Consider the following 43,915-nt stretch of genomic DNA (forward strand, 5'->3'; position numbering starts at 1 on the left):
TATTTCCGGGGCCAGGTCGACCAGCCTGTCATCCAGGCTGAGTCTGCCCTCTTCCAGCAGTTTCACGACCGCCAGGCTGACAAACATCTTGGATATGGACCCTATACGGAAGCGGGTGTCCGCCGCGACCGGTCGCTTCTGCTCGACATCGGCCATACCGGTCGTGTGCAGCCAGGTTTCCCCGCCCGGCTGTATAAGCGCAACCGCGGCTCCCGGCGTGTGCGAGCGGCTCACAGCCCGATCGATTGCAACACCCAGCTGCTGCAGATTGTCGATATTCTTTTCTTGCGATGCCTGCCCCGCGACCAGCTGTGCAAAGGTCCAGGTCAGCACACCGATCAGTGTGGAGAAAAACCGCATATCAATCCCCCTTTGGATATGGATCAGTCGGTGACCGCCCCTGCCGGCTAGGAGCACAGTTGGCGGCCGTGTTTTAATGATCCGTAAATATCGATCCCGCCGGATGGCCGCAAAGGAAGCTTTGTGAATTCTTGTGAGGGGCCTCCCGGCAGGCTGTTCACAAGAGTTCATATGACGTAAGCAATTGATTTGAAAGATAAAAACAAAAACAGACAGGACGCCCGGGACAGTTTCCAGGTCGGCGGGTTTCTGTTCGAGAGCCAGTCGGGAAAGCTGGTCGATGGGGAGGTTCAGGTCCGGCTGGAGCCGCAGGTCTGCGAATTCCTGGCCCTGCTGGTCCGCCACGCCGGCCGGGTTGTCGACCGCGAAATGGTCAGCGATGCGATCTGGCCAAACCGCATCGTCAGCGACGATGCAATACGGGCGATGGTGAAAAAGCTGCGCGACGCTTTCGGCGATGATGCGCGCAATCCCCGCTATATCAAAACCCTGCCGCTGAAGGGCTACAGCCTGATTGCGCCCGTGACTCCAGTGAAAACCGCAGGGGCACCCGGGTCCCGCCGCGCCCTGTTCGCGACTTCGGCCGCACTACTGCTATCGATATTGCTCGGTTACGGCATATCTGTCGGGATGAACTTCAACAGCGTTGCGCCGCAGGCCGAGATCCGGTTACTCACCCGGATGTCCGGTTCCGAACTCAGTCCGGACTACCATCCGGCCACGAATCGGCTGGTCTTTTCGCACCGCGCCAACAAAGACGATTACCTGCAGCTCTACGTAAAAAATCTCACCACGCAGCGGGTGCAGCGCCTGACCTGGGACCGGGCCGACTACGCCAATGCGCACTGGTCTCCGGACGGCACCGAACTCGCTTACTCCCGCAGCACGGACAACGGGTTGCAACACTTTGTTGCGGGCTTTGACGCCGACCGGGGAATCTTCGACCCACAGCCACTGAAGAGGGAAGAGGTTCGCGGCAAGTATCTGCTGGGCTGGTCAAGGGGCGAACGCGCCGTCTACCTGAAGGATGCCCACCGGCCCCAATCCCCACAGGGTATCTGGCGCCTGAACCTGGACAGCCAGGTAATCGAACAGATCACCGCGCCCAGTGTCGAGGGCGCGGGGGACTTTTTTGCCAGCGAATCCGGCGATGGGAAGATGCTGGCCCTGCTGCGCGATGTGGAGCACAACAAACGCGAGCTTCTGGTACTGGATATTGATACCGGGACATTGCTGCACTCGCGGATTCTGCCGGTGCAACTGGACCGCCTCGCCTGGAGCAGGAGCAACGACGCTTTAACCCTGTCCAGCTTTGGCGGTGATCTGGTTGAATACAGCCTGAACGAAGACCGATTTATCGTCAGGAAAAGCACCAGCCCCTATACCAACGACGTGTTCTTCCAATGCGAAGACAACTGCCTATACATGCGGCAGCACAACGGCAATTTTCTCGACCTCGAGGAGCAACCCAATCCGTTCCACACCCGGGCCCTGATGCCCTCCGAGCATTTCGATCTGCCCGGCGCCGAGGACTTTCCACTCTATGGCCCGGGTGGCGACAGCCTGTATTTCGTCTCCCGCAATGACAAAAACCTGCTGCTGCAGGTGCAAAACAAGGACTCAGGCAGAGTTACCCTGCTGTCCCTGCCCAGAGACTCCCGGCTGTCGTCGCTGGCAATAAACTCAACCGCTTCTCACCTGGCCGGAATCCTGGGCAGACGGGTGTTCGCTTTCTCTTTGGCGGATCGGGAGCTGAGCTTCCTGACCAGCGACATGGAGCTGACCGGCCCGCCGACCTGGAGCCCCGATGGCTCGGCTCTCCTGTATTCCAAGAATGAAAAGGGCCAGCCGGTAATTTACAGCTCCAGCCTGGAATCCGGATTGGAGGAGCCCGTTTTGGATGACTACGTCGCCGTACGGCAACTGGACGACAGGCGGGTGCTGGCGGTGAATCAACTCCGGCAGGCCTGGTTACTCGAGGACATGAAGGCGTTGAGAATGGTCGCCACCCTGCCGTCCGGGATACCCAACCGGTGGCAGCTTCTCGGCGACTGGCTCTACTACACCGAACATTCCGGCAACAACGCCTATATCCATCGCGTCAGTCTTAAAAATGGCGAGAGAGAGCAACATGTGCTGGCGAGAAACCGCTTCCGGCTCAATTTTGATATTCACCCATCCTCAGAGCGAATAGTTGCGGTCAAGTCACTGCTGGCGGAAAGCAACCTGGTAAGACTTTCACTGGGCGACTGAAACTCGCCCCCTCTCCCACTGCTCCCTGCTGATCTGCCACTCCACCTGGTTTTCCATCACGTTTGGCTTCTTTCTCCCAGACTCCACTTTTTGGGCTGCGCGAGCACAGACGCTTGTTACAGCCCGAGCTTGGGCCAGATCTCATCGATCTTCTTTACTACTTCGTTGTCGCGCTCGATCGGCCTGCCCCACTCCCGGCTGGTCTCGCCCTGCCACTTGTTGGTGGCGTCGAAGCCGATTTTGGAGCCGAGGCCGGAAACCGGTGAGGCAAAATCGAGGTAGTCGATGGGAGTGTTTTCCACCATTACCGTGTCGCGGGCCGGGTCCATGCGGGTGGTCATGGCCCAGATGACATCCTTCCAGTCGCGGGCGTTGACGTCGTCGTCGGTGACTATGACGAACTTCGTGTACATAAACTGGCGCAGGAAGGACCATACCCCCATCATCACGCGCTTGGCGTGGCCGGCGTACTGCTTCTTCATGGTGACCACGGCGAGGCGGTAGGAACAGCCCTCCGGCGGCAGGTAGAAGTCGACGATTTCCGGGAACTGTTTCTGCAGTATCGGCACGAAGACCTCGTTCAGGGCTTCTCCCAGGACCGCCGGTTCATCCGGCGGGCGGCCGGTGTAGGTGCTGTGGTAAATGGGGTCCCTGCGGTGGGTGATCTTTTCCACGGTGAATACCGGGAAGTGGTCTACCTCGTTGTAGTAGCCGGTGTGGTCGCCGTAGGGGCCCTCGTCGGCCATATCGTCCGGGTGGATAAAGCCCTCCAGTACGTACTCTGCGCTGGCCGGCACCTGCAGGTCGCTGAGCGTCGCGTTTACTACCTCGGTCTTGTCGCCCCTGAGCAGGCCGGCGAAGGCGTATTCGGACAGGGTGTCCGGCACCGGCGTCACGGCGCCGAGTATCGTGGCGGGGTCGGCGCCGAGGGCGACGGCCACCGGGTAGGGCTGGCCGGGGTTGCGCCTGCACCAGTCGCGGAAGTCCAGGGCGCCGCCGCGGTGGGACAGCCAGCGCATGATCAGGCGGTTCCTGCCCAGCAGCTGCATGCGGTAGATGCCGAGGTTCTGGCGCTTCTTCTCCGGGCCGCGGGTGATCACCAGCGGCCAGGTGACCAGGGGCGCGGCGTCGCCGGGCCAACAGGTCTGGATCGGCAGCCTGGTGAGGTCCACGTCGCCGCCGGTCAGTTCCACCTGCTGGCAGGGGGCATTCTTCACCACCCTGGGCCCCATATTCAGCACCTGCCTGAAGACCGGCAGCTTCTCCCAGGCGTCGCGCAGATTCTCTGGCGGCTGCGGTTCCTTCAGGAAGGCGAGCAGTTCGCCCACCTCGCGCAGCTCACCGACGCTCTCGCGGCCCATGCCCAGGGCCACCCGCTCCGGGGTGCCGAACAGGTTGGCGAGCACCGGCGTGTCGAAACCCAGCGGGTTCTCGAACAGCAGTGCGGGGCCGCCGGCACGCAGCACGCGGTCGGCGATTTCCGTCATTTCCAGCTTGGGGTCTACGGGATGTTGGATGCGCTTGAGCAGGCCGCGCTTTTCCAGCAGCCTGATAAAGTCGCGCAGGTCTTTGTATTTCATGCAGTACCGGGTACAGGGAATGAACCAAGGTGCAGTGTAAAGCAGTAGGGACAAAATGGGGAATGGCACCCTTGAGGCAAGGGAGCGGAGGGGAGTCTAAAACGACCCGCAGCGGCTGCTGCGGGTCCTGGAATTTTTAAGCTGCCCTTTTAAAACTACAAAAGGGCCCAACCCTTAGGGGTCAGTGCTTAGAAGCGGGGACGACGCGGACGATCCTGACGATCTTCGCGCGGCTTGGCTTCGTTAACACGGATGTTACGGCCAGACAGCGGCTGATCGTTCATCTCTTCGATCGCTTTGCGCGCTTCGTCGTCGTTCGGCATTTCTACGAAACCGAAGCCCTTAGAACGGCCAGTCTCACGGTCGGTGATTACGGTAGCCCGAGAGATTTCTCCGAATGCACCAAAAGCTTCGTGCAGGTCATCAGAGGTAACGCCGTAGGCCAGATTTCCAATATAGATATTCACAAAAAGTTCTCACTAGATATGTGGGCTGTCGTGCAGTCACAAATGGATAACCAGCTCCACCAGATCATCCACCTGAGATTGACCCCTAAATGCGGTGATTCACATCACCCCCGGGCCAATTCGGTTGGGCGCCGTCAGTGTCTAGACAGCGCCACAATGTGGGCCTTTATATGCCTAACCGCTCGCCTTTTCAAGGCCAATTCGGCGCAAAAAAATGCCTTATTCGGAAACCTATACAAAACCGGTACCCTTATTCGGTACCGGTTATAAACAACGTTTACTTCCGCTTCATGGACAGGAAGAACTCGTCGTTGGTCTTGAAGTCCTTCAGCTTGTCGATCAGGAACTCGGTCGCCGCCAGGTCTTCCATATCGTGCAGCAGCTTGCGCAGTATCCACACCCGCTGCAGCTCGCCTTCCGGCATCAGCAGCTCCTCACGGCGGGTGCCGGAGCGGCGCACGTTGATGGCCGGGTAGACGCGTTTCTCGGCGATCTTGCGGTCGAGCTGTAGCTCCATATTGCCGGTGCCCTTGAACTCTTCGAAGATCACCTCGTCCATCTTGGAGCCGGTGTCGACCAGGGCGGTGGCGATGATGGACAGGCTGCCGCCCTCCTCGATGTTGCGCGCAGCGCCAAAGAAGCGCTTGGGGCGCTCCAGGGCGTGGGCATCGACACCGCCAGTCAGCACCTTGCCGGAAGACGGCACCGTGGTGTTGTAGGCGCGCGCCAGGCGGGTGATGGAGTCCAGCAGGATCACCACGTCTTTCTTGTGTTCCACCAGGCGCTTGGCCTTCTCGATCACCATCTCGGCCACCTGTACGTGGCGCGCCGGGGGCTCGTCGAAGGTGGAGGCGACCACTTCGCCGCGCACGGAGCGCTGCATCTCGGTCACCTCTTCCGGGCGCTCGTCGATCAGCAGCACGATCAGGTGACACTCCGGACTGTTGCGGGTAATGGCCTGGGCCATGTTCTGCAGCATGATGGTCTTGCCGGCCTTGGGCGGCGCGACGATCAGGCCGCGCTGGCCCTTGCCGATGGGCGCCACCAGGTCGATGATGCGGCCGATCAGGTCCTCGGAGGAGCCGTTGCCGCATTCGAGCGTCAGGCGATCGTTGGGGAAGAGCGGGGTGAGGTTTTCGAACAGGATCTTGTTGCGGGCGTTTTCCGGCTTATCGAAATTGATTTCGCTAACTTTCAGCAGTGCGAAATAGCGCTCGCCTTCTTTCGGCGGGCGAATCTTGCCGGAAATGGAGTCGCCGGTGCGCAGGTTGAAACGGCGAATCTGGCTGGGGGAAACATAGATATCATCCGGGCCCGCCAGGTAAGAGGAATCGGCGGAGCGCAAAAAACCAAAACCGTCCTGGAGGATTTCCAGTACGCCGTCGCCGTAAATATCTTCACCGCTTTTGGCGTGGCGCTTAAGGATATTGAAGATAATATCCTGTTTACGCGAGCGGGCCAGGTTTTCGAGGCCCATGCCCTTGGCTATTTCAATCAGTTCTTCAATGGGTTTGGTTTTTAATTCGGAGAGATTCATACCAATTGCTTTATTAAGGTTTCTGTTTGTCAATTGGCGCGGACGCGCCTGGAACTTTGGGGAGGGGTTTGGAATTTTGCTCGCTGTCGCCCCGAACACCACTGTGCCATTACCTGCCGCGCGAAAGCTCAGGGGAACTCATAATCTGCTCTGACGCGACAGCGTACCGAGTAGGTTCGTATCAGATAAGTTCAGCTCTAAGGAGTTTCGCGCCGGGGATGGTCACTGACCGTGCGGAGGGGCGTCTTTGTCAGCTCGTCGTCAGCTCTCTGGTTTACGACTCGTCTGAATAGTTACAGATTAACAGGCAGTATAACGGCAGTTTCCCATCCTGCAAAGGGTATTTGGCCCCTTTGCGGGATGGTTATCCGACCTTACAGCTGGCTGTCGATGAATTCGGTCAGTTGGGCCCGGGACAGGGCGCCCACCTTGGTGCCCTCCACATTGCCGCCCTTGAACAGCAGCAGGGTGGGGATGCCGCGCACATTGTATTTGGCCGGGGTCTCCTTGTTCGCGTCCACGTCGACCTTGACGATCTTCAGCTTGTCGCCATAGTGGCCCGCCAGGTCGTCCAGCACCGGAGCGATCATCTTGCAGGGGCCGCACCACTGCGCCCAGAAATCCACCAGTACCGGGCTCTCGGCCTTGAGGACTTCGGCTTCGAATTCGGCGTCAGTTACGTTGACGATCTCGCTCATATTGCTTTCCTGTTCTTTGGTCCGTTCATAGTTGGTCAGTGCGGGCCTTCCGGCCCCGGCGGGCGTTGCGCGACATGATAAGGACTGCCGGTCCCCACCCGCAAGGCGTTTTCCGCTAGATGGGGGCTGCGTCAGCGGCTTTCAAGGCCCGCTCACGGCTGCTCGAGAAAACGCTGCAGGATCTCATCAAGATAGTCGAAGCCGAAGGCGCTGGCAGCGATACGCCGCTCCAGCGGCTGCACCAGTTCCATCGCCTGCAGCGACGGCCACTGGCGCTGCAACGCTGCCAGCGGCAGGCCGGTGTAGCGACCGAAGGTGTCGATCGGCACTCCGTCCACCAGGCGCAGGGCATTCATCAGGAACTCCAGAGGCAGATCCTCCCGCTCGATTTCGTCGCAATGGGGGGGCGCCAGCTCACTGTGGATAACCTTGCCCGATCCCCCGGATAAAGCGCCCGGGCTGCCTGATAGATAGTGCCGCGGTGCGCGGGTGCGGCGGCTGCGCAGTATCCGCCCCTTTCCATGCGCTGAAGGCTCCTCCGGCAGGGTCACCTTGCCGTGGGCACCGGCACCTATGCCCAGATAGTCGCCGAAAGACCAGTAGTTCAGGTTGTGGCGCGACTCCAGCCCGGCACCGCCGTAGGCGGACACCTCGTAGCGGACGTAGCCCCGGGACGCCAGGTATTCGCGCCCGCTGCCCTGCATGCTGGCGATCAGCCTGGATCCCGGAGTGACCGGCGGCGCGCTGTAGAAGGCGGTATTGGGCTCTATCGTCAGCTGGTACCAGGAGATATGTTCCGGGCCCAGGGACACGGCGCGCTCCAGGTCCGCGAGCGCCTCTTCCTCGGTCTGCTCCGGCAGGCCATGCATCAGGTCCAAGTTGATGTTGTCGAAACCAGCCCGGCGCGCCATGCCCAGCGCGGTTTCGGCCTCCTCGCCGCTGTGGATACGGCCCAGATTCTCGAGCTGGCGCGGGTCGAAACTCTGCACGCCGATGGAAAGGCGATTGACCCCGGCGGCGCGGTAGCCGGAGAACTTCTCCTGCTCGAAGGTGCCGGGGTTGGCTTCCAGTGTGATCTCAATATCGCCGGCGAAACCGATCGCATTTTCCGCCGCCTGGAGGATTGCGCCGATGGCCGCCGGGGAAAAGAGGCTCGGGGTACCGCCGCCGAAAAAGATCGACTGCAGCCTGCGCCCCTGCACCCAGGGCAGTTGGCTCGCCAGGTCTCGCCGCAGCTGTGCCACGTACTCCACTTCCGGCAGGCCGTAGCCGGAGGAGTGGGGGCCGACCGCCTCATGGGAATCGGGACCGCTACCGTGAGAGGCGGCATGGGAATTAAAGTCGCAGTAGGGGCATTTGCGCACGCACCAGGGGATATGCACATAGAGGCTGAGCGGCGGCAGCTGCAGGGCGGATTCAGTCAAGCCCGGCCCCGTCCTGCATCTGCTCGCGCCACATGACCTCGAATTGCCGCACCGCCTGGGCGCGGTGGCTGAGCTGGTTTTTCACCTCCCGCGCCAGCTGCGCGGAGGTCATTCCCTGGGATTCGACATAAAAGAGGGGGTCATAGCCGAACCCCTGCTCGCCGCGGGGCTCATGCAGGATGCGCCCTCGCCAGCGGGCGCTGCACACCAGCGGCACAGGGTCGTCGCAACTGCGCACAAAGGCCAGGGCGCAGTGGAAAGCGGCGGTGCGCCGCTCGTCGGGCACATCCTCCAGCGCCTCGAGTAGCTTGCGGTTGTTCTCCGCATCGGTGGCACCGGGGCCGGCGTAGCGGGCGGAGTAGATGCCCGGCGCGCCGCCGAGGGCGTCCACGGCCAGGCCCGAGTCGTCCGCCAGTGACGGCAGGCCGCTGATGCGGCTGGCGTGGCGCGCCTTGATCAGGGCATTCTCGATAAAACTCAGCCCCGTTTCCTCGGCGTCATTGACACCAAACTCCGACTGGGGCACCACCTCGATATCCCAGTTGGCAAACAGCTGCGAAAACTCGCGGAGCTTGCCGGCGTTGCCGCTGGCCAGTACGATTTTCTTCACACCAAATCTCTGAATCACTATCGCTTATATAAAAAGCGAGCGCCGAGCGCCCGCCTTTGCCGCCATTTTCACTGCAGCTTTCTTCAGTCTTTTTCCAGTTTACGCCGGAAATTGATAGTCTCGCTCCTGCCGTCGGGCAGCTTCACATCGATATTGAAAGTGAGCGTCTCCTCGTCCTCGAAGCGTAGCGGCGCCAGGTAGTAGACGGCCTCGCCCTCGCGGATCTCGATAAATTTCAGCGGCCGCGACTGCTGGATCAGGTTGGTGGCGGTGCCGGACATCTCCGCGGCCAGGCCGTGCTTGCCGCCCGCCTTTTCCACCACCGACACGTTGACGAAGGCCCGGTCCTTGGCGCGCGCCAGCTGGTAGGCCTGTGCGATTTCCGGCTTGATGAATTCGCTGTTGAAGACCGTGTAGATCACCCGGTAGTCGCCGAAGTCCTCGTGGCTCTTGATGACCTTGGCCTCCTGCGCGGCGGCGCTGGCGGCCCACAGGAGCAGCGCCACTGCGGCGGCTGCGGCTAGGATGCGTTTCACGGTTCACCTCCTGTATTCGGCATTGACGCGGCTGGCGCCCGATTGCCTGTACTGTTTTTTTAGTTTAGCGAGTCAGGTGGTAGATCGCCGTCTCGCCGAACAGGTTGGGCAGAAAATCCTTGAGGGCCGCTCCCAACCCGGACTCGGATACTACCTGGCGGTGGACGATAGTCCAGTTGTTCTCGCGGCAGAGCACCTCGAAGTCGCGGAAAGTACAAAAGTGAATGTTGGGCGTGTCGTACCATTCGTAAGGTAATAAGTCCGACACCGGCATGCGCCCGGAAAACGCCAGGTGCCAGCGCGCCTTCCACTGGCCGAAGTTGGGGAAGGTGATGATGCACTCGCGCCCCACCCGCAGCATCTCCCGCACCACCAGGTGCGGCTGGCGCAGCGTCTGCAGCGCCTGGGTCATGACCACCGTGTCGAAGCTGTCGTCGGCAAAGTTGCCCAGACCCTTGTCCAGGTTCTGCTCCACCACGCTGACGCCGCGCTCCAGGCAGCGCTCTATCTGTTCGGGATCTATCTCCAGACCGTAGCCGCTGACCTGCCTGTTCCTGCCCAGCTGTTCCAGCAGTTCGCCGTCGCCGCAGCCCAGGTCGAGCACCCGGCTCCGCGGCGCTATCCATTCCTGGATCACATCCAAGTCGACACGCATTCAGCGGCCCTCCCCTTTTCGGCATTCGGCTGCCACGCCGTTCATATAGGCGCTGAACACCCGCTGGTAGCGTTCGTTGGGCAGCAGGAAGGCGTCGTGGCCCATGGCGGACTCTATCTCGGCATAGCTGACCGGCACATTGGCGTGCATCAGCGCATCGGCGATCTCCCGGGACCTCTCCGGGGCGAAGCGCCAGTCGGAGGTGAAGGAGAGCAGCAGGAACCTGCACCTGGCGTGGGAGAAGGCCGCCACCGGGTCGTCGCCGTATTCCCGCGCCAGGTCGAAATAGTCCAGCGCGCGGGTCATCAGGATATAGGTGTTGGGGTCGAAGCTGTTGGAGAAGGTGTCGCCCTGGTAGCGCAGGTAGCTCTGCACCTGGAATTCCACCTCTTCGTCCGTTCCCAGGCTGAAAGTACCCGAGCGCAGCTCGCGGCCGAATTTCCTGCCCAGGCCGTCGTCGGACAGATAGGTGATATGCCCGATCATGCGCGCCACCGCCAGGCCGCGGCGCGGCAGCTTGCCCTGCTCCAGGTAGCGGCCGCCGCAGAAGTCCGGATCCGAGGTGATCGCCTGGCGGGCCGTCTCGTTGAAGGCGATGTTCTGCGCGGACAGTTTCATCGCCGAGGCGATCACCACGCAGTGGCGCAGCCGCCCGGGGTACTCCAGCGACCAGCGCATCGCCTGCATGCCGCCGAGACTGCCGCCCACCACCGCGGCCCACTGCTCTATGCCGAGCAGGTCCGCCAGGCGCGCCTGGCTGTGCACCCAGTCCCGCACGCGCAGTGGCGGGAAATCCGGACCCCAGGGCCTGCCGGTCGACCGATTGATCGAGGCCGGGCCGGTGGAGCCGTGGCAGCCGCCCAGGTTGTTCAGCGAGACGACGAAGAACTTGTCGGTATCGATCGGCTTGCCGGGGCCTATGTAGTGGTCCCACCAGCCGGGGCGCTTGTCGTCGGGGCTGTGGCGGCCGGCGGCGTGGTGATGGCCGGACAGGGCGTGGCAGATCAGCACCGCGTTGCTCCTGGCCGTATTCAGTTCGCCGTAGGTCTCGTAGACCAGGGTGTAGTCTTTCAGGCTGCGCCCGCAGGCCAGCTCCAGCGGTTCGCTGAAGGTGTGGCTCTGCGGCACCACGATTCCGACGGAGCCTGGCTCGGCGACATCGCGGGCGGCGGGTGCTGGTGAAACTTTTTCCGTGGACAAGGCGGTTGTGGCTTCCGGATCAAACGGGTGTAAACGGATGGGAGACAGGGAAGTTTACGGGAGCGGGATGGCGGAATACAAATTTGGGCGCCGGCTGGCGGCACCCTGTAGGAGCGGCCGTTGGCCGCGATTGAAGTCCGGGTTCCCCCAAAGTCCGATCGCGGCCAACGGCCGCTCCTACGGCTCCGAGTCCCGATTCTACGCCGGGGCCTTTTTCAGCGGCGTGACATTGTCGGCCCGGGGCGCCGGCGCCAGTGGCTGGGGCGCGGAGCTGCTCTGGCGCAGCAGATCCTCCAGAGCCGCCAGGGCGCTGTCGTTGCGCAGTATCTCCTCCTCCAGCGCGCGCAGGTCGGTACGCTTGCTCTGGGTCTTCTGCTTCAGTTCGGTCAGCTTGATCAGGTGCCGGTTGAGCAGGTGCTTCTGGTACTGCACATGCTGCTTCAGCGGCTCCAGCGCCAGGTCCAGCCAGCCGTCGGTGGCGGAGATCAACTGGCTGTAAAGACGGCCCACCTCGCTGGCCAGTGTGGCCAGGAAGCGCTCGGTGAGGCGGTTGCGGCGCGCCAACAGCAGCTGCGGCGAGCGCCGCAGCTGTGCCGCCTGGCGGTGCAGGCCGCGCAGCGCGACACGAAAGCTGTGGATATTGAAATACTGCTCGTGGGCCTCCTTGTTGCCGAGGCTGGAGCGCTCAAAGATGGCGTCCACCAGGCGGTTGGCCTGCACCACCTCCCGCTCCAGGTTGGCCATCTGGTGATCCACCCCCTCCATAAAGCCGTCGATGGCCCTGGCCAGCCCCAGCGGTGTCCAGCGCTCGTGCAGGGCGCGGCTGGTCTCGTCGATCAGCTGCTGCAGCTGCTGGCTGGACACCGGCGCCATCAGCGAGGCACGCTGGCGGGACAGCATGCGCTGGCTGGACTTCAGGGTCAGCAGTTCCTGGTGGCAGAGCTTATGCTGCTCGCGCACCGTCTGCTGCAGCTGGGCCAGTTCGGCCAGTTGCTCGGAGCTGGTTGTACTGTTGCGCTGCAGGTGAGTCAGGGCGGCGCGGCCGCTGTTGAGGCGGCGCTTGAGCAGATCGCGGGTGTCCGCCATCAGGGTCAGGGCCTGGTGCAGGGAGCGGTGCTCCGCCACCTTCTGTCGGTGCTCCATCAGGCGCTGCACCAGCAGGTTCTCGAATTCGGCGAAGCGGCTCATCTGCAGCAGCTCCGGGTCCTGCTGCGCCCGCGCCAGCAGCGCCTTCTTCGCCGACACTCCCACCACGCTCTCCTGCGGCAGGTCGAGCAGCTTGGCCACCTGGGCGCGCATGCGCCGCAGGAGCAGGCCGGCGTCTTCCTCCGGGTCGTCCCAGAGGGCGTCAATCTTGTTCAGCAGCGCCATCACCGCGGTGCCGCGGTGTTCGCGCAGGGGCACCAGGTGGGTCTCCCACATGTTCAGGTCGGTGCCGCTGACACCGGCGTCCGCCGCCAGCAGGAAGGCCACTGCCTGGGCACTGGGCAGGGTGGAGAGCGTCAGCTCCGGCTCGTTGCCCAGCGCGTTCAGTCCCGGGGTGTCGATGATGCGCAGCCCCTGGGACAGCAGCGGGTGCGGCAGGCAGATAAGCGCGTAGCGCCAGGCCGGAATCTCCACCAGCTTGCCCTTGCCATCCAGGTGGCGGCGGTCGAAACCGTAGCGCGCCGCCTCCTCCGGGGTCACCGCCTTGCAGGCGGCGACCTTCATCAGCGCCTCGCGAGTCGCATCCGCGTCCTCGGCATCGAACTCGCAAGTCACCCACTTCTGCGGTATGCGGCGGAAACTCTCCAGGCTGGTGTTGGTGGCCAGTGTCTCTATCGGCAGCAGGCGCAGGCTGGCCTGCTCGCTGCCGTCGCTGAAGATCTCGGTGGGGCACATGGTGGTGCGCCCGGGCTTGGACGGCAGCAGCCGTTTGCCATAGGTGTGGGACAGCAGCGCGTTGATCAACTCGGTCTTGCCACGGGAGAACTCTCCCACCAAAGCCAGGGTGAACTGGTCCTCGGCGAGCAGTGCGCGGGCCTGCTGTAGTACCTGGCGCGCGCCGGCGGAGTTGGGGAAGTGCTCCCGGAGCCAGGTGTTGAAGCTGGCAAACTGGCGATCCAGGGCCTTTTTCCAGCGGTCGTAGTCGGCGATATGCTGGCGCAAGATGGCGTCTTCCATGTAATTGGTGTTCTTTTTATCTACTGCACGCGAATTTTAAGCCGGCTATTGTCGGCCAACGGCGGGGATTATAGAAGCGCCGGGCCGCAAATGTTGCGACCCAGTGCGCGGGAAAAGGACGCGGCGTCGAATCAGAAGCCGGGGATATGCCAGAAGAGGCCGTAGACGAAGGCGGGCATATTGGCCATTTGCGCGAAACCGAACAGCAGCTTGTCCGCCACCGTCAGCAGGATAAACACGAAGATGGGGCTGATATCGATCATGCCCAGCGGCGGAATCAGTTTGCGCACCGGCGCGCAGAAGGGCTCCAGCAGCTGGCGCAGCAGCAGCAGCGCCGGGTGGCCGCTGTGGGGCGCTATCCAGCTGAAGACGATGGAGATCAGCAGGCCGACGAAGGCGATGGCGATGACGGTCGTGACGCAGCCGATCAGCGACCACAGCAGCGCCGAGAGCGGGTTGAACAGGCCGACGCCGGCCAGCAGGCCGCAGCCGATGATCATCGCCCAGCCCACCAGGATGGCCAGCACCACCGATGCCATGTCCACGCCGAGGAACCCCGGCACCACCTTGCGCAGCGGCAGCAGCAGCGGGTTGGTTACCTTGACGATACCCTGGGAGATGGGGTTGTAGAAGTCGGCCCGCGCCAGCTGCAGCAGGAAGCGCAGCAGCACCGCGAACAGGTAGAGAATGCCCAGTGTGGCGAGCAGGAAAACGCCAATGTTACTGAAGGTGTTGACCATCGAAATTCCTTTCCGGGGTGACAGGACTGCGGCGCGGGCGCGCCGCCGGGTAGTGTTTGCTATTTATCCAGTTCTTTCGCCATCTCCGCCGCGCGCGCGGCGCAGTCGCCCATGGCCTGTTCCACCAGCTCCGGCAGGCCGCCGCTCTGGAAGCGTTTTATCGCCCGCTCGGTGGTGCCGTTCGGGGACATGACGTTGCGCTTCAGCTGGGCCACGTCCACATCGCTGGCGACGGCCAGTTTCGCCGCCCCCAGGGCGGTTTGCAAGGTGAGCCGCTCGGCGTCGGCGCGCTTCATGCCGGCCTTCTCCGCCGCGTCGATCATCGACTCCATAAACTGGAAATAGTAGGCGGGGCCGGAGCCGGACACGGCGATCACCTGGTCTATGCCGGACTCCTCCTCGACCCAGAGGGCGATGCCCACCGCCTCCGCCATCTGTGTGGCTATCTGCTTCTGCACTCCGCTGACGCCCGCGCCGGCATAGAGACCGGTCACCCCGGTGCCCACCAGCGCCGGGGTGTTGGGCATGGCGCGCACTATCGGCACACCGGCGCCCAGCCAGCGCTGATAGGCGACCAGCGGGATGCCCGCGGCCAGGGTGATCACCAGGGGTTTGCGCTCACTCACTATTGAGGCCAGGGATTCGCACAGTTCCTTCATCACCTGCGGCTTCACCGACAGCACCAGCACATCGGTGTCCGCCACTGCCGCAGTGTTGTCGGTACTCACCTGCACGCCGGTGCGCGCGGCGAAGTCCGCGAGTTTCTGCTCGTCGCGGCCGGTGGCGACGATCTTGTCCGCCGGGTAGCCGCTGGCCAGCAGCCCCCCGATCACCGCGCCAGCCATATTGCCGGCACCGCCGATAAATACCATCTTCGGTTCTGTCACTGTTACCTCTGTCAGGCTGCGCTAATCGAGCTGCAGCAAATTATGGATGGGGTCGCGGACAAATAAAAACCTGGCGGCCTTTTGCCCCTTTTTACCTCTGCCGGGACACGGCTGGCCGCAAACCGCTGGCGTCGCCACCGGCGGCTTCTACTATGAGGTCGCGAATCCACAATAACAAGGAACGCAGATGAACAAGTCCAGACCCCTCAGTTGGCTGGCGCTCGCCCTGGGATTGGGCGCCGCCGGCCTGTCACTCGCCGCGGTGGAGAGCCGCATCCTCAACAACGGCAACCTGGTGATGGAGGATATCCCGCCGATACCCGAGTCCCTCGCCGGGGATCTCAACCGCTACCAGAACGTGCGCGCCGCGGCCTTTCGGGGCTGGGTCGAGGGAGAGGAAGGTCTCTATATCTCCACCCGCTTCGGCGAAGTGGACCAGCTGCACCGGGTGGACCAGCCCGGCGGTGCCCGCCGGCAGCTGACCTTCTTCCGCGAACCCGTCGGCCAGATCAGCCCGCGGCCCCGGTTCCCCGAAGTGGCCTTCACCATGGATGCCGGCGGCAGCGAGGACACACAGATATTCCTGTTCGATCCCGCCAGCGGCAGCAGCCGCATGATCACCGACGGCGAGTCCCGCAACGGCGCCATGGCCTGGAGCGACGACGGCCGGCTGCTCGCTTACCAGAGCACCCGTCGCAACGGCAGGTCCAACGACCTGTGGATCACCCGCTTCTCCGACCGCGGCCACAGCAGCACCCTGGCCCTGGAATCGCCGGACGGCAGCTGGTGGGGCCCCATCGCCTTCAGCGCCGACAACCGCCGGCTGCTGGTGCAGCAGTACATCTCCTCCACCAACTCGCTGGTGCACCTGCTCGACCTGGACGGCGGTGAACTGACCCCACTCGCCGGGGACAGCGACGGCGAGTCGCGCAACTACGCCATGGACTTCGGCAGTGACGGCGTCTTCTATGTCAGCGACCGCAACGGCGAGTTCGCGCAGCTGATCCACCGCGACATCGCCTCCGGTGAGGAGAAGGTCATCACCGCGGATATCCCCTGGGATATCACCGCCCTGGCGCTCAGCGCCGACAAGCGCCGCGGCGCCTTCACCGTCAACGAGAACGGTGTGGACAAGCTGTACCTGTTCGACCCGCGCAACTTCCGCTACCGCAAGGTGGACAGCCTGCCGATCGGCGTGATCGGCGGCCTGGAGTTCGACGCCGAAGGCGAGAGGCTGGCGCTGTCCATCAACACCCCCAGGACCCCCACCGACACCTTCGTGCTCGAACTGCGCCGCAACCCGCTGCGCGCCGGCGAACTGCAGCGCTGGACCGCGAGCGAGGTGGGCGGACTGGACACCGACAAGTTCGTCGAGCCGGAGCTGGTGCACTACCCGACTTTCGACAAGGTAAACGACGAGCCGCGGCAGATACCCGCCTTCGTCTACCGCCCGCGCAATGCCAAGGGCCCGGTACCGGTGGTCATCTCCATCCACGGCGGCCCCGAAGCCCAGTACCGGCCCTATTTCAGCAGCACCTACCAGCTGTGGCTGCAGAAGCTGGGCGTCGCGGTCATAGCGCCGAATGTGCGCGGCTCCGCCGGCTACGGCAAGACCTATGTGGCGCTCGACAACGGCTACCAGCGCGAGGACTCGGTGCGGGATATAGGCGCCCTGCTGGACTGGATAGACACCCAGCCGGACCTGGACGGCGAGCGGGTGGCGGTGTTCGGCGGCAGCTACGGCGGCTATATGGTGCTGGCCAGCGCCATGCACTACAGCGAGCGGCTGAGTGCCGCGGTGGACATAGTCGGCATCTCCAACTTCGTCACCTTCCTGACCAACACCCGCGACTACCGCCGCGACCTGCGCCGGGTGGAGTACGGGGATGAGCGGGATGCGGATATGCGCGCCTTCCTGGACAAAATCAGTCCCAGCAACAATGTGGACAGGATCCGCGTGCCCATCTTCGTCGCCCAGGGCGAGAACGATCCGCGGGTACCGGTGAGCGAGGCGGAGCAGATAGTGGCCGCGCTGCGCGAGGGCGGCAAGCCGGTCTGGTATATGAACGCGCTGAACGAGGGGCACGGCTACCGCAAGAAGGAGAACCGCGATCTCTTCGCCCAGGCCACCGCCCTCTTCCTCTCCGAGCATCTGCTGGCCGAACCGGTGGCCAGTTGGAAGGAATCAGGCGTTGAAGTGATGCAATCGGCGGAGCTTGCGCCCTAGTCGCGGCGACCGAAGATGTCGGTGCCGATCCTGACGATGGTGGCACCGCACTCGATGGCCGCCTCCATATCGCCGGACATGCCCATGGACAGCGTGTCCAGGGGCTGGCCCGGCAACTGGTCGCGCAGCTGCCGCAGCAGCTGCGCCAGCTGCGCGAAGGGGCGGTGCTGCCCCGCCTCCCGCGGCGCCGGTATGGCCATCAGCCCGCGCAGGCTGAGGTTGGGCAGTTGCGCCACCGCCGCCGCCAGTGCCGGCAACTCGTCCGGGGTCACCCCGGACTTGCTCTCCTCCCGGTCGATATTCACCTGCAGGCAGATATTCAGCGGCGGCATGCCCGCCGGGCGCTGCTCCGACAGGCGCCGGGCTGTCTTCAGCCGCTCCACCGTGTGCAGCCAGTGAAATGAATCGGCCACCGCGCGGGTCTTGTTCGACTGCAGCGGGCCGATGAAATGCCAGCACAACCCCTTGTCCGCGAGGTCCGCCAGCTCTCCCTGCTTCTCCAGCGCCTCCTGCAGGTAGTTCTCGCCGAAGTGGCGCTGGCCGGCCTCGAAAGCCTCGCGCAGGTCGCCGGCCGGGCGGGTCTTGGACACTGCCAGCAGGGTCACAGTGGCCGGATCGCGGCCACAGGCGGCGCAGCTTGTGACGATCCGCTCACGAACGGCACTGAGGTTTTCGGTGATCTCCGCTTTGCGCATATACTGGGGTCCGACCTGGCACTCAAATAAGTGTGGACGCGCATTCTACGCGAGTCACAGCAGAACAATAAGGTAGCAGTATGGATATCACAGAACTCCTCGCCTTCAGCGCCAAACAGAACGCCTCCGACTTACACCTGTCCGCCGGCCTGCCGCCGATGATCCGCGTAGACGGCGACGTGCGCCGCATCAACCTGCCGCCGATGGAGCACAAGCAGGTACACGGCCTGATTTACGAGATCATGAACGACAAGCAGCGCAAGGACTACGAGGAGTTCCTGGAGACCGACTTCTCCTTCGAGGTGCCCGGCGTGGCGCGCTTCCGGGTCAATGCCTTCAACCACAACCGCGGCGCCGGCGCCGTCTTCCGGACCATTCCGTCCAAGGTGCTGACGATGGAAGACCTGGGCATGGGCCAGGTGTTCAAGCAGATCTCCGACACCCCCCGCGGCCTGGTGCTGGTCACCGGCCCCACCGGCTCCGGCAAGTCCACCACCCTGGCGGCGATGATGGACTACATCAACGACAACAAGTACGAGCACATCCTCACCATCGAGGACCCGATCGAATTCGTGCACGAGTCCAAGAAGTGCCTGGTGAACCAGCGCGAGGTGCACCGGGACACCCACGGCTTCGCCGAGGCACTGCGCTCGGCCCTGCGTGAGGACCCGGACATCATCCTGGTGGGCGAATTGCGCGACCTGGAGACCATCCGCCTGGCCCTGACCGCCGCCGAGACCGGCCACCTGGTGTTCGGCACCCTGCACACCACCTCCGCCGCCAAGACCATCGACCGGGTCGTGGACGTATTCCCGGCCCAGGAGAAGGCCATGGTGCGCTCCATGCTGTCGGAATCCCTGCAGGCGGTGATCTCACAGACGCTGCTGAAGAAGAACGGCGGCGGCCGCGTGGCCGCCCACGAGATCATGCGCGGCACCCCGGCGATCAGGAACCTGATCCGCGAGGACAAGGTGGCGCAGATGTACTCCGCCATCCAGACCGGCGCCAGCGTCGGCATGCAGACCATGGACCAGTGCCTGCAGGAACTGGTGGACAAGCGCATCATCACCCGCGAAGTCGCGCGCGAGAAGGCCAAGATGCCGGAGAATTTCTAGGGACTCGGGACTCGGGACTCGGGACTCGGGACTCGGGACTCGGGACTCGGGACTCGGGACTCGGGACTCGAGAAAATCGTAGAGCGCTTCCGCCTGACAAAGTCCAAAAGATTAGCTCCCCTCTCCCGCTTGCGGGAGAGGGGTCGGGGGAGAGGGCTAGGGCCGCAGGCCCGCCACCACAAACGAATAACAAGCGGTAACAACAATGGAAATCGAAAGACTCCTGCAACTGGTCGTCGAGAAAGGCGCATCCGACCTCTTCATCACCGCCGGCGTACCGCCGTCCATCAAGGTGCACGGCAAGGTGGTCCCCGCCAGCAGCACCGCGCTGACGCCGGAGAAGGCGCGCGAGCTGGTGGTCGGCATCATGAACGAGAAGCAGCGGCGCGAATTCGCCGAGAAGAAGGAACTGAACTTCGCCATCGCCGTGCGCAACACCGGCCGCTTCCGGGTCTCGGCGTTTTTCCAGCGCAACCTGGTGGGCATGGTGCTGCGCCGCATCGAGACCAAGATCCCCACCGTCGACGGCCTCGGCCTGCCGGACGTGCTCAAGGACCTGGCGATGACCAAGCGCGGCCTGATCATCTTCGTCGGCGCCACCGGTACCGGTAAGTCCACCTCGCTGGCATCGATGATCGGCCACCGCAACGAGAACTCCAAGGGCCATATCATCACCATCGAGGACCCGATCGAATTCGTGCACCAGCACCGCGGCTGCATCGTCACCCAGCGCGAGGTGGGCCTGGACACCGAGTCCTTCGAGGTGGCCCTGAAGAACACCCTGCGCCAGGCGCCGGACGTGATACTGATCGGCGAGGTGCGCTCCCGCGAGACCATGGACCACGCCATCGCCTTCGCCGAAACCGGCCACCTGTGCCTCTGCACCCTGCACGCCAACAACGCCAACCAGGCCATTGACCGCATCATCCACTTCTTCCCGGCGGACCGCCACCAGCAGCTGTTCATGGACCTGTCCCTGAACCTGAAGGCCATGGTCGCCCAGCAGCTGGTGCCCACCCCGGACGGCGACGGCCGCCGCGCCTGTCTCGAGATCATGATCAACACCCCGCTGATGTCTGACCTGATCCGCAAGGGCGAGGTGCACAAGATGAAGGAGCTGATGAAGCGCTCCAACGAGCAGGGCATGCAGACCTTCGACCAGGCCCTGTACGAACTCTACGACCGCGGCGAGATCACCTACGAGGACGCCCTCGCCCACGCCGACTCCGCCAACGACCTGCGCCTGATGATCAAGCTCAAGTCCGAATCGGACGCCGAGTACCTGAACAGCGCGGCGGGGGAGCTGAGCCTGCAGAACGACTCCGAGTACGGCGACGGCGGGCCGCAGCTTTACTGATTCACGCTTCCGGTTCCGGGCCCCTTGCGGCCCGGCACTTCGTTTTAGCCGATCCACCAATGAAAAAAATAGCGATAATTACCGGCGGCAGCCGCGGCATAGGCGCTGCCACCACGCGGCTGCTGGCCGAACGCGGCTATCATCTCTGCATCAACTACCGCCAGCGCGAGGAGACCGCCGAGGCCCTGGCCGGAGAATTGCGCACATACGGCATCAACGCTATCGCGGTGCGCGCGGATATTTCTGTTGAGTCGGATATCGAGCGGCTCTTCCGCGAAGTCGATGCCCGCCTGGGTCCGCTCACCGCCCTGGTCAACAATGCCGGCATACTGCTGCCGCAGATGCGCGTGGAGGATATGACCGCGGAGCGGATCCACCGGCTCTTGCACACCAATGTCACCGGCACCCTGCTCTGCTGTCGCGAAGCGATCAGGCGCATGTCGACAAAGCGTGGAGGCAGCGGCGGCGCCATCGTCAATGTGTCCTCCGCGGCCAGCCGCCTCGGTGCACCCAATGAATATATCGACTACGCGGCGACAAAAGGTGCCGTGGATACACTGACCATCGGGCTCAGCAAGGAAGTCGCGGATGAGGGTATCAGGGCCAACGGCGTGAGGCCCGGTTTTATCGATACCGAAATGCACGCGGACGGCGGTGAGCCGGACAGGGTCGAGCGGGTTAAAGCCAATATTCCCCTGGGGCGCGGCGGTCGACCGGAGGAAGTAGGGGCAGCCATAGCCTGGCTGCTCGGCGATGAAGCGTCCTATGTGACCGGCTCGTTTATCGAAATAGCCGGCGGCAGGTAATTCCAGTCCGTATTCAATAGCCGAGAAAAGGCCATGACTATTACCGGTGCCCTTACCCTCTTTGGTGCCATGTTTATACTGGCGGTGATCCCCGGGCCGGGCGTTATCGTCGTGGCTGCGCGCTCCATGACCTCGGGCCTCCCCCACGGCGCGGTGACTGCGCTCGGGATAGTGCTGGGAGACTACGTATTTATCCTGCTTTGCCTATCCGGCTTGAGTATCATCGCGGAGACCATGGGGGGCGTGTTTACTGTCATCAAGTACCTGGGCGCAGCCTATTTGGTATGGCTGGGGATCAAGTTGATCAGGTCGCCCGCGGGAACCGGAGAAATCGAGGGCGTCAGAGACACCTCCTACCTGTCCAATCTGCTGGTAGGCCTGCTCACCACCCTCGGCAACCCCAAGGCCATCCTGTTTTATGTGAGCTTCTTTCCCACATTTTTGGATATGGCCAGCATTACCATCACCGATGTACTCGCGATACTGTTGGTCACGGCCCTGTCGGTCGGCGGAGTGATGCTCGGCTACGCCTTCCTGGCAGCCAGGGCCAGCGCCCTGCTGAAAAAATCGGCATCGAGCCGTTCGGTCAATCTGGTAGGGGGCAGCGTGCTTATAGGCGGCGGGGCTGTTTTGGCCGCGAGGGCCTGAGGCTCTTTCGAAAGCGCCCCGGGCAAATCAGGCCAGGGCCTCGAGCAGCGCCTTGACCGAAGGCAGCATACGCCGGCTGACCAGCGGCTGTTCGGCAACACCGCTGAGTTCTACCCGGCAGTTGCCACCCTCTTTGCGCAGTCCGCTGATAAACGCCACCGCTACCAGCGCATTGCGGTGCACCCGCACGAAGCGCTGGCCGAATTCGCCCTCCAGCTCCTTCAGCGACTCGTCCAGGATCGTCTCACCGCCGGCGTGGTGGGCGACCACGTATTTGCTGTCGGCGACAAAGCAGCGGATGGAATCCACTTCCACCAGCTCCACGCCGCGGCGGCTGACCGCCTTGATGCGGCTGCGGCCCCTGGAGTCTCCCCCGCGCTGCAGCAGTTGCTGCTGCGGTTTGCTGAGCCGCTGCACCTTCGCAATCGCCTCGCCCAGCTGCTGGGCGCTGACCGGCTTCAGCAGGTAGCCGGCAGCGGCGGTGGCGAAGGCCGGCAGGGCGAATTCGTCGTGGGCGGTGCAGAAGATCAGCGCTGGCGGCAGTTCCAGTTGCGACAGGCGGCGCGCCAGTTCCAGGCCGTTGTCGCCGGGCATTTCGATATCCAGCAGCACCAGGTCCGGATCCAGCCTGTCCACCTGCTCCAGCGCCTCCCCGGCGTCGGCCGCCTCGCCCAGCAGCTCACAGCTGTCCAATGCCTGCAGCTGCCGCGCCAGGCGCGCGCGGGCCAGGGGTTCGTCGTCGACGATCAGGACTTTCAGCGGATTCACGCCAATGCCTCCTCTGCCTGCTCTTTCCTCACAGCTATCTGCGCTATCGGCAGCTGCAATTGCACCCGGTAGCTGTCGCCGTCGCGGCCGGCGGCGAAGGTAAAGCAGTCGCCGTAGTGGGCGGCCAGGCGCTGGCGGATATTCTCCATCGCCATGCCGTTGCTCTCCTGTCGCGCTGCGGCCTCGCCCTCAGGCACCGGGTTGTCGACGGCCAGCTGCAGGCGGCCACTGCCGATTCCGAGGCGCACTACTATCTCGCCGCCCCGGCGCAGCCGCGCGACACCGTGCAGTATCGCGTTTTCCAGCAGCGGCTGCAGCAGCATGCTCGGCACTTCCACCTGTTCCAGTCCGCCGGCGATTTCCCAACGGGTCTGCAGCCTGTCACCCAGGCGCAGGTTCTCGATCTGCAGGTAGCGTTTCGCCAGCGCCAGCTCCTGCCCCAGGGGTACCAGCCGGGAGTCGGCGAGGCTGGCGCGGAAGAGTGCGGACAGGTCCTCCACCAGTCGCTCGGCCCGCTCGGGGTCAATCGCGATCAGGCTGGCGAGGCTGTTCATGCTATTGAAAAGGAAGTGCGGGCGTATGCGCGACTGCAGCGCATCGATGCGCGCCCCCAGCTCCGCCTGCTGCTGGTTATGCAGTTGCTGCTGCACATAGGCGTAGCGCAGCACCACGCCGGCACAGATGGCGCCGAGCAGGCTGTCGCCGAGGAAGCGCCAGTAGTCGAAGGGGGACTGGGACAGAAAGGCCTGCCACCACTGCTGGGCGCCCATCACCAGCAGCAGCACGGCCAGCACCGCGGCGAAGCTGAGGCCGCCGGCCAGTTTGTGGGGCAGCCGCGCCAGGCGCGGGCGCAGGCGGCACAGCAGCGCCGCCGAGGACAGTATCACCCACTGCACCGTCATGGAGACCAGCCCCAGGCGCTCCCAGTTGAAGGCTCGCAGCCCATCCACCGCCAGCACCAGCACCAGGGCCAGCAGTTCACCCATCAGCACCAGCGCCGCCAGGGCGGAGACGCTGCACAGATCGGGCAGGAAGGGGGTTTGCTCCGCGCGCGCAGAATCTTTGCCATTTGCGGCAATTTTGCGAATTTGCTGCGTTATAATGCCGGCCGGCCTGGGGGAAGACATACCACTTGTTATTCTTGCTTTTCCCGAGATAAGACCGGGAAGATACCACCAGCGCCGCCGCCTTTCACCCATTCAGCTGTCAGGGACACCATGAGCAACGACAACACCTCCAATCCCGCCGCCAAGCTCTGGGGCGGCCGCTTCTCGGAAGCCACCGACGCCTTTGTGGAAAGGTTCACCGCCTCGGTCAACTTCGACCAGCGCATGGCGCTGGAGGATATCCAGGGCTCACTGGCCCACGCGCAGATGCTGTCGGAAGTCGGGGTCCTGACCGGGGACGAGTACCGGCAGATCGAGGACGGCCTGAAGGAGATAGCCGCGGAGATAGAGGCCGGCGAATTCCCCTGGTCCGTGCAGCTCGAAGACGTGCATATGAATATCGAGGCGCGCCTGACCGACCGCATCGGCGCCACCGGCAAGAAGCTGCACACCGGCCGCTCCCGCAACGACCAGGTGGCCACCGACATACGCCTGTGGCTGCGCGGGCGCATCGACCGGATAGCCGCGGAGCTGACCCGCCTGCAGACCGGCCTGGTGGATCTGGCGGAACGAGAGGCGGACACCATCATGCCCGGCTTTACCCACCTGCAGTCCGCACAGCCGGTAACCTTCGGCCACCATCTGCTGGCCTGGAACGAAATGCTGGGCCGCGACTACGAGCGACTGATGGATTGCCGCAAGCGGGTCAACCGCTCGCCGCTGGGCGCGGCGGCCCTGGCCGGCACCAGCTACCCGATCGATCGCGCGCGCACCGCCGAGCTGCTCGGCTTCGATGCGCCCACTGAGAACTCCCTCGACTCGGTCAGCGACCGGGACTTCGCGATCGAGTTCTGCGCCTTCGCCGCACTGCTGCTCACGCACCTCAGCCGCGCCAGCGAGGAGCTGGTGCTCTGGACCTCCAGCCAGTTCGACTTTATCGACCTGCCGGACCGCTTCTGCACCGGCTCCTCGATCATGCCGCAGAAGAAAAACCCGGACGTGCCGGAACTGGTGCGCGGCAAGACCGGCCGCGTAAACGGCCACCTGATTGCCCTGCTGACCCTGATGAAGAGCCAGCCGCTGGCCTACAACAAGGACAACCAGGAGGACAAGGAGCCACTGTTCGACGCCGCCGACACGGCCCTGGACTGCCTGCGCGCCTTCGCCGATATGGTGCCGGCGCTGAAGGCGAAAAAGGAAAACATGCTCGCCGCCGCGGCCAGGGGGTTCTCCACCGCCACCGACCTGGCGGATTACCTGGTGCGCAGGGGCGTGGCCTTCCGCGATGCCCACGAGATCGTCGGCCAGTCGGTTTCCTTTGCGATAGAGCAGAAAAAAGACCTGGCGGAGCTGAGCCTGGAGCAGCTGCGGCAGTTCTCCGATGTGATCGAGGGCGATGTGTTCGAGGTGCTGACCCTGGAGGGATCGGTGGCGGCGCGGGACCATATCGGCGGCACAGCGCCGAATCAGGTGCGGGAGGCCTGTGGGCGGGCGAAAGCGCTGATCGCTTCGCGATAACAGACGGTTGACCTGTAGGGGCGAACCTTGCGTTCGCCCGCGTGGCCCGACGCTTCGAACCGGGCAGGGCGAACACAAGGTTCGCCCCCACAAGCGGGATTACAGTTCGAGATTGAGAGTAACCGGCTCCCCCTGCTGTTCGGACAAAACGCGATCCAGCAGCGTCGGCAGATCCTCGCCGGTGGTGGTGCACTTCCAGCCGTGTTTTACGCCGGTATTGTCGAAAGTCAGGTGATAGCCACCGGACTTCGCCGCCACCCAGAGTTCGCGGTTGGCGGACTGGCGCGAGAGGATCACCTGGCTGCCGTTGTCTTCCAGCGTCAGGGTCAGCACCGCGTCGGTACGCTCGTAGTCGATATCCCAGTCGCAATTGTCCAGTGCATCCTCGATCGCGATCAGTGTGCGCTCTATGGCCGCATCGTATTCCGCTTGGCTCATAATTTGTTACTTCTGTTACCTTGTACTGTGCTGAAACCGGTTGGCCGGTATACTAGCAGGCTTTTCAAATCTCCACGCCGCAGGACCCCGCTCATGCCGAAAAAACTTCTCCTCCCCCTGACACTGCTGCTCGCCGCGTGCGGACAAAAGGGTCCGCTATACCTGCCGCAGGATGCGGCCGCGCCGGCGCAGCCCACCGCGGCAGCGGCATCGGTTGCCGCTGCCCCGGCGGAAGAGGAGGAGGAAAAATCCCAGGCGCAGACCGGTGAAACAACAGAGACAGACAGGGAGCCGGCGTTAGAGAAATGAACGAATTCAACTACCGCGACGGCAGCCTCTGGGCGGAAGAAGTCTCCCTGGAAAAAATCGCCGAACAGTTCGGCACCCCCACTTATGTCTACAGTCGCGCCCACTACGAGAAACGGTACCTGGACTACGCCGACGCGCTGGGGAATCACCCGGGGCTGATCTGCTACGCGGTCAAGGCCAACAGTAACCTGGGCATACTGTCCCTGCTGGCGCAGCTGGGCGCCGGTTTCGATATCGTATCCGGCGGCGAGCTGGAGCGGGTGCTGCTGGCGGGCGGCGATCCGGCCCGCGTGGTATTTTCCGGCGTGGGCAAGACGGCCGCGGAAATGCAGCGCGCGCTGGAAGTCGGCGTGCATTGCTTCAATGTGGAATCCGAGGCGGAACTGACGCGACTCGAAGCCGTCGCCGCCGAGTGCGGCACGCCCGCGCCGATATCCCTACGGGTCAATCCGGACGTGGACGCCGGGACCCACCCCTATATCTCCACCGGCCTGAAGGAGAACAAGTTCGGCATCGCCATAGACGGCGCCCTGGAGGTCTATCGGCGCGCCGCCGCATCTCCGCACCTGAAGGTGATCGGCGTCGACTGCCATATCGGCTCCCAGCTCACCGAAATTGCGCCCTTCCTGGACGCACTGGACCGGCTGCTGATCCTGGTGGACAAGCTGGCGGATGCGGGTATCCAGTTGGAGCACCTGGATCTGGGTGGCGGCCTCGGCGTGCGTTACAGGGGCGAGGAGCCGCCGCCGGTGAGCGACTACCTCAACGCGGTGAAGGAGCGCCTCGGCGAACGCCAGCTGGGCCTGGTGCTGGAGCCAGGTCGCTCCATCGCCGCCAACGGCGGCCTGCTGCTGACCCGGGTGGAATTCCTCAAGCGCGCCGAGGAGCACAACTTCGCCATCGTCGACGCGGCCATGAACGACAACCTGCGCCCCGCCCTCTACCAGGCCTGGCAGGACATAGTGCCGGTCAGCCCGAACAACGGGGAAGACGAGATCTGGGATATAGTGGGCCCGGTGTGCGAAACCGGCGACTTCCTCGGCAAGCACCGCTCCCTGGCCCTGCAGCAGGGGCAGCTGCTGGCCATGCTGTCCGCCGGCGCCTACGGATTCACCATGAGCTCGAACTACAATAGCCGCCCGCGCGCCGCGGAAGTGCTGGTGGACGGCGACAGGACCTACCTGGTGCGCGCGCGGGAAACCCTGGCGGACCTGGTGCGCGGCGAGAGTCCGGTACCCGGGCGGCTGCCGCAACAGACAAAGGACTGAGTGGGAAACGGAATGCGCGTTAAGTTCACCAAAATGCACGGCCTCGGCAACGACTTCGTGATGCTCGACGGCATCAGCCAGCGCATCAAGCTGTCGCCGGAGAAGATCCGTCACCTGGCCGACCGCCACATGGGTATCGGCTGCGACCAGGTGCTGGTGGTGGAATCGCCGCGCACGCCGGACGCCGACTTCCGCTACCGCATCTACAACGCCGACGGCGGCGAGGTGGAGAACTGCGGCAATGGCGCCCGCTGTTTCGCCAGGTTCGTGCGCGAACGCCGCCTGACCGGCAAGAAGCAGCTGCTGGTGGAGACATCCGCCGGCATGCTGCAGCTTAACCTGCTCGACAACGACCAGGTCAGTGTCAACATGGGCGCGCCGGTCCTGGAACCGGAGCAGATCCCCTTCGCCGCCGACATACGCGCCGAGACCTACCTTCTGGAAGTGGACGGCGAGGTCTACACCATCGGCGCCGTGTCCATGGGCAACCCCCACGCGGTGCTGCTGGTGGACGATGTCGACACCGCGCCGGTAAACAGCCTCGGCCCGAAAATCGAGAGCCACGAGCGCTTCCCGCAGCGGGTCAATGTCGGTTTTCTGCAGATAGAATCCCGCGACAGGGCGCGCCTGCGGGTGTTCGAGCGCGGCGTCGGCGAGACCCGCGCATGCGGCACCGGCGCCTGCGCGGCCATGGTGTCGGCGCGGCTGCGCGACCTGGTGGACGACAGCCTGGAGATACAGCTGCCCGGCGGCACCCTGACAATCCACTGGAGCGGACCGGGGCAGCCGGTTACCATGACCGGACCCGCGACCACCGTATACCACGGCCAGATAGTCCTCTAACCGGCACCAGATCAACAATGACGGAACAAAGCGACGCCACCCGGGCCCCGCACAACGCCACCGGCGGCGAACAGGAAACACAGCGCAACAGGAAACTGCTGGCGCGCCAGGTGGCCCGCTACCTGATCCAGAACCCGGATTTCTTCGCCGATCACCTGGATCTGCTGGAGAACATCAAGCTGCCGCGGGAGAACGGCAAGACGGTGTCCCTGATGACGCACCAGACCAACCTGCTGCGCGAACGCAATATCGAGATGCGCCAGCGCCTCGACCAGCTGCTGCACAATGCGCGCGACAACGACCAGCTGTTCCTGCACAGCCGCCGCCTGATACTGGCGCTGCTGGAGGCACAGAATGTCGGCGAGGCCACGAAAGCTCTCTACACCAGCTTCGCCAGTGACTTCAAAGTAGAGTTCACCGGCCTGACCCTGTTCGGTCCGCTTCCGCAAGGCCGCGGCGCTCTGGGTGACGTCCGCACCAGCTCCCGCGCCGCGGCGGAGACGGCCATCGGCTCGATACTGCGCAATGGCCGCACCGTCTGCGGCGTGCTGCGCCCGGCGGAGAAGGAATACCTGTTCGGCACCGACGCGGACGGGGTCGCCTCAGCCGCGGTGGTGCCCCTGGCCAACCAGTTGGGCGTACTGGCGGTGGGCTCCGCCGATCCGCAGCACTACCGGTCCAGCCTCGGCACCCTGTTCCTGTCCTATATCGGCGAGGTGCTCGAGCGCCTGCTGCCCCGCCTCCTCGAACCCTGAACCCCGGCGAAATAAACAGTGCAACTGGCAGACGCCATCGCCCGTTTCCTGCAACAGCTGCAGACAGAGAGGCAGCTGTCCCCCCACACCATCGACGCCTACCGCCGCGACCTGGCCAAGCTGCAGCAGCTGGCGGCCGCGGACGGCGTTGCCCGTATCGGCGAACTGCGAGGGGCCTTTATCCAGGGCTGGCTGGCGCAGCTGCACCGCGGCGGCCTGGGAGCCAAGAGCCTGCAGCGCTGGCTGTCGGCGGTGCGCAGCCTGTGCAACTGCGCCCTGCGCGAGGGCTGTCTGAAGGCCAACCCGGCGGACGGCCTGCGCGCCCCCAAGGGGGAAAAACGGCTGCCGAAGCTGCTGGATGTGGACGCCGCCGCAGAGTTCGTAGAAAGCCCCGATAGCGACGACACCCTCGGCCTGCGCGACCGCGCGATACTGGAACTCTTCTACAGTAGCGGCCTGCGCCTGTCCGAGCTGACCGCGTTGAACTGGCGCGAGCTGGATCTGCGCGCCGGTGAAGTGCGGGTGACCGGCAAGGGCAGCAAGAGCCGCCAACTGCCCCTGGGCAGCAAGGTGATCGAGGCGTTGCAGGCCTGGCGCAGGGCCGCGCCGCCCAGCCGGGACGACGCCGTCTTCACCACCCTCAAGGGCCGCCGCCTGGGCAACCGCGCAGTGCAGGCACGCCTGGTCCACTGGGCCCGCGCCGGCGGCGCCGAGCAGCGGGTGCACCCGCATATGCTGCGCCACTCCTTTGCCAGCCATATGCTCGAATCCAGCGGCGACTTGCGCGCGGTGCAGGAGCTGCTCGGCCACGCGGATATCAGCACCACCCAGATCTACACCCACCTGGACTTCCAGCACCTGGCCCGCGTCTACGACAACGCCCACCCCCGCGCGCGCAACGGCAGTAAAAGCGACGACTGATCCCGTTCTGCACCGGTATGACGGAAGGACAACGTAGGGGCGAACACAGGGTTCGCCCCAGAGGTCGCGGATCGGAGAAGGCTAGATGGGACGGCTGCCGTACTTGGGCTGCGGCTTGCGCGGGGGATCGGCGGTGACGTCGGGATCGATTTCGCTGATGGCACCGCCGCGGGCGAGAAATTCCTCGATTTCGGCGCTCAGTTGGCTCCTGGCCCGCTGACGGGAAGTGACACTGCGCTCCTCGGCGAACTCCTCAGTGTCCTTGCTGCGGGCGTTGCTGGCCTGATCTTCGTAAACATCTTTCATGATTGAAACCCTGTAACTGCTACTCCTGTTACAGAGGAAGTACCCCTGTGCCGCCCTTATCCCCGGGGCGCTAACAAGATTGAAGACAATTCGCCATTGGCGGTGATCTACCGTTAGCTCCTCAGTAAGCTGCGGCGAATAATATATAGGCACTCTGTCCGGCGGCCGCCAGCCGCAAGCGGGCCGCTATGTAGAGTTTTTTGTTGCGGAAAGAGCTGCGAGATATTGCGCTTTGTTATGGAAATTAGGGCGCCAGGTCGGTGGGGGTAATTTGTTCCCGTCGGTGGGCTTGGGCGGGGCGAGAATAGCGCGATTTACGCCCTGCATAAAAAGAAAAAGCCCCGGATGTGGGGCTTATTCGGAGTGTAGCGGATCTTTCATCCGCCCCCCTGTGAGACTGCAGCCGGTCCGGCTTACACCGCCTCGCTGCCGGTCTCGCCGGTGCGAATGCGGATAACCTCTTCCAGCGCAGTGATAAAGATCTTGCCGTCGCCGATCTTGCCGGTCTGGGCTGCCTTGGTGATGGCCTCCACGGCGCTGTCCACCATGCTGTCGTCCACTGCCAGTTCCAGTTTTACCTTGGGCAGGAAGTCCACCACGTATTCGGCACCGCGATAGAGCTCTGTGTGGCCCTTCTGGCGCCCGAAGCCTTTTACTTCGGTCACCGTCATGCCCTGCACACCCACTTCGGACAGCGCGGTGCGCACGTCATCCAGCTTGAAGGGCTTTACCACAGCCGTAATCAATTTCATCTTGTGCTTTCCCCTTTCTATGAGGCCCTGGTTTGAATTTCCTGCGAGGGAGCTTTCCAGCCCCCGCCGGCGCGCCGGCCGGGGGCAATTCAGAGCGCTTATTTGCTCATGAACTCCGGGTAAGCTTCCATTCCGCATTCCACCAAGTCAACACCTTCTTGCTCTTCCTCCTCGGTGACGCGGATGCCGGTGACGGCCTTGAGCAGGAACCACACCGCGAAGGAGGCGGCGAAGACCCAGGCGAAAATGGTGGCGGCACCGATCAGCTGGCCGCTGAAGGAGGAGCCGTCGTTGGTGACCGGCACCAGCAGCAGGCCCAGCAGGCCGACCACGCCGTGCACGGAAATGGCGCCCACCGGATCGTCGATCCTCAGCTTGTCCAGGGTGACGATGGAGAAGACCACCAGCACACCGCCCAGGGCACCGAAGAGGGTCGCCTGCAGCGGGGTCGGGGTGGACGGCTCGGCAGTGATGGCCACCAGGCCGGCCAGGGCGCCGTTCAGCAGCATGGTCAGGTCGGCCTTGCCGAACAGGATACGCGCGGTGATCAGCGCGGCCACGGCGCCGCCGGCGGCGGCGGTGTTGGTGTTCAGGAACACCATGGCCACGGAGTGCGCGTTGGCGGCGTCGCCCAGCTTCAGCACGGAGCCACCGTTGAAGCCGAACCAGCCCATCCACAGGATGAAGGTACCCAGGGTGGCCAGCGGCAGGTTGGCGCCGGGAATCGCGTAGACTTCGCCGTTGGGGCCGTATTTGCCTTTGCGCGCGCCAAGCAGCAGCACGCCGGCCAGGGCCGCGGCAGCGCCCGCCATGTGTACGATGCCGGAACCGGCAAAGTCGGAGAAGCCCAGGTCACCCAGGCTGTAGAGGCCGAACACCGCCTGGCCGCCCCAGGTCCAGGCACCCTCCAACGGGTAGATGAAGCCGGTCATCACCACCGCGAACACCAGGAAGCTCCACAGCTTCATGCGCTCGGCCACGGCACCGGAGACGATGGACATGGCGGTGGCCACGAACACCACCTGGAAGAAGAAGTCGGAGGCACCAGAGTAGACGGAGTCGCCGTCAAAGCCGTTCTCCGCCGAATCCGCCAGCACGGTTTCCAGGCTAAAGGCTTCGATACCTTTCAGCAGGAAGCCCCCGTCGTACATGATGGCGTAGCCGGTCAGCAGGTACATGATGCACGCGATCGCGAACAGCGCCACGTTCTTGGTGAGAATTTCGGTGGTGTTCTTCGAGCGCACCAGGCCGGCTTCCAGCATGGCGAAGCCCGCCGCCATCCACATCACCAGCGCGCCGCACACGAGGAAATAAAACGTATCAATTGCGTACTGCAATTGAAAAATTTGATTTTCCATCTTTCGCTCCGTTAATCCCCAGAGTTTCTGAGAAAGTTTTCTGATAGTTAATTAACTTTTATCTGGCGAATTTAAATCGCCTCTGCCCCTGTCTCGCCGGTGCGGATGCGCACCACCTGCTCCAGGTTGGAGACAAAGATCTTGCCGTCGCCGATCTTGCCGCTGTGTGCGCCGGAGCCCACAGCTTCCAGCACCGCGTCCAGCTGGCTGTCTTCCACTGCGATCTGCAGCATCGTCTTGGGCAGGAAATCCACCACATACTCGGCGCCGCGGTAGAGCTCTGTGTGGCCCTTCTGCCGGCCGAAACCCTTCACCTCGCTGACGGTGATGCCGTTGACACCGGCTTCCGCCAGCGCATCGCGCACCGAGTCCAGCTTGAAGGGCTTGATGATTGCTGTAACCAGTTTCATGCTCTCCCCCATTAGTAATTTGGCCCCGCGAGAGCCCGCAGGGCCGGGTCCGTTACCAGCTGTAGGTGGCCCCGGCGATGACCGAAGGCTCACACCAGTCCAGGCCGTAGCACTCGCTGTCGCTGATGTCGGTACCGACCAGGGATGCACTCAGCGCCAGACTGCCGAACTCCTTGCCCACGGTGACGGAGTAGTCGATGTAGGAATCATCCTGGAACAGGAAACCCTCCTCGTCGAACACGTTCGCGCCCACGTGGAAATCCAGGCTCACGTCGGCCGGCAGGGCGAAGCTGTATTCCGCGTAGGGATAGTAGAAAGCGCCGGTCTCGGCCCAGTAGTCGTTGGAGTAGGCCAGGCCCAGGGTCAGGTCGGAAATGCTGACGCTGCCGTAGACTTCCTGGTAATCCTCGTCGCGGCCACTGCCGTGGTAGGCGTAGTAGATGTAGCCGACGTCGTAGCTGACGGTCTCGCTGATCTCGCCGGCGTAGCCGCCGTAGAAGTCCTGTTCGTAGTCGGTTTCATCCGCGCCGTAGGCGAAGTCCACCTGGGAGGCCCAGGTGCCCAGGTAGAAACCGTTGCCGAAATCCAGGTCCACACCGCCCTGCAGCGCGGGGCTGCCATCGGTCTGGGAAATGCCGCGGAATTTGTAGTCGCTGACCACTCCCACATTGGCGCTGAAGCTGGGACCCGCTTCCTGGGCCTGCGCACCAGCGACGCCCAGAGTCATGAGCCCGCCGGCCAGGGCGGCAGCGATTTTATTGATGGTTGTGCCCACTTTGATTCTCCTCAATCTCTGTGAATTTTCTCGTCGTCAAATTCTTATAAAAGGTTGCAGTAGCGATCGGCGTCGGGCGCACCACTGGGGTTTAGTGGCGGCTGTTCTTGTTCGCCTCGTGAGCTTTTTCGTCCCGGCGGCTGTTCGTGATCTGCAGTGGAACATCTGCACTTCTGCAGTTCTCTCTGCAGGTATTGTTAGTGCAGGCTTGATGCCAACTCCGCATTCCGACGGAGAATCAACGACTTAGTAGGCATTTTCGCCATGAAACAGCAGTGAAACACGAGGGCGTACAAAAGCGGCGCGCACCAAAATGGCACCCTCGTGATCGGCGCGCACCGAAGTGGTGAGTGAATCGGTGCCGTTGAACCAAGGTGGAGCACCGGCGGCCCGCTTTTGCGGTCGGGGGCAGTGGGTTACAATCTGCTGCTATCAAACGGGATGTTTTTAGCGATCTAAACCTTGGGAGGGCAGGTGGCCGCGGATAAATTGCAACAGTTGCTGAAAGAGCTGCAACAACAGGGCGCAGTGGTCACCGGCGACCTGCGCGACGCCTTGGCGGTTGCGCTGGGCAAGTTGCCGCTGGTCTCCCAGCACGAGTTCGATACCCAGGTGGAAATACTGAAGCGCACCCGGGAAAAACTTGCGCGACTTGAGGCGCAGGTGGAAATATTGGAACAGAAGTTGGCAGAGCAGGATAACCCTGTTCCCGAAAACAGGCCCCCAGCCGACTGATTCCCCTGTCAGAAATTTCAAGGATGAAATTTTGAGCCTCTCCGTCACCTACACCCGTGCCCAACTCGGCGTCTCCGCACCGCTGGTCACCGTGGAGACCCACCTGGCCAACGGCCTGCCCGCCTTCCATATCGTCGGCCTGCCCGAGGCCGCGGTGCGCGAGAGCCGCGATCGCGTGCGCAGTGCACTGATCAACAGCCACTTCGAATTTCCCCAGCGGCGCATCACCGTCAACCTGGCGCCGGCGGACCTGCCCAAGGAGGGCGGCCGCTACGACCTGGCCATCGCCATCGGCATACTCGCCGCCTCCGGGCAGATTCCCTGCGAGCCACTGGAAAATTACGAGTTTATCGGCGAACTGGCGCTCACCGGCGCCCTGCGCGAGGTGGCCGGCAGCCTGCCCGCGGCCATCGCCGGCGGTATGGCCGGGCGCAAACTGGTACTGCCGCGGGCATCCGGCGGCGAGGCGGCCCTGGCCGGCAGCGAGGTAAAGGTGGCCGACTCCCTGCTGCAGGTCTGCGCCGAGCTGCACGGGCGCGAGCCACTGCCCCGGGCGCATCGCGAAGACGAAGAGGAAACCGCGGACTGCGCCGACCTGGCCGATGTGCGCGGTCAGTTGAAGGCGCGCCGCGCCCTGGAAGTGGCCGCGGCCGGCGGCCACAACCTGCTGTTCTACGGCCCGCCCGGAACCGGCAAGACGATGCTCGCCAGCCGCCTGCCGGGCATACTGCCTCCGCTCAGCAATAAAGAGCTGATCGAAGTAGCCGCCGTCTACTCCAGCGCAGGCCTGGCGCGGCTGCGGAGCCGTCCTTTCCGGTCCCCGCACCACTCCGCCTCTTCCACCGCCCTGGTCGGCGGCGGCAGCAACCCGAAACCGGGCGAGATCTCCCTGGCCCACCGCGGCGTGCTCTTCCTGGACGAGATGCCCGAGTTCCCACGCCACGCACTGGAGATACTGCGCGAGCCGCTGGAGAACGGCGAGGTGCGCATCTCCCGCGCGCGGGCCCAGGTCACCTACCCCGCCGATTTCCAGCTGGTCGCCGCCATGAACCCCTGCCCCTGCGGCTACCTGGGCGAACCCCGCTGCCGCTGTACCCCGGACCAGATAGACAGGTACCGCAACAAACTCTCCGGCCCGTTGCTGGACCGTATCGATATGCAGGTGGAAGTGGCGAGCATGAGTGCGAGCCAGCTGCAGGAGGCGCCGGTCGGCGAATCCTCGGCACAGGTGCGCGCGCGGGTCGCCGCGGCGCGGGAGCGGCAGCTGGACAGGCAGGGGAAAATCAATGCGGAGCTGAAAGGCGCCGAACTCGATCGTTTCTGTGCACTGGGCGAGAGCGAACAGAAACTGCTGCGACACTCGGTGGAGCAACTGGGGCTCTCCGCGCGCAGCTATCACCGTGTATTGAAAGTCGCGCGCACCCTCGCCGATCTGGCCGGGGAGGAGAGTATCGGCGCGGGGCAGATCGCTGAAGCGTTGGCCTATCGCAACCTGGACCGCCGGCAGGTGGCGGAAACCGCTTAGGTTCCCTCCCCCGCCCGCTGCGTCGTCACTGGAGCATGCCGGTCATGACGTGCCCCTGCTTGACGCCAACGACGATTTTTTCCAGTGCCCCCAGGTCCTCCAGGGGATTGCCCTCCAGCACCAGAAAGCTGGCTTCCGCCCCCTCGGCAAAGCTGCCCAGCCGCCGGCCGGGGAAAAGCCACTGCGGCGTATCCATGGTCAACGAGCGCAAGAGCGCGGCGCGGTCGGTGAAGGCGAGGTCGTCGAGATACCCGATCTCGCTGATCACAGTTCCGAAGACGTGGTCGCTGCCCATCAGCAGGGGAACGCCGGCGGCCTTCAGGCGGGAGAGGTTGAGCTTCTGGATCTCCCGGATTTCGGCCAGATCCTCCGCCGAATTGCGCGGGTTCCTGCCGGGAACGGCGGCCGTGGCGATCAATTTCGTCCCCTGCTTCGCGGCTTTCTCGATGACCTGCTGGCCGAGCAGGTAATCCGCCTTGCCGAACCCCTCCTTCTTCGCGATGCGATAGCCCGGTAGGTGCGCCAGCACGTCGGCGCCGGCGTCGACCGCGATGGCCGCATCGTGGGCCGTGTCCACATGGGCCAGCACCGGCGTGCCCAGCCGGCGCGCGCGGGCGACAATCTCCGGCACTAGCTCGGGATCGATTCCATTGATTCCCAGGTAATCGGGATCGCGGTGGCGCTCGCCGTACTTCTCGCTGGCGATCAGCACTACCTTGATGTAGTCCGGCCTGTTCTCGACGATCCTCTCCCAGGCCGCGTCTAGCTGCTTCAGGTTGTCTACCGCCAGGTAGTGCTCCCGCGCCCTGGCAATCACCTCCTCGTCCGCTTCGCCCCGGTGCTCCGCCAGCAGCAGTCCCAGCGGGTGGCCGTCGGTGGCGGAGAGGCAGTCGGAGGCATAGCGCACATCCAGGGTTTCCGGGCTGGCAAAGCGGGCGCGGAACTGGCTGCCAAAATCGCACAGCTGGGCCAGGTAGAAGACCCCCGCCGCTACCTGTTTGGGCCCGAAGTTCCCGATTCCCCACTCGTTCTGCAGGTTGTGGTTGTGCGCATCGGCGTAGGGGGGGAGGATGTATTTTCCCCTTGCATCTATGACGTGATCGATTTTCTGCGGTTTTTTCCGGGTAAATCTCCCCGACTCATCCACATACCAGTAGTCGGGCCGGAAGGTTTCGCCATCGAACCAGCGGCCTCCGCTAACGGCAAAGGTGTCGGCCATTGCCGACAGCTGCCACAGGGCCAGCATGGGGAGAGAAAACACGAGTCTGAGGCGCAGGGACCTAGGCCAGAGAGAGTTTTTCATGCTTGTGAATCACCACTTTACTATTGCCCCCGGCAACCGCTGCCGGCGGATGGCACACATTGTCACAGGCGTGGCAGCTTTGACAGACGGAGCGGGACGGACTTCTCCGGCTTTGCGACGAACGGCAGCGGTCGCCTGGCTTCCGGCCCTGAAAACTGTCCAAGCACAAAGTGCAGCAGTTCACACTTTGCCGGTACCCCTCTTTTGATACGACTGCAGAGCTTATATCTTTCGCGGTCCATGTAAACGATTACAAGAATTCACCCATAGCGACCAGATCATTGGGGGAGCAGTATGAGTATCGGTGGGGCCCGCGGCCTGGTGCTGGCTTTATCCTTGGTCATAAGCGCCTGCGGCGGCAGCAGCGATTCCGAACACACCGCCAGCCTCGCGGCCAACCAAGCGCCATTCATTAACCTCAACGGCGATGCCAATGTGCGGATAACCGTCGACAGCAGCTACCGCGACCCGGGCGCGAGCGCCTCGGATGTGGAAGACGGCGATCTCAGCGGCAGTATCCAGATACAATCGACACTGGACACCGGCAGGGCCGGCAGCTATCGCATCACCTACACGGTCACCGATTCCGCCGGTGCCAGCGCTTCGGTGACGCGCACCGTGGAAGTGGTGGCCAACTCGAAAGCGCAAAACGCCGCACCGCAAATCACATTGAACGGCGGCGACACGGAGGAGGTGCCGCTGGGGGGAAGCTATACGGACGCCGGAGCGACCGCCACCGATGCAGAGGATGGCGACCTGACCGACCGAATCGAAATCTCCTCCACCGTCGATATCAACGGCATCGGCAACTACACCGTGACCTACCTGGTCATGGATTCCCAGGGAGCCTCCGCCACCGCGACCCGCACCGTGGTGGTATTCCAGCCGGAGCGTACCTTCGTGCACCCGGGTCTGCTGCACTCGGAAGTCGACTTCGAGCGAATACGAAATAGGATCGCGGAAGAGGATGAAACCTGGGTGAATGCCTGGAACACCCTGGCAGGCGACTCCGCCTCGGACCTCAGAAATCCCAATCCCTTGACCGAACTGCGACGCGGGGGCGAAGGACAAAATTTCGGCCGCTTAATCAATGAGCTCCGCTTCGCCTATGCTTACGCCTTGTACTGGAAGATATCCGGCGATCAGGCCTACGGCGATGCGGCCGTGAAATTCCTCAACGCCTGGTCCTCGACTCTGCAGAGAATCTCCGGTAACGCCGACCGCTATCTGGCCTCAGGCCTCTATGGCTACCAGTGGGCCAACGTGGCCGAAATCATGCGCGCCTATGAGGGCTGGGGGGAAGAGGGCAGAGAGCAAGTCAAGAGCATGCTGCTCGACATTTTCCTGCCGATGAACCAGCGTTTTCTCACGGAGCACAACGACGCCTGTATTTCCAATTACTGGGCCAACTGGGACCTTGCCAACCTGGCCAGCATGATGGCTATCGGCGTTTTTACCGACCGCCCGGATATCTATGAGCAGGCACTGAACTATATGTACCGCGGCCGGGGCAGCGGTGCAATGGACAACCTGATGTACTTCCGCCACCCCGGCAACATGGGCCAGTACCAAGAGAGCGGGCGTGACCAGGGGCATACGACGTTGGGTGTCGCCCTCTACGGCACCATCGCGAAGATGGCCTGGAACCAGGGCGACGACCTCTTCGCCTACAACAATCATGCGTTGCTGGCGACCTCCGAATATATAGCCCGCTACAACCTGTTCGAGGAGGTGCCCTTTACCTTCTATGGTCCCAACTGCGGAAGCTCCCGCTACGGCCAGAGTGCGGTTTCCGAAATTGCACGAGGAAGCGTCCGGCCAGCCTGGGAACTTATCTACAACCACTACCAGAACAAGCTCGGCATCGCCGCGCCCTGGACGGAAAGAATGCTGGAGGAAAAGACCCGCTTCGAAAGATACGACGGCGCCGGCGACGGCATGGGTTGGGGCTCGCTGACGGAAATTCTCGATCCGGCCGAAGTTGGCGGCGCGCCGCGGAACCTGTACGCCGAACTGCGCGGAGAGTCGGTGGTATTGAGCTGGTGGGGCGCGACCGGCGCCGACAATTACCTTTTGCAGCGCGCGGACAGCGCGGGTACCACCTATACCACCACCGCCACCATTGGCGCGAGCGAAGTGCTGACCCATACCGATACGGATGTGCTGCGCGGGGAGGACTACCGCTACCGGGTAGTGGCCGTATCCGAAGCGGGAGAGAGCGATCCGTCGAATGTGATCCAAATCGGTATCGGCCCCAGGCTGCTGGTTCACTACACCTTTGACGGAATCGAAGGCGGACAGATCTCCAGCGTCGCCGGAGAAGCCAGTACCGCCACGCTGCATGGCACCCCCGAATCGGCGCCCGGGAAGGTCGGCAATGCGCTCATATTCGACGGTGTCGATGACTACGTGAGCCTCCCCGGAGGTATTGTGTCGAAACTGGCGGATTTCAGTATCGCCGGATGGATTTATCGGGACGAGGACACCAACCTGACACGCCTGTTCGATTTTGGTGACGACGACCAGCGCTATATGTACTTCGCACCGCGCGAGGGCGGCCAGAGCTGCTTCAAGATCACCAAGGTCAGTTATCACGGTGACCGGTCCATCTGCGCCAACGCCGTACCCGCGGACCAGTGGGTTCATGTGGCCCTTACCCTGGAAGGCAACACCGGCATCCTCTATGTCAACGGTGAGGAAGCGGCCCGCAACGAGGGCATAGACCTTACGCCAATGCAGCTTGGGGCCTCCACCAAACAAAACTGGCTCGGGCGTTCGCAGTACTCGGGCGATCCCCTGCTGAAAGGTAAGATCGACGAATTCCGCATCTACAGCGGCGCGTTGAGTGCGGAAGAGGTCGCGGCACTTGCGGCCGAATGATATCTCTATCCGCCAACGACGCCGGTTGCGAATACAACCGGCCATTCGGTGAATAGCGGGACTGCGACGCTATTAACCCGCCGCTTTTTCGCGCTCCGCGGCAAGCTGTTCGTCGAGTCTTTTCTCGGCTGCATCGGCATAGGCGCGGCAGCTGGTCTGTTTGCGCTGCAGGGCCTTGCCGGCGAACTCCCAACCGCTGGCGCCGGGATGCGGGGTCAGCAGCAGGTCGCAGGGCAGCTCGCGCACCTTGGAGAAAGTGGATTTGTAATCCTCGGCGATACGCGGATAGCGGGAATTGTTTAGCAACTGGTAGCCGGGCGCGCTGAGGCTGTCGACATAGGCGATATTCATGTCTTTTCCGTCGCGGCGGTCGCGCCAGGTCCAGGCCATGCTGCCCGGGGTGTGGCCGGGAACGAAGTCCACTGTCAGGCGCAGGTTGCCGAGCACCACCTCCTCGCCATCGTGCAGCAGGCGGTCCACCTGCACAGGAGGGAACAGCAGGGCGTCGCCGAAATGGATATCGTCGGCACCACCGCGGGCGAGCAACACGGCGGATTCGGCATTGCTCACCACCCGCGCGCCGGTAACGCGCCGGATCGCCGCCAGCGGTCCCGCGTGGTCCGCGTGGGCGTGGCTGTGCAGAATCAGCTTCAGATCAGTCGGCTCGACGCCAAGCGCGCGCATATTCGCGAGCAGGTGGTCGGCAGCCTGGGGCATACCGCCGTCGATCAGAATGGCCCCCTCACTTCCCTTCAGCAGTATCGCGCTCAGGCCGGCGGTGCCTATCTGCCAAGTGTTATCCGCAATACGCAGCGGTTCCACCGGTGTGATCCAGGGATCCGGCACCTCGTAGGCCTTCAACTGCGGCAGGGAATCATATGCCTCTGCCTGCACCGTGCAGGCCATGGCCGCAACAATCGCGGCTGCAATTCCGGCTTTTACTTCCATTACTTCACTCCGTTTGCTTCTTTTTGCTGTTTTAAATTTCTTCAGGGGCAGCCGGGTCTATCGCCGCCCAGCGCAGAGCCGATCCACGCGGATATTCTGGAGAAGACTTCTTCGCGGTGGTTCTCACCGTCGCTGTCCGTCATAAAGTGATCGTAGTCGGGCAGTTCCCAGTAAGTCAGTTCGCAGCGGCTGGCGGCCCGGTAGGCGTCGCGCGCGGCGCGCGCCGACTCTACCGAGTCCCTCTCACCGTTCACCAGGAGCACCGGTACTGCAGCTTTCAACAGGTGGTTTACCGGCACGTCGTCCACGATATCGGCCCACCAGCGGTAGGAGTTACCGCCCCACATCTCTGTGCTGTGCGGATTTTTGCGCGCCTCGGCAAATTTTGCTGCTGCTTGTTTGGCTGCCGCGGACGGTATCACCCGCGGGAGAGATGTGGCCAGGGACTCGCCGAGTCCGGAGGAGAAGACCACCACCGCGTCCGGCTGCAACCGCGGTGCCAGTCGCGCGACGACCGCGCCGCCCTCGGAGCCACCGAACAGCACCAGCTCGCCGTTCCACCAGTCGGACGCTTTTAACTCGTCGATGAGTTGCGCCACATCATCGGCACGCTGGCTCACGGTGTGGTGGGCAAAGTATTCTTCGGAACAATCGTCCATCGGATTTTCCGGCTTATCGCCGTGGCCGACGCCGTATTTCTCCACAAACAGGGTTGAGAAGCCCGGCGCGACGGACCCGGCCTGGGCGACGACCGGATTCTGGATGGCCGGCAGGCAGCCAGAGCCCTGGGCGACCAGCAGCAGGCCGCGCTTTTTGCCATTCCCAGGGTGCTCGATGGACCAGTGGATAAGGGAGCCGTCCGGGCGCAGGCTGGTCTTCCTGATCGGTTCCGCGACGACCTGGAAAGTCGCCGGGCCGAGCAGAAACCCGCACAGAGCGGCAGCCGCGGATTTCGCGCCCAATGAATTCCGCTTCATGGAGAATGTCATGGAGAGAGCCTTTAACTTGCCGAGATCAGCGGTACTCGCGGAATCGCTGCGATCCGCAAACTTCAACTGTGATCCGGCAGCAAGCCGACAGTTCCCGGGGCGGCCTGAAAATCATCTTTCGAGCCACGCTTCGAAGGCCAACCGATACAGGCAGTGGCGCCGCAACGGACTGTCTTCCGGCAGCTGCGGGTGCTCAAATGTGTGCGGGGCCTCGCGCATGCCCAACCTTTCCATTACCGCGCGGGAGGGGCGGTTGTTCACTACTGCGAAGGACACCACCTCGTCCAGCCCCAGTGTCAGGAAGGCCACGTACAGCGATGCGCGGGCAGCTTCGGTGGCATAGCCATGGCCCCAGTAGGGAACCCCGAGACGCCAACCAATTTCGACCGCAGGGGCGAAGGGCAAATTGTCGCTGACATTTTTAATGCCCACAAACCCCATAAAACGGCTGTCTTCCAGCCTTTCCAGCGCCCAGAAGCCCCAGCCGTATTGCTCGATATGCGCCAGCTGTCGATCGATGCCCGCGTCGCTCTCTTCGCGGCTCAGCAGTGCAGGGAAATACTCCATCACGCGCGGGTCCGCGTTCATCTCCGCGAAGGGCTCGCGGTCCTCGTCGCGCCACTGGCGCAGTAGCAGGCGCTCCGTCTGCGGTTGGATAATCCTAGCCATTTTCCACGGCCATAACGTTTTCTGCAGTCGCGATCATATAGTCGCAGCCCTCGGGCCATTCGTGCCGCTCGGGGGAGTCGGCGAATTCGAAGCCGAGATTCCGGTACAGGGCCCATGCGGGGGCATTGTCTCTCGACACGAACAGCGAGCACTCGCTCGTGTTCAGTTCCCGGCAGCCCTTTCTCGACAGCTCGATGACCAGTGTCCTGCCCAGGCCGGCGCCGCGGTGTTCGGGGGAGACGATCAGGCGGCCCAGGTGGCAGCGGTCGAGGCGCTCGTAGTACTGGCCGAAGGCAAGAGGTTCACCTTGTTCATTGACCAGTACACAACTCGGCAGGTCCGGCAGCCAGGACATCAGTATTTCCAGGTGCTCGCTCTTCGCCTGTTGCAGTTTTATCGGACTTTCCAATGGCATCGGGACTCCCTCAGATTTTCCTGCGGCTGGCCGCCAGCCAGCGGTCCAGCTGGTCGGCGAAGGCCTTGCGCTCCTGCTGCCCCAGTGGCGGCGGACCACCGGTGTGCATGCCGCTGGCGCGCATGGTGTCCATAAAATCGCGCATGTTCAGGCGCGCGCGGATATTCGCTTTCGAGTAGCGCTCGCCGCGGGGATTGAGCGCGTCGGCGCCCTTGTCGATCACTTCCGCCGCCAGCGGAATGTCGCTGGTGATCACCAGGTCGCCGGCACTGCAACGCTTTACGATTTCGTTGTCGGCCACGTCGAAGCCGGAGGAGACCTGCAGGGATTTGATAAATCGCGACGGCGGCACCCGCACCGGCTGGTTGGCCACCAGGGTCATTTCTGTATGGGTGCGCTCGGCGGCGCGGAACAGGATTTCCTTGATGGCCACCGGGCAGGCGTCGGCATCGACCCAGATTATCGTCATTGCTTGTTTACCTCTTCGACATTGTCCGGCGGTGCGCCCGCGTCGCATTTCACACAGTTGAGCCGGTGGCCAAGCATGGACTCGCGCCCCGCTTCTGTCTCTACCCAAGGGCGGTTCTGCCACGGCGGGTCGTGGCGCACATGCTGGTTGTGGCCGCAGGCCAGTTCGGCGACCCAGTGGTTTTCCTCGTCGCGGTGGTAGCCGGCGATGGGTTGTTGCATGGGGTTTTGGCCCGGCTGGGGGTTTGGGGTACTTATAGCGAATTGGGGCGGGGATGTATATGTGGAGCTGGTTCCGCCGCGCCGGAATTCCCCTTTTGTAGGAGCGGTCCATGGCCGCGATCGGCGTTCAGAAGACTCCCGGAGATCGATCGCGGCCATGGGCCGCTTCTCTAAAGCGGCTCCTGATGTCAACCACTAATCTGGTTTCCGCTGTCCAACCATTACTGAGTTTCAGGCTTCTCTACGTGGTCGCTCAAGGCGCCTACAAGATGTAAT

General features: G+C 63.4%; 44 protein-coding genes (1 of these 44 running past the window's edge). 15 read left to right on the forward strand and 29 right to left on the reverse strand.

Going from position 1 to position 43,915, the window contains the following annotated elements:
- Positions 1-360: the beginning of a serine hydrolase domain-containing protein gene (locus AC6R19_RS03945; protein WP_500578277.1), read on the reverse strand. 1,509 nt of this gene lie to the left of the window's left edge; the window shows 360 of its 1,869 coding nt (coding positions 1-360); it begins with the start codon at positions 358-360; the stop codon falls past the left edge of the window.
- Positions 361-549: 189 nt separating this feature from the next.
- On the opposite strand from AC6R19_RS03945, the gene AC6R19_RS03950 reads away from it, so the two are divergent.
- Entirely contained in the window at positions 550-2,613 is a 2,064-nt protein-coding gene (locus AC6R19_RS03950) for a winged helix-turn-helix domain-containing protein (RefSeq protein ID WP_500578279.1), read from the forward strand.
- A 116-nt stretch (positions 2,614-2,729) separates the two neighbouring features.
- On the opposite strand, the gene ubiD is transcribed toward AC6R19_RS03950, so the two are convergent.
- From ubiD to proC, 12 genes are all read right to left on the reverse strand, one after another.
- The gene (gene ubiD / locus AC6R19_RS03955; protein WP_500578280.1) at positions 2,730-4,193 is read right to left on the reverse strand and encodes a 4-hydroxy-3-polyprenylbenzoate decarboxylase; all 1,464 of its coding nucleotides are present in this window, start codon (positions 4,191-4,193) and stop codon (positions 2,730-2,732) included.
- Between the two features lie 188 nt (positions 4,194-4,381).
- Complete coding sequence (rbp, locus tag AC6R19_RS03960; protein ID WP_500578282.1) at positions 4,382-4,660, reverse strand: RNA-binding regulator; 279 nt, start codon at positions 4,658-4,660, stop codon at positions 4,382-4,384.
- A gap of 277 nt (positions 4,661-4,937) precedes the next feature.
- The gene (gene rho, locus AC6R19_RS03965; RefSeq protein WP_073276077.1) at positions 4,938-6,197 is read right to left on the reverse strand and encodes a transcription termination factor Rho; all 1,260 of its coding nucleotides are present in this window, start codon (positions 6,195-6,197) and stop codon (positions 4,938-4,940) included.
- Positions 6,198-6,571: 374 nt separating this feature from the next.
- On the reverse strand, positions 6,572-6,895 hold the full coding sequence (gene trxA / locus AC6R19_RS03970) for a thioredoxin TrxA (RefSeq protein ID WP_500578283.1): 324 nt from the start codon (positions 6,893-6,895) through the stop codon (positions 6,572-6,574).
- Positions 6,896-7,047: 152 nt separating this feature from the next.
- The gene (gene hemW / locus AC6R19_RS03975) at positions 7,048-8,319 is read right to left on the reverse strand and encodes a radical SAM family heme chaperone HemW (protein WP_500578284.1); all 1,272 of its coding nucleotides are present in this window, start codon (positions 8,317-8,319) and stop codon (positions 7,048-7,050) included.
- Entirely contained in the window at positions 8,312-8,929 is a 618-nt protein-coding gene (gene rdgB / locus AC6R19_RS03980) for an RdgB/HAM1 family non-canonical purine NTP pyrophosphatase (RefSeq protein ID WP_500578285.1), read from the reverse strand. The genes hemW and rdgB overlap by 8 nt, the downstream gene beginning before the upstream one ends.
- Before the next feature lie 83 nt (positions 8,930-9,012).
- The gene (locus tag AC6R19_RS03985) at positions 9,013-9,465 is read right to left on the reverse strand and encodes a DUF4426 domain-containing protein (protein WP_500578286.1); all 453 of its coding nucleotides are present in this window, start codon (positions 9,463-9,465) and stop codon (positions 9,013-9,015) included.
- Between the two features lie 64 nt (positions 9,466-9,529).
- The gene (gene metW / locus AC6R19_RS03990) at positions 9,530-10,120 is read right to left on the reverse strand and encodes a methionine biosynthesis protein MetW (protein WP_500578288.1); all 591 of its coding nucleotides are present in this window, start codon (positions 10,118-10,120) and stop codon (positions 9,530-9,532) included.
- Entirely contained in the window at positions 10,121-11,320 is a 1,200-nt protein-coding gene (gene metX, locus AC6R19_RS03995; RefSeq protein WP_500578290.1) for a homoserine O-succinyltransferase MetX, read from the reverse strand. It lies immediately after the preceding gene.
- Between the two features lie 198 nt (positions 11,321-11,518).
- The gene (locus AC6R19_RS04000; protein WP_500578291.1) at positions 11,519-13,483 is read right to left on the reverse strand and encodes a dynamin family protein; all 1,965 of its coding nucleotides are present in this window, start codon (positions 13,481-13,483) and stop codon (positions 11,519-11,521) included.
- Positions 13,484-13,614: 131 nt separating this feature from the next.
- Entirely contained in the window at positions 13,615-14,223 is a 609-nt protein-coding gene (locus tag AC6R19_RS04005; RefSeq protein ID WP_500578293.1) for a YggT family protein, read from the reverse strand.
- 59 nt (positions 14,224-14,282) lie between these two features.
- Positions 14,283-15,110 carry a pyrroline-5-carboxylate reductase gene (gene proC / locus AC6R19_RS04010; RefSeq protein ID WP_500578295.1) on the reverse strand — a complete coding sequence of 276 codons (828 nt, stop codon included), beginning with the start codon at positions 15,108-15,110 and terminating at the stop codon, positions 14,283-14,285.
- A gap of 187 nt (positions 15,111-15,297) precedes the next feature.
- Here proC and AC6R19_RS04015 point away from each other — a divergent pair, with 187 nt between their 5' ends.
- Positions 15,298-17,337 carry a S9 family peptidase gene (locus AC6R19_RS04015; RefSeq protein ID WP_500578297.1) on the forward strand — a complete coding sequence of 680 codons (2,040 nt, stop codon included), beginning with the start codon at positions 15,298-15,300 and terminating at the stop codon, positions 17,335-17,337.
- On the opposite strand, the gene AC6R19_RS04020 is transcribed toward AC6R19_RS04015, so the two are convergent.
- A complete protein-coding gene (locus AC6R19_RS04020) occupies positions 17,334-18,032 on the reverse strand; it encodes a YggS family pyridoxal phosphate-dependent enzyme (RefSeq protein WP_500578298.1) in 699 nt (232 codons plus the stop codon). The genes AC6R19_RS04015 and AC6R19_RS04020 overlap by 4 nt on opposite strands.
- Positions 18,033-18,112: 80 nt before the next feature.
- On the opposite strand from AC6R19_RS04020, the gene AC6R19_RS04025 reads away from it, so the two are divergent.
- The 4 genes from AC6R19_RS04025 to AC6R19_RS04040 all read left to right on the forward strand — a co-directional run bounded on the left by AC6R19_RS04025 (position 18,113) and on the right by AC6R19_RS04040 (position 21,958).
- A complete protein-coding gene (locus tag AC6R19_RS04025; protein WP_500578299.1) occupies positions 18,113-19,147 on the forward strand; it encodes a type IV pilus twitching motility protein PilT in 1,035 nt (344 codons plus the stop codon).
- A gap of 205 nt (positions 19,148-19,352) precedes the next feature.
- Positions 19,353-20,504: a PilT/PilU family type 4a pilus ATPase gene (locus tag AC6R19_RS04030; protein ID WP_500578300.1), complete on the forward strand. Its 1,152-nt coding sequence runs from the start codon at positions 19,353-19,355 to the stop codon at positions 20,502-20,504.
- 59 nt (positions 20,505-20,563) lie between these two features.
- The gene (locus tag AC6R19_RS04035) at positions 20,564-21,310 is read left to right on the forward strand and encodes an SDR family oxidoreductase (protein WP_500578302.1); all 747 of its coding nucleotides are present in this window, start codon (positions 20,564-20,566) and stop codon (positions 21,308-21,310) included.
- 33 nt (positions 21,311-21,343) lie between these two features.
- Positions 21,344-21,958, forward strand: a complete 615-nt coding sequence (locus AC6R19_RS04040) for a LysE family translocator (protein ID WP_500578304.1) — start codon at positions 21,344-21,346, stop codon at positions 21,956-21,958.
- 27 nt (positions 21,959-21,985) lie between these two features.
- Here the strand turns inward: AC6R19_RS04040 and AC6R19_RS04045 are convergent, their stop codons facing one another.
- Together AC6R19_RS04045 and AC6R19_RS04050 are read right to left on the reverse strand one after the other, a co-directional pair.
- Positions 21,986-22,726, reverse strand: coding sequence for a LytR/AlgR family response regulator transcription factor (locus tag AC6R19_RS04045; protein WP_500578305.1), 741 nt, complete (start codon positions 22,724-22,726; stop codon positions 21,986-21,988).
- Positions 22,723-23,853, reverse strand: coding sequence for a sensor histidine kinase (locus AC6R19_RS04050; protein ID WP_500578307.1), 1,131 nt, complete (start codon positions 23,851-23,853; stop codon positions 22,723-22,725). Before AC6R19_RS04050 ends, AC6R19_RS04045 begins: the two co-directional genes overlap by 4 nt.
- A gap of 90 nt (positions 23,854-23,943) precedes the next feature.
- On the opposite strand from AC6R19_RS04050, the gene argH reads away from it, so the two are divergent.
- Positions 23,944-25,350: an argininosuccinate lyase gene (gene argH / locus AC6R19_RS04055; protein WP_500578309.1), complete on the forward strand. Its 1,407-nt coding sequence runs from the start codon at positions 23,944-23,946 to the stop codon at positions 25,348-25,350.
- Between the two features lie 99 nt (positions 25,351-25,449).
- Here the strand turns inward: argH and cyaY are convergent, their stop codons facing one another.
- On the reverse strand, positions 25,450-25,788 hold the full coding sequence (cyaY, locus tag AC6R19_RS04060; protein WP_500578311.1) for an iron donor protein CyaY: 339 nt from the start codon (positions 25,786-25,788) through the stop codon (positions 25,450-25,452).
- 93 nt (positions 25,789-25,881) lie between these two features.
- Between cyaY and lptM the strand changes: the two genes are divergently transcribed.
- The 5 genes from lptM to xerC are packed head-to-tail and all read left to right on the forward strand — an operon-like array spanning position 25,882 to position 29,884.
- The gene (lptM, locus tag AC6R19_RS04065; protein ID WP_500578312.1) at positions 25,882-26,097 is read left to right on the forward strand and encodes an LPS translocon maturation chaperone LptM; all 216 of its coding nucleotides are present in this window, start codon (positions 25,882-25,884) and stop codon (positions 26,095-26,097) included.
- Positions 26,094-27,365, forward strand: coding sequence for a diaminopimelate decarboxylase (gene lysA, locus AC6R19_RS04070; RefSeq protein WP_500578313.1), 1,272 nt, complete (start codon positions 26,094-26,096; stop codon positions 27,363-27,365). The genes lptM and lysA overlap by 4 nt, the downstream gene beginning before the upstream one ends.
- 12 nt (positions 27,366-27,377) lie before the next feature.
- Positions 27,378-28,208, forward strand: a complete 831-nt coding sequence (gene dapF / locus AC6R19_RS04075) for a diaminopimelate epimerase (RefSeq protein WP_500578314.1) — start codon at positions 27,378-27,380, stop codon at positions 28,206-28,208.
- A gap of 17 nt (positions 28,209-28,225) precedes the next feature.
- Positions 28,226-28,963, forward strand: coding sequence for a DUF484 family protein (locus tag AC6R19_RS04080; RefSeq protein ID WP_500578316.1), 738 nt, complete (start codon positions 28,226-28,228; stop codon positions 28,961-28,963).
- Positions 28,964-28,981: 18 nt separating this feature from the next.
- A complete protein-coding gene (gene xerC / locus AC6R19_RS04085) occupies positions 28,982-29,884 on the forward strand; it encodes a tyrosine recombinase XerC (protein ID WP_500578318.1) in 903 nt (300 codons plus the stop codon).
- 81 nt (positions 29,885-29,965) lie between these two features.
- Here xerC and AC6R19_RS04090 read toward each other — a convergent pair whose 3' ends face one another.
- From AC6R19_RS04090 to AC6R19_RS04110, 5 genes are all read right to left on the reverse strand, one after another.
- A complete protein-coding gene (locus tag AC6R19_RS04090) occupies positions 29,966-30,190 on the reverse strand; it encodes a hypothetical protein (protein WP_500578319.1) in 225 nt (74 codons plus the stop codon).
- Between the two features lie 413 nt (positions 30,191-30,603).
- On the reverse strand, positions 30,604-30,942 hold the full coding sequence (locus AC6R19_RS04095; protein WP_043319767.1) for a P-II family nitrogen regulator: 339 nt from the start codon (positions 30,940-30,942) through the stop codon (positions 30,604-30,606).
- A 98-nt stretch (positions 30,943-31,040) separates the two neighbouring features.
- Positions 31,041-32,300 (reverse strand): ammonium transporter, encoded by a 1,260-nt coding sequence (locus AC6R19_RS04100; RefSeq protein WP_500578320.1) that lies wholly within the window; start codon positions 32,298-32,300, stop codon positions 31,041-31,043.
- A gap of 71 nt (positions 32,301-32,371) precedes the next feature.
- On the reverse strand, positions 32,372-32,710 hold the full coding sequence (locus tag AC6R19_RS04105; protein WP_500578322.1) for a P-II family nitrogen regulator: 339 nt from the start codon (positions 32,708-32,710) through the stop codon (positions 32,372-32,374).
- Positions 32,711-32,762: 52 nt separating this feature from the next.
- Positions 32,763-33,485: a TorF family putative porin gene (locus AC6R19_RS04110; protein ID WP_500578324.1), complete on the reverse strand. Its 723-nt coding sequence runs from the start codon at positions 33,483-33,485 to the stop codon at positions 32,763-32,765.
- Between the two features lie 474 nt (positions 33,486-33,959).
- Here AC6R19_RS04110 and AC6R19_RS04115 point away from each other — a divergent pair, with 474 nt between their 5' ends.
- A complete protein-coding gene (locus AC6R19_RS04115) occupies positions 33,960-34,220 on the forward strand; it encodes an accessory factor UbiK family protein (RefSeq protein ID WP_500578325.1) in 261 nt (86 codons plus the stop codon).
- A gap of 31 nt (positions 34,221-34,251) precedes the next feature.
- Entirely contained in the window at positions 34,252-35,745 is a 1,494-nt protein-coding gene (locus AC6R19_RS04120) for a YifB family Mg chelatase-like AAA ATPase (protein WP_500578327.1), read from the forward strand.
- A gap of 25 nt (positions 35,746-35,770) precedes the next feature.
- On the opposite strand, the gene AC6R19_RS04125 is transcribed toward AC6R19_RS04120, so the two are convergent.
- Positions 35,771-37,006, reverse strand: a complete 1,236-nt coding sequence (locus AC6R19_RS04125) for an amidohydrolase family protein (RefSeq protein ID WP_500578329.1) — start codon at positions 37,004-37,006, stop codon at positions 35,771-35,773.
- Positions 37,007-37,342: 336 nt separating this feature from the next.
- Here AC6R19_RS04125 and AC6R19_RS04130 point away from each other — a divergent pair, with 336 nt between their 5' ends.
- Entirely contained in the window at positions 37,343-39,928 is a 2,586-nt protein-coding gene (locus AC6R19_RS04130; protein ID WP_500578330.1) for an immunoglobulin-like domain-containing protein, read from the forward strand.
- Between the two features lie 72 nt (positions 39,929-40,000).
- Here AC6R19_RS04130 and bla read toward each other — a convergent pair whose 3' ends face one another.
- From bla to AC6R19_RS04160, 6 genes are all read right to left on the reverse strand, one after another.
- The gene (bla, locus tag AC6R19_RS04135; RefSeq protein ID WP_500578332.1) at positions 40,001-40,876 is read right to left on the reverse strand and encodes a subclass B3 metallo-beta-lactamase; all 876 of its coding nucleotides are present in this window, start codon (positions 40,874-40,876) and stop codon (positions 40,001-40,003) included.
- Positions 40,877-40,917: 41 nt separating this feature from the next.
- A complete protein-coding gene (locus AC6R19_RS04140) occupies positions 40,918-41,865 on the reverse strand; it encodes an alpha/beta hydrolase (RefSeq protein ID WP_500578333.1) in 948 nt (315 codons plus the stop codon).
- 111 nt (positions 41,866-41,976) lie between these two features.
- Positions 41,977-42,534, reverse strand: coding sequence for a GNAT family N-acetyltransferase (locus AC6R19_RS04145; RefSeq protein WP_500578334.1), 558 nt, complete (start codon positions 42,532-42,534; stop codon positions 41,977-41,979).
- Complete coding sequence (locus AC6R19_RS04150) at positions 42,527-42,949, reverse strand: GNAT family N-acetyltransferase (RefSeq protein WP_500578336.1); 423 nt, start codon at positions 42,947-42,949, stop codon at positions 42,527-42,529. The genes AC6R19_RS04145 and AC6R19_RS04150 overlap by 8 nt, the downstream gene beginning before the upstream one ends.
- Positions 42,950-42,959: 10 nt before the next feature.
- Positions 42,960-43,418, reverse strand: coding sequence for a YaiI/YqxD family protein (locus AC6R19_RS04155; protein ID WP_500578337.1), 459 nt, complete (start codon positions 43,416-43,418; stop codon positions 42,960-42,962).
- Complete coding sequence (locus tag AC6R19_RS04160; protein WP_500578338.1) at positions 43,415-43,639, reverse strand: DUF3565 domain-containing protein; 225 nt, start codon at positions 43,637-43,639, stop codon at positions 43,415-43,417. Before AC6R19_RS04160 ends, AC6R19_RS04155 begins: the two co-directional genes overlap by 4 nt.
- Between the last annotated feature and the right edge of the window lie 276 nt (positions 43,640-43,915).

It is taken from the genome of Microbulbifer sp. SE14 (genome assembly GCF_059834885.1).

Bases quoted from the DNA above. Each gene is read 5' to 3' on its own strand.
- AC6R19_RS04000 (WP_500578291.1), bottom strand. From the start codon at position 13,483: ATGGAAGACGCCATCTTGCGCCAGCATATCGCCGACTACGACCGCTGG.
- AC6R19_RS04105 (WP_500578322.1), bottom strand. From the start codon at position 32,710: ATGAAACTGGTTACAGCAATCATCAAGCCCTTCAAGCTGGACTCGGTG.
- AC6R19_RS04095 (WP_043319767.1), bottom strand. From the start codon at position 30,942: ATGAAATTGATTACGGCTGTGGTAAAGCCCTTCAAGCTGGATGACGTG.
- AC6R19_RS04100 (WP_500578320.1), bottom strand. From the start codon at position 32,300: ATGGAAAATCAAATTTTTCAATTGCAGTACGCAATTGATACGTTTTAT.
- AC6R19_RS04020 (WP_500578298.1), bottom strand. From the start codon at position 18,032: ATGCGCAAAGCGGAGATCACCGAAAACCTCAGTGCCGTTCGTGAGCGG.
- lysA (WP_500578313.1), top strand. From the start codon at position 26,094: ATGAACGAATTCAACTACCGCGACGGCAGCCTCTGGGCGGAAGAAGTC.
- rho (WP_073276077.1), bottom strand. From the start codon at position 6,197: ATGAATCTCTCCGAATTAAAAACCAAACCCATTGAAGAACTGATTGAA.
- AC6R19_RS04150 (WP_500578336.1), bottom strand. From the start codon at position 42,949: ATGCCATTGGAAAGTCCGATAAAACTGCAACAGGCGAAGAGCGAGCAC.
- metW (WP_500578288.1), bottom strand. From the start codon at position 10,120: ATGCGTGTCGACTTGGATGTGATCCAGGAATGGATAGCGCCGCGGAGC.
- dapF (WP_500578314.1), top strand. From the start codon at position 27,378: ATGCGCGTTAAGTTCACCAAAATGCACGGCCTCGGCAACGACTTCGTG.
- argH (WP_500578309.1), top strand. From the start codon at position 23,944: ATGAGCAACGACAACACCTCCAATCCCGCCGCCAAGCTCTGGGGCGGC.
- AC6R19_RS04025 (WP_500578299.1), top strand. From the start codon at position 18,113: ATGGATATCACAGAACTCCTCGCCTTCAGCGCCAAACAGAACGCCTCC.
- lptM (WP_500578312.1), top strand. From the start codon at position 25,882: ATGCCGAAAAAACTTCTCCTCCCCCTGACACTGCTGCTCGCCGCGTGC.
- AC6R19_RS04040 (WP_500578304.1), top strand. From the start codon at position 21,344: ATGACTATTACCGGTGCCCTTACCCTCTTTGGTGCCATGTTTATACTG.
- AC6R19_RS04030 (WP_500578300.1), top strand. From the start codon at position 19,353: ATGGAAATCGAAAGACTCCTGCAACTGGTCGTCGAGAAAGGCGCATCC.
- AC6R19_RS04145 (WP_500578334.1), bottom strand. From the start codon at position 42,534: ATGGCTAGGATTATCCAACCGCAGACGGAGCGCCTGCTACTGCGCCAG.
- AC6R19_RS04050 (WP_500578307.1), bottom strand. From the start codon at position 23,853: ATGTCTTCCCCCAGGCCGGCCGGCATTATAACGCAGCAAATTCGCAAA.
- AC6R19_RS04155 (WP_500578337.1), bottom strand. From the start codon at position 43,418: ATGACGATAATCTGGGTCGATGCCGACGCCTGCCCGGTGGCCATCAAG.
- AC6R19_RS04130 (WP_500578330.1), top strand. From the start codon at position 37,343: ATGAGTATCGGTGGGGCCCGCGGCCTGGTGCTGGCTTTATCCTTGGTC.
- AC6R19_RS04090 (WP_500578319.1), bottom strand. From the start codon at position 30,190: ATGAAAGATGTTTACGAAGATCAGGCCAGCAACGCCCGCAGCAAGGAC.
- bla (WP_500578332.1), bottom strand. From the start codon at position 40,876: ATGGAAGTAAAAGCCGGAATTGCAGCCGCGATTGTTGCGGCCATGGCC.
- trxA (WP_500578283.1), bottom strand. From the start codon at position 6,895: ATGAGCGAGATCGTCAACGTAACTGACGCCGAATTCGAAGCCGAAGTC.
- AC6R19_RS04035 (WP_500578302.1), top strand. From the start codon at position 20,564: ATGAAAAAAATAGCGATAATTACCGGCGGCAGCCGCGGCATAGGCGCT.
- AC6R19_RS04140 (WP_500578333.1), bottom strand. From the start codon at position 41,865: ATGACATTCTCCATGAAGCGGAATTCATTGGGCGCGAAATCCGCGGCT.
- ubiD (WP_500578280.1), bottom strand. From the start codon at position 4,193: ATGAAATACAAAGACCTGCGCGACTTTATCAGGCTGCTGGAAAAGCGC.
- AC6R19_RS04080 (WP_500578316.1), top strand. From the start codon at position 28,226: ATGACGGAACAAAGCGACGCCACCCGGGCCCCGCACAACGCCACCGGC.
- AC6R19_RS04160 (WP_500578338.1), bottom strand. From the start codon at position 43,639: ATGCAACAACCCATCGCCGGCTACCACCGCGACGAGGAAAACCACTGG.
- cyaY (WP_500578311.1), bottom strand. From the start codon at position 25,788: ATGAGCCAAGCGGAATACGATGCGGCCATAGAGCGCACACTGATCGCG.
- AC6R19_RS04015 (WP_500578297.1), top strand. From the start codon at position 15,298: ATGAACAAGTCCAGACCCCTCAGTTGGCTGGCGCTCGCCCTGGGATTG.
- AC6R19_RS04005 (WP_500578293.1), bottom strand. From the start codon at position 14,223: ATGGTCAACACCTTCAGTAACATTGGCGTTTTCCTGCTCGCCACACTG.